Origin of the sequence: Streptomyces sp. CB01373 (assembly GCF_002803075.1) — a bacterium.
Lineage (GTDB): Bacteria > Actinomycetota > Actinomycetes > Streptomycetales > Streptomycetaceae > Streptomyces.
In genome coordinates, this window is the sequence record NZ_NNBK01000012.1 from 461,133 (window position 1) to 518,803 (window position 57,671).

Sequence of the window (57,671 nt, forward strand, 5' to 3'; positions counted from 1 at the left end):
GACTCGTCCCTGCTGCCCAGGGCCTCGAAGCGCGGCCACAGAAGTTCGCGGCCGCCGACGTCCTTGAGCTTGCCGTTGTCGCGCAGCCAGTGCTCGACCTCAGCCAGCGAGAACTGCGGACTGACGTCGGTGCCGCCGATGCGGGTGGGAAACGAGTCGTGGCGGCGTCGCCAGTTGCTCACCGCGGCGCGGCCGACACCGGCGATCCGGGCGATTTCAGCCAGGCTGACGGGTACGGCGTCGGTTGTACTCATCGAAGGCTCTCCGGGGTGTGTGGCCGCCGGGCTGGGCGGCGCCCCAGCGGCCGTAGTGCATGGCAGGCTACTACGCTCATTGACTTTGTTCACAGATCGAAGCCCCGAACATCTGTGTGGAAAATGTGGAGGACGGGAAAATGCAGAGCCCCGAGCCGCGAATGGTGCTCCATGACCGCTATCAGCTGGCGTCGATCCTCGGCCGAGGTGTCATGGGCCAAGTGTGGCTCGGTCGCGACCAGCGCCTGGAGCGACCCGTCGCCATCAAGACCGTGGCAGCGGAGTTGCTGGCCGTGCCGTGGAGCCGCGAGGCGGCCCTGACCCGCTTCCACCGGGAGGCGCGGGCCGCGGCCCGCCTCGACCACGCCAACGTCACGATGGTCTTCGACGCGTCGATCACGGACGACATCTGCTGGCTGGTGATGGAACTCATCGACGGCACGACGCTGGAGCACCTCTTCGACCAGCACGAGGACGGCCGGCTCGACGTGGCCTCGGCCGCCGCCGTCGCCGCTCAGCTGTGCGCCGGACTGTCCGCGGCACATGCCGCCGGGCTCGTCCACCGCGACCTCAAACCGCAGAACGTCATGGTCCGCCGCGACGGAGTGGTGAAGATCCTCGACTTCGGTCTGGTGAAACTGCTCTCCGACGCCGACCCCAGGCTGACCATGACCGGCGAGGGCGTCGGCAACATCTCCTTCGCGTCGCCCGAGCTGCTGTCCGGCCGCGACCCGCTCGACGGCCGCAGCGATCTCTACGCGGTCGGCTGCCTCCTGCACCACATGCTCACCGGTGACACCCCCTTCGCCACCGACCAGCCGGCCCTCCTCGCCTCCCGCCATCTGAGCGCACCCCCGCCCCTCGTCGCCGACGCGGGCGTCAAGGTGCCCCGCGACCTGCAGGAGCTGATCACGGCGCTGCTCGCCAAGAGCGCGGACGACCGTCCCTCCTCCGCCGCCGAGGTCTACGCGACCCTGGGCCCCCACCTGCCGGAGCCGGATCTCGCACGCGCCACCCGTCCCGGACTGCCCGAGGATCCCCGACGCCCGTTCCTGCTCCCGCAGGGTCCGAGGCCCGTGTGAACGATGAGACAATGACCGCTCCGGCCGGGCGGCGCCGCGAAGCTCCCGGCCAGGGGCTGGGAGGGGCGCCCGCGGGCGCCGGGACTGGAGACGGGCGCAATGCGGCGAAGCCTGGGACGGTACGAACTCACGCGTGAACTGGGCCGGGGCGGCATGGGGGTCGTATGGGCGGCGTACGACGCCGCTCGCGGCCGCGACGTAGCGGTCAAGGTCCTCGCACCGCGCGGCCGGGGCGCCGAACCCAGCACCCTGGAACGCCGATTCCTCCGCGAAACCCGTCTCACCAGCCGCCTGAACCACCATGGCATCCCCGCCGTCCACGATCACGGCAGCCAGGACGGCGAGTTGTACCTGGTCATGGACCTCGTCCCCGGCCGCGCTCTGGACTCCGTCCTCAAGAGCGACGGCCCGCTGACCGTCGAGCAGGCCGCGGACATCACGCGGCGCGCCGCCGAGGTCCTCGCCTACGCCCACGGCCAGGGCGTCGTGCACCGCGACCTCAAACCCTCCAACCTGATGATGACCCCCGACGGGGAGATCAAGGTCCTGGACTTCGGCGTCGCCGCCGCCCTGGAGCCCGAGCCGGGCGAGACCCGCTTCACCGCGCCCAACGCCACGCCCGGCACGGTCATCTACATGGCACCCGAGCAGGCCGTCGGCAGGACGGTCCCCGCGAGTGACCTGTACTCCCTCGGCTGCGTGCTGTACGAACTCCTCACCGGCGCCCCGCCGTTCACCGACGGCAGCCAGTTCGTGCTGTACCACCGGCACGCCACCGAACCCGTGCCGCCACTCACCGACCGCCGCTCCGACGTCCCCGACGGGCTGCGGGCCCTCGTGGAGCGGCTGCTGGAGAAGAAGCCCGAGGACCGCCCCGCCTCGGCCGTGGAGGTGGCCGCCCTGCTCGCCGCCTGGACTCCCCGGCGGGCTCCGGCTTCCCCCGCACCGCCCGCACACCCGCGCCTCACCGAGATCGCCGCCGTGCGCCGCTCCGGACGCCCCGCCCGCGCCCTGGAGGAGTACGAGCAACTCATGGCCACACCGAGCCTCGCACACGCCGACCTCCTCGCCGCCCGTGCCGGAGCCGCCCTGTGCACCGGGGCGCTGGGCAACACCCGTGAGGCCCTGAACGAGCTGAAGTCGGTGCTGGCCGAACAGCGCAGCCTGCTCGGCCCGGGTGACCCTGCCGTGCTGGACACCCGCTACGAGATCGCCGTACTCCTGGTCCGCACGGGAGAGCGCCACGCGGCCGCGGAACTGCTGCGCCGGCTGGCCGAGGAGGAGGACAGGGTCCTGCCGGACGAGTCCGGGCCCGGACGCAGCCGAGCCCTGCTGGCCCGACTGCGGCGCATGACCTGAGCCGGCGCCACCCTCGCACGAACCCCCAACTTTGTAATCTCTGTTCACACATGACGGGCCGTGTTACTCTCCGACCACGCGCGCGTCCGGAGGGGAGACAGGCATTGTCTACGGGCGGCGTGGGAAGACGCCGAGGAGAACAGCGCCCATGACGCCTGCAGTTCAGCGTGCGACCGAACGGACGGGGGCGGAATTGCTGCCCGAGGAAGGCAATCTGGTCGAGGTGCGTGGCCAGTCCTGGGTGGTCGCCCGCGTCGAACCCTCCCCGGCCGCCGACGGCGAGGGGAACCGCCGGAACGCGACCCTGGTCCATCTCCAGTCCGTGGCCGACGGCCGCTTCGGTGACACCCTCTCCGTCATCTGGGAGGTGGAGCCCGGCCGCCGCGTGCTGCCCGCGGGTTCCCTGCCCGACGCCTCCACCGGCGTGTACGACACCCCGAACCGCCTCGCCGCTTTCCTCGACGCCGTGCGCTGGTCCGCCGTCGCCTCCGCCGACGCCAAGACCCTCCAGGCGCCGTTCCGTTCCGGTGTCGCCGTGGAGCCGTACCAGCTGGAGCCGGTGTCGCGAGCGGTCGGCGCACCCCGCGTCAACCTCCTCCTCGCCGACGACGTCGGCCTCGGCAAGACCATCGAGGCCGGCCTCGTCGTGCAGGAGCTCATGCTGCGCGGCCGGGCCCGCCGCACCATGGTGGTCTGCCCGGCCGGCCTCACGCTCAAATGGCGCGACGAGATGGCCGAGAAGTTCGGCCTGGAGTTCACCATCGTCGACTCCGAGCACTGCGCCCGCCTGCGCCGCACCCACGGAACGGCCGCCAACCCCTTCCGTGTGCACCCGCTCACCATCGTCTCCCTGCCCTGGCTGCGCGGCCAGAAGGCCCAGCGCCTCCTCGACGAGGTCATCGGCGCCCCCGAGGAGAGCACCGACGGCGAGCACAAGCGCTTCTTCGACCTGCTGGTCCTGGACGAGGCCCACCACGTCGCACCCGCCGCGCCCAAGCAGGTCTACGCCGTCGACTCCCAGCAGACCAAGCTGATCCGGCGCCTCGTCCCGCACTTCGAGCACCGCCTCTTCCTCTCGGCCACCCCGCACAACGGCTACCCCGAGTCGTACACGGCCCTGCTCGAACTCATCGACGACCAGCGCTTCGCGCGCGGCGTCGACCCCGACAAGGAAGCCCTCAAGGACACCGTCGTACGACGCCTGAAGTCGACGGTCACCAACGCCGACGGCACGCCCCGCTTCCGTACCCGCAGGACCCGCGAACTCCCCGTCGACTACACCCCGCAGGAACGCGAGATCCACCAACTGCTCGGCTCCTTCGCCGAGCTGCGCCGCAAGAAGCTCACCCCGAAGGCCCGGGGAGGCCGCCGTGCCGCCGACCTGGTGACGCTGCTGCTGAAGAAGCGCCTGTTCTCCTCCCCGGCCGCCTTCCTGCACACCGTCCAGGTCTACCTGTCCCACCTGGAGGACGCCGGCCCGGCGCGGGGACGTACGGCCGCCGCCGAAGTCCCCGAGTGGCTGGAGGAGTTCGCCGACCTGGTGGCCGATCTCGACGACACGGGATTGGTCGACGCCGAGGACGACGCCCTGACCCGCTCCACCTCCCTCACCCCGGCGGAGGACGGCCGGGAACTGGACCTGCTGCAGGAGATGGAGCGCTGGGCCCTCACCCACGAGGCGGCCCCGGACTCCAAGGCCGAGACCTTCATCAGCGAACTCAAGGCCGTCTGCCGGACACCCGACGGCAAGCGCTGGACCAACGAGCGGATCGTCGTCTTCACCGAGTACCGCGACACCCAGGAGTGGCTCCACGACCTCCTCCAGCAGGAGGGGCTGACCGACGGCGGCCGCGTGGAACGCCTGCACGGCGGCCTGTCCGCCGAGGAGCGCGAGCGCATCCGTCTCGGCTTCCAGACGGACCCGTCGCAGCCGGAGGGCAAGGTGCGCATCCTCCTCGCCACCGACGCCGCCGGCGAGGGCATCGACCTCCAGAACCACTGCCACCGCCTCATCAACTACGACATACCCTTCAACCCCAACAAGCTCGAACAGCGAATAGGCCGCATCGACCGCTGGGGTCAGAAGCACGACCCGGAGACCACCCACTTCATCGGCTCCGGTTGGCAGCAGGCCCAGGCCGGCTCCTACGAGGCCGACCTCGAATTCCTCTCCCGCGTCGCCAAGAAGGTCGCGCGCATGGAGCACGACCTCGGCTCCGTGAACGCCGTTCTCGCCGACGCCGTGCAGCGCCGCATGACGGGTGACACCGCCCCCGTCGACATCGAGAACGCCAAGCCCAAGCAGATCAAGGGCCGCCGCACCGGCGGCGAGGTCGCGCCCGAGCAGAACGTCACCGCCCAGACCAAGAGGCTCGCCGACCAGTACGAGGGCACCGTGTCGGCCCTCGGTCTGACCCCGGCCAACATCAAGCGCGTGGTCGAGACCGCCCTCGCCCTCGACCACCAGCCCGCTCTGCTGCCGTCCGCGTTCCGCGCCGGGCAGTTCGAACCGGGTGACCTCTTCGACGTGCAGCCGCTCTCCGGCAGCTGGGAGCGCGCCACTCGCGGCCTCGCCCACAAGCTGCGCGAGAGCGAGCAGCGCCCGCTCACCTTCTCACCGATGGTGGCCGCCCAGGCCCGGGACGACGTCGTCCTCGCCCACCTCAAGCACCCGCTCGTCGCCCTCTCCACGCGCCTGCTCACCGCAGCCGTCTGGAACGCCGACTCGGTCGGCCTCAACCGCGTCACCGCCGTCGTCTCCGACGACCCGGCCGTCACCACCACGCTGGTCTCGGCCTACGCGCGCTATGTCCTCGTCGGCACCGACGGCACCCGCCTGCACGAGGAAGTGCTGTACGCGGGCGGCTGGTTCGGCGACACCGGACGCTTCCGCCGCTGGGAGTCCGTCGGCGAACAGGGCCGGGTCCTGTCCCAGGCCCTCACCGACGGCACCGAGGCCGCCCCGCACCTGCGCAGGGAACTCACCGAGGCCTGGCCGAACCTCCGCGATTCGCTCTACCGGTCGCTCGAGGCCCGCGCCGCCGAACTCGGCCGCCAGCTGGAGAACCGCCTCGCCGACCGCCGGACCGAGGAGGAGCGCCGCATGACCGCCACCCTCGACCGCTTCGAGGCCACCCTGCGCACCAAGCTCAAGGAGGAGGGCGACGGCGAGGGGCAACAGCTCGCCCTGCTGTCCACCCACGAACTGACCGGCCACGAGCGCCGCCAGTTCGAGGACGACCGCCGCCGCTGGCAGGAACGCCTCGAAGGCCTCCCCGCCGAGCGCGAACGCGAACTCGCCGCCATCGCCGCCCGCTACCGCGAGCCCCGCTCCCACCTCTTCCCCGCCGCCGTCGTCTTCGTCGTTCCCGCAAAGGAAGCCCGCCGATGAGCCCCCGCCGCACCGTGAGCCGTGGAATAGCCGCCGCCAAGGCCCAGGCCACCGACGGCCGCCGGCAGCACCAGGAGTGGCTGGACCTCACCGAGGTCTCCGGCCCCTTCCTCACCATGCCCGTCCTGCTGCGGACCTGGCCCCAGCTCGACACCCTCGAAAAGGACGAACGCGCCCGCCTGCGCGCCCGCCACGCCGACTGGCAGACCGACACGACGGCGGGCCGCGACGAGTGGGTGGCGTACCTCCTGACCCGGCTCCTCGGCTGGAACGACGCCCTGACACTCCGCGTGGGCGAGACCGAGCACCACGGCCTGGACCGCCTCACCCTGCGCGTGCCCGAGCACAACGCCGAAGTCCGCCCCGACTTCGCCCTCGTCGACCCGGGCACCGACCTGGCGACCGAACCCAGCACCGAGGCCGCCGCCAAGCGGGTGCGGCTGCTGGGCATGACGGTCCCGGCGGGCACCGCGCCCACCGCGCGGACGGGCGGTGGCGGCGACTGGGCGGCGGCACCGGCCGACCGCCTGGCCCGCCTCCTCCGGCACCACGGGGTGCCGCTCGGCCTGGTGACGGACGGCCGCTGGTGGTGCCTGGTCTGGGCCCCGCTGGGCGGCGTCACGACCACGGCGGTCTTCGACACGATCGGCTGGAACGAGGCGGCGGAGCGGAACGTCGTCCGCGCCTTCGTCTCGCTGCTGCGGCGCCGCCGCTTCTTCGAGTACGACGAGCCCGAGTCGCTGGTGGGGCTCCTCAAGGCGAGCCTCGCGGCGGGCGAGGACGTCACCGAGGCGCTGGGCGTCCAGGTCCGGCAGGCCGTGGAACTCCTCGTCGACGCCATCGGGCGCGCCGACGTCCGCGCCGTCGAGAACGGTGCCGCCGGCCTGCACGCGGACGGCGTCGGCGCGAGCGAGGTCTACTGGGCCTCGGTCGCGGTGATGATGCGCGTCGTCTTCCTCCTGTTCGCGGAGGAACGCGGCCTGCTGCCGGCGGACAACGAGGTGTATGCGCGGTCGTACTCCGCCCGCTTCCTGCGCGACGAGCTGAAGGCGCGGGCGGACGAGGAGGGCGAGACGTCGCTGGAGCACACGACGTCGGCGTGGCACCGCCTCATCGCCCTCTTCCACGCGGTGCACGGGGGAGTGGACCACCCCGGCTCCGGCTTCCACCTGCCCGCGTACGACGGCTCGATCTTCGACCCCGACAAGTACCCGTGGCTGGAGCGCACGACCCCGCTCCTCCCCATCGACGACCGCACGGTCCTGCACATGCTCCAGGCGGTGCAGGAAGTCCGCGTCGGCAAGGGCAAGGACCGCGAGGTCCGCACGCTCAGCTTCCGCGCGCTGGACGTCGAGCAGATCGGTTACGTCTACGAGGGCCTGCTGTCGTACGACGGACGCCGGGCAACCGAGCACATGGTGGGCCTGATCGGCCCCGAGGGCCTGGAACACGAGGTCCCGCTGCGGGAGTTGGAGTCGCTGGCGGCGAAGGCGGGCGGTTCGCTGAAGACGCTGGCCAAGTCCATCCACGAGAAGTGGAAGGACCCGAAGCCCCCGGCGACGGCGGGCCAGTTGGAGAAGAAGCTCGCCCTGTTGTCGGCGGAGGACACGGCGGAGGCACGCCGCTGCCTGAACGCGGTGACGAAGGACCCGGCGCTGACGGAACGGCTGCTGCCGTTCGTCGGCATCCTGCGCGACGACCTGCGAGGCCTCCCGACGGTCATCCCGAACGGCACGCTGTACGTGGCCGAGTCCTCGCTGCGCAAGAACACGGGCACGCACTACACGCCCCGCTTCCTGGCGGAGGAGGTCGTGCTACACGCGCTGGAGCCCCTGGTGTACGAGCCGGGGCCGCTTCAGACGGCGGACACGAGGGAGTGGCGGCTGAAGTCGCCCGAGCAGATCCTGGACCTGAAGGTCGCGGACATCGCGGTTGGCTCGGCGGCCTTCCTGGTGGCTGCCTGCCGCTACCTGGGTGACCGGCTGATAGAGGCCTGGGAGAACGAGGGCCGCACGGACGCGATGGTCTACCGGGCGGGGCGCGCTGTCGAGGTTGTCACGGCGGCGGACGCGGAACAGGACCCGGTGGTGGTGGAGGCCCGCCGCCAGATCATCGAGCACTGTCTGTACGGGGTGGACATCAACCCCATGGCGGTGGAGATGGCCAAGCTGTCGCTGTGGCTGGTGTCCATGGACCCGGAGCGCCCGTTCACCTTCCTGGACGACCGGTTGGTGTGCGGGGACTCGCTCCTGGGCGTGCACAGCATGGAGCAGATCCAGGGCGTGCACATGAAGCCGGTGCAGCAGGCCGACATCTTGGCCGAGCAGGCACGCGAGTTGGTGGATCAGCTGACGCGGGAGCGGTTGGCAATCACCGCCATCAAGGGCGTGGATCTACCGGCACTCCAGAAGAAGCGGGAGCGCCTGGAGGAGGTCAACCGGCACTCGCGGCGGCTGCGGCTGGTGGGTGACCTGATCGCGGGGGCGGCGCTGGGTACGTGTGCTTCGGGGCGGGTGCCGTGGTACGAGGAGGACGGTGGGGAGCGGGTCCGGGATCTGTTCCCGCGAGTTGCGTTGATCGTCCAGCGGATCATGGAGGAGGAGGAGGTCGAGGACGAATCCGAGGTGGTGCGCGAGGCTCGGGCTACGGCGGAGGAGTGGCTGGAGGCCGAGCTGCCGGAGGGGGCGCTGGAGCGGCGGCCGGTGCATTGGCCGTTGGTGTTTCCGGAGGTGTTCACGCGGCGGGGTGGGTTTGATGCGGTCGTAGGGAATCCACCGTTCCTCGGGGGGCAGAAGCTTACGGGTGCCATGGGTGAGGCGTACCGCGAATACCTGGTCGATCACCTCGCGGGAGGTATGCGGGGGAGTGCCGACCTCGTCGCCTATTTCACTTTGGGTGTACACGGATTGCTCAACGACGGCGGTTACACAGGGCTTGTCGCTACGAACACCCTGGCGCAGGGCGACACGCGCGAGGTCGGTCTCGATCAGTTGGAGCGGGCCGGTGTGACGATCCGGCGGGCCGTCAAGAGCGCGAAGTGGCCATCCAGCTCGGCAAGCCTGGAGTACTGCGCAGTGTGGACCTCTCAGCGAAGGCTCGGTGAGTCAGCCGAGTATGTGCTCGGCGGCCAAAAGGTGATGAACGGGATTTCGACTTCACTGAATCCCGGTACTCGCGAAGCTTCTTGGGCGGAGAGACTGGCAGGGAACGGCGGCGTCTCCTTCGTCGGTTCTTACGTTCTCGGGCTCGGTTTCACGCTGCCCGAAAGCGAGGCGCGGGCATGGATCGCAGGGGACGAGAGGTATGCGGAGGTGCTGTTCCCATATTTGAATGGGCAGGATTTGAACAACCACCCCCAGCACAGTACCGATCGATGGGTGATCGACTTCCGTGACAGGTCGGAGAAGGACGCCCAGCGCTATCCCGGGGCCTATGAGAAGGTGCTGCGTGAGGTCAAGCCTGAGCGGGATGCGAACAATCGCAAGGTCTATCGCGACTACTGGTGGCAGTATGCGGAGAAGCGCCCGGCCATGATGAAGGCCATCGACCGGCTCGAACGATGCATCGTCATCACCCGTCACAGCAAGTCTGTCATGCCGGTCATGGTGCCCACTGGCCAGGTCTACAGTGAGGCCACGATTGTTTTTGCGGCCGACGACACCGCTCTTCTCGCATTCCTCAGCAGCGCTCCGCACTACTGGTGGGCGATCGACCGTGCCGGGACTATCAGGAACGATCTCCGTTACACCCCGAGTGATGTCTTCGAGACCCTCGCTCGCCCTCCGCTCGACAACCAACTCCGCGCGGCTGGGGCCCGGCTCGACACCTACCGTCGTGACGTGCTGCTGCGCCGCGACATCGGCTTGACGGACACCTACAACCTGGTTCATGACGAGGCATGCCAGGATGAAGATATCGTCGAACTCCGCCGTATCCACGAGGAGATCGACAGAGCTACCGTCGCCGCCTACGGATGGCAGGATCTCCTAGACGACTCCGGGCAGACTTTGCCCGCCGGCCCGACACACGAGACGTTTCCGCTCCACCATGGCTTTCACGAGACCGACCAGGGCACCCGCTACACCATCGGCCTTCTTGCCCGAACCGAGATCATCGACCGCCTGCGCCAGCTGAACCACCAGGCCTATGCCGACGAGGTTCATCTCCGCCGTCACAAGGGAGTGACGGACGAGAAGGCGAGGGAGAAGCACTCCGACCTGCCCCCGCCGTCGCCCGAGGTCGTCATGCAGCGCAAGGCGGAGCTGGCCGCGCGAGGTGGGTCGGATTTCGGTGAGGGCGCCGAGGGTGCCCTGTTCTGAGTCGACGGCATGACAACGGGCTCGTTCACTTCAGCTCAAGTGACTTGTACGAGCCCGTTGTTCCGCTCGGAAGCGTTGCTTGGCTCTACTCCGCAGCAAATGCCAGGAAGGTCGCCCACTCGCCCCGGCCGACCCGCAACACCGGCCCGCCAACCGCAGCCTTCGAGTCCCGTACGTACACGGCGTCCAGGTTGGCGGCCACCTCCACGCAGTCGCCGCCGTCCGATCCGCTGTAGCTGCTCTTGAACCAGTGCAGCGCGTTCACGTTCTCGGCAACCTGCTCCACACTCATGTCTCTCCAACCATCCGTTCGATGAGTCGCGCAGACTCCTCGACGTTCAAGGCCTGCGATCGCAGCTTGCCATATCGCAAGGCGAAGGCACTGACCTCTGCGGGCTCCGAGACGACGCACCCGACGCCCTGGGACTCGAAGTAGCCAAGGTGCTTGTGCTCGTGCGTCTCCACCACCACGAACGGACCGTTCTTGCCAGGATGGAACCCTCGACCGGCAGGCATGACCTGGATCTCCACGTTGCGTAACACGCCTACCTCCAGTAGCCGTTGCCACTGTTCGCGCATCACCTCTGGGCTGCCCACCGGGTCGCGCAATGCCTCCTCGCTGAGGATGAACGACAACTCGGCGAGCGGCACTCGCATGAGCAGCTTCTGCCGACTGAGCCGCGCCTCCGTGCGCTGGTCGATGATCTCCTCGCTGAGCGGCGGACAGTGCCCGGCGAAGACGGCCCGCGCGTACGCCTCCGTCTGCAACAGCCCCGGCACCAGCAGCGGGTCGTACGAGAAGCGGCTTACCACCTCCGCCTCGATCAACGCGAAGTTACGGAAGAACCGAGGCAACTTCGCCCGATCCACCTCGTCCTGGAGCACCTCCAAGACCCCGCACGCCTCCAGCACCCGATCCGCCGCCACAGTGAACGCCGCCTTCGCTGGCCGCCGTCCCTGCTCCACCGACGCGACCTGCTCCAGCGAGTAGCCGATGGCGTCACCGAGTTGCTGCTGATTCAACCCGCACCGCTTCCGCAGATGCTGCAGCAGCACGCCGTACGCCGACCACACGCCCGGCAGGTCGGGCCCCTCGTCCTTGGTCTTCGCCACACGACTGTTCCGCGTACCCCGTACCGCCTTCACGCTCCTACACCCTTCCGTCCCGGAACGCACGCCCCGCCCATCCGTATCCACAGCGGCGCTCGACCTCACCGCCAGGATTCTGTTCAACGCGATCCGTGCGAACCGGGACACGACGCTGCCCCGTACAGCGCCCGTACAAAAGCACGTACAACTCCGGCCCCAAGACCAGTAGGGTGGGGATCTTCGGGAGGCGTAGGCCCCTGGAGTCCCATAGGTGACGGTTCTTGATGAGACGTCAGCGAATGAATGACTACTCCGGCATCGCAGTACAGGAGGCGTGGAGCCTGCCCACTGCCGATACCGCCCGAGGGCACCAGGCTCTGTGGTGGAGCGTCGGGCCGGCCGGGGAACTCGTGGTCATGCTGGTCCACCGGCGGTACCTGGAACGCATCCCCTACATCAAGGGGTGGCTCGGGTGGCGGCTGAGGGGCCCGTTCACGGGCGAGCTGGTCACCATCACAGGGCAGGGGGAGCGGCGCCTCATGGTGGAGGACGTCCAAGTCCGGCCCAGCCACCTGGCTCTGCTCCCCGAGTCCCGATTCCTGCTGGTGAGCGGCCGTACGTTTCGTAGCGAGACCGACGGCCTCTGGACACCCAACGCCATGGTGTTCTCCGCATCGGGGACACCCGAGAGCGAGTTCTGCGTCGGCGACGACATCCCCGCCCTGATCACCGACCGCCACGGAGGGATCTGGACGGCCTACGGGGATGAAGGGATCTATGGCGGTCATCCCGAGTCCGGAGCAGGCCTCGCGGGCTGGGACACCGAAGGCCGTGCGACATGGGCCCCGGGGGATCGGCTGCCCGCCTACCCGTTGGAAGGCTGCACGGCAGCGACGGAGGGCGACCGAGTGTGGCTGGTCTGGTACTCCGGCAGCGGATCTGGCACCTTCCTGACTCGGATCACCCCGTCCACCGGCGAAGTGACCAGCTACCCCAGCCCCGTCCCCGATCCGGACGGCTTCGCGGTCCGTGGCAGTCGGGCCGTGCTGACCCGCCGCGACCACAACCAGCGGACAGTCGAACTCACCCGCGCCGAGCTTGACGGCAGCACCTGGACGGTGACCGACCGCCGAAGGCTCGACGTACCCGGACGCGTCGTCCTGCGCTGCGGCCAGGGTCGCGACGGAATCCTCTGGCTCCGCACGGGCGACACCTGGCTGTGCATAGAGGCGTGAGCCTTTCCAACACCCCGATCGTCCCGCCCGGAGACCCCGGACGGGACCCTACCCGGCCGCGAGCGCACGATCGCAGCCCACTCGTCGGGGCGACCCGCAGCTCGTGGCGCGCGCCGAGGAACTCCCATTCGGCATCCGTCAGTTCATGGCGGCGTATCACCCGACCATGACCCATCAGTCGAGATCATTTGACGGCAGACCCCAGGGGGTACGTGCTTCGCCCGCCGCACCGCACCGACCTCTCCGCCTCGCGGGAGGCGGGGATTGCCCGACGCCCCATTGTGATTCGCGGGTGTACAACCCCGGGTGGCTGCCAGCTGTCTGTAAGGCGCTGGAGGGATGAGCCTTCGGTGCCTTTCCGTACGGAGATCGGGGATCAGGTGGGGAAGCAGGTCTGGAGAGTCGTCGTGGCCGGTGGTGCGGCGGCGGTGTTCACGGCCGTGGCCGCGGTGCCGGCCGGGGCGGCCGAGGGTGGGGTCTCGTTCACCCGTGTCCAGGTGAACGGCGGCAAGCCGATTGTGATCGGGGTGTCGGAGGTCGCGGTGCCCGCCTTCTTCCGGATGGCGACCACTCGCAAGTGGAAGTGGCCGGCGGTGTTCCTGTACCGCGGTGGTGCGGGTGATCGGCTGTGGCACGCCATCGAGACGGGCGACTGCATCAAGGTGCGCTCGGGCGTCTGCGACTTCAACGAGACGATGTACTTCGACCCGAGCGTGTGGGACATGCGCAACAGCGAGGCCGGGGCCTGGAAGGTCGGGGCCGAGGTGTACTTCGAGGGCGGCGGTGGTGACACCGACGACAAGGGTCTGACGGTCCACGTCAAGCGCAACTCCCGCCTGACCGTCAACGCCTCGCCCGAACCGGTGTCCAAGGGCAGGACCATCACCGTGACCGGAAAGGTCACGCGGGCCAACTGGGAGACCAGGAAGTACGCCTCCTATGGAGGCCGCCTGGTGAGCCTGCAGTTCAAGCCTGCCGGCACCGCCTCCTACACCACGGTGAAGAAGGTGTACGCGAACGGCTCGGGTGCTCTCAGGACGACCGTGAAGGCCTCCAAGACGGGTACGTGGCGCTGGGTGTACCACGGCAACACCACCACCGGGCCGTCGACGTCGTCCGGGGACAACGTCGTGGTGAAGTGATGTCCGCGGTGATGGCGGGCTGGTGGGGGCCGAACCGGCGGTAACGGCTGCGACGGTCAAGGCGGCGGACCCGCCGCCTTACGTCCTGGCCGACCGCGAGCGGACGAGCCTAGTCGTCGATCGCCGCCCCGTACAGCGCGTCCGTCCGCAGGCCGCCGAACGCGCTCAGGCTGTAGGTCCAGGAGCCGGAGGTGGTCAGGCCCGACCTGCCCGCGGAGAACACCCAGACGTAGCCGTCGTTCGTGTTCTCACCGGGTGCGGAGACGAGCAGGCCGAAGCGTCCGTCGCCGTTCGGGTCGGTGAAGGAGACCTGGCCGCCGAACTTGTCGCCCTTCTCGACGGTACTCGGGACGTTCTTGGTGCCCTGGTTCACGGACAGTGCGCCGGTGGACGTCAGGCCCTTGGCCGAGCCACGCAGGACCGTGACGGCGCCCGCGTCGGCGACGGCGCCGATGTCCTCGCCCGCGACCCCGATCGCCACGTACGCGTATCCGTCGCCGTTGCTGTCGCCGACGGAGAGGTCGGTGCCGAAGCCGTCGCCCCGCTCGTTCGTGCCCGGCACGCCCGCCGAGTTCTGGGTCCAACACACGGGAGGCGAGCCCGGCCCCTTCCGGCCGGCGGGGCCGTCCGGACTGCCGTAGTAGACGCCGACCATGCCGCCGGTCATGTTCTCGCCGCCGTCGTCCGGGCTGTGCGGCTCGCCGGTGACCAGGTCGTCGTAGCCGTCACGGTTGATGTCGCCGGACGCGACGACCGGGCCGCCGCGCACCGCGGTGATCGGCAGCGGCTTTTCGTGCGACGCGGTGCCGGGCAGGATGTACGACCAGCCGTAGCCCGGCTCGTTGCCCACGCTGGTGCCGGAGACGACCAGGTCGGCGAAGCCGTTGTTGTCGTAGTCGCCCGTGGTCATCGACTTGGGCCGGGTGCCCGGCGCGTTGGTGGCGGAGGCCTTGCTGAGGGTCTTCCGCGGAGGCGAGGTGAGCGTGGTGCGTGACTTCTGGACCGGCCGCCGCGCCTGCGCGTCCGTGCTCTTGGCGGCGGGCTGGGGGGGCGGGCTCGAAGGTGTAGATCGTCAGCCCGACCGAGTCCATGACGGCGAGGGAGTCGCCGGGAGCGGTGTCGTCGAAGCGGGCCCACCACCGGGGCCATGTCCAACGCAACCCGTGGGAGCGAGGGCACGACGTGTGCCCCGTACAGCACCCGTACCAGCCCCCGTACAACAAGGGCACCAGCGAACCGCCCCGGCCGTACGACAAGCGCGACGTACGGCCGGCGTACCTGGTCAGCGGCACACCCACCCGCCCACGCTGATCTTGTGACACAACATCAGATCACCGACGGGACCATGCCGCCCCACGCCCCCGCCACCCACCAACTGACCCTGCGTTTCAGCAGCACCAGACGCGGCGCTCGGTTGGCCCGGCACCTCGCCGTCCAGCAGCTCACGGAGTGGACCGGCCTTCCGCACGACTCCGAACCCGCGCGAACCGTCGCCCTCGTCACGGCCGAGCTGGCCTCCAACGCGATCCGCCACGGCAGCGTTCCCGGCCGGGACTTCCGGCTGTCGCTGCTCCTCCTGCCGCACGGCCTGCGGATCGAGGTGACGGACACCCGCCCCGAGCGCCTGCCCCCGCACCCCGCCGCCCCGCCCCCGCCCGCCGACGCGACGTCGGGCCGTGGACTGCTCCTCGTCCAGGCGTACGCGGACCGCTGGGGCTGCACCGCCCACGACGCGTACACCAAAACCGTCTGGGCCGAGGTCCGTCACACGCCCCCACCGCGGCCGGCAGGAAGACGGCCGGCAGCGACTGCCGGGCACTGACACTGTCGCGAAGCGGACACATCATCACCACATAGGATTCGCAAATATGTTCGGAATGCTGGGCGTCTCCGGTGCTAGCCTGACGCGCGCCTTTCGAAGATCACTTGGAGGTGTCACGTGTCCATACGCCACCGACCGAACCGAACACCATCAATCGTCCGAGGCGCGCTCGCCACGACCATGGCCCTCGCGGCCGCCGGCGGAACCCTGCCCTTCCTCCTCACCAGCGCCCATGCCGCGACGACGGCGCCCCCGACCCTGACGATCGATGCCCCGGACCGCTACCTGCCCCGCCCCTACAACCTGGAGTCGGCAGGCACCGTCGGCGACCTCAACCAGGCGCAGCTGGACAGCGACGCCTTCACGGCGTACCGCTGGAGCCCCGTCACCGGCGACCCGCAGAACGTGGGCAAGGACCCGGCCGACACCTCCGCCGAGCGCATCGGCGGCCACGCCTCCGACGTGGTCGGGGTCTACACCGTGGCGGACCGGTCGGTCGAGCTGAAGGACATGAAGGCCGGTACGTCGGCCCGGTTCACGCTCCCCGAGGGACAGACGTACCACGGCACCTTCGGCGAGACCGTGGTGACGGTGACCTGGACGGCCGGCGGTGACGTCGACTCGCTGCATCTGCTGCGCCTGCGCGACGGACAGCTCACCGACACCCCGGTGACCGGCGAGAACGGTGTGCGCGCGGCGTCGTACAAGGTGCTCGGCGCGGATGCCGGCCAGTTGGCGATCATCGTCTCCGGTGACCCGACGGGCGAGGTCGGGCTGGTCGACCTGGCGACCGGGGAGATCACCGGCGTACTCAAGGGCTCGTGGGTCAGCGGCTTCACCCAGGTGGTGCTCTCCGAGACGTACGCCGGGTGGTTCGATCCGGCGTACGGCGACGAGAAGGTGCACCTGCTGCGCCGGAACGCCCTGGGCGGCGCGGAGACCACGGTCGGCGTGGCGTCGGCGTACGAGCAGCGGTCGTTCGTCGCGCTGGTGGGCGACTGGGTCGTCTCGCTGCGCCAGACCGAGTCGTTCCGCAACAGCGACGCGCCGAAGGACCGCGGCGAGCCGCTGCTTGCCGCGCCGATCGGCGGGGGAGCGACGAGGACGCTGCTGCCGCACGGCCGCCTGGGCGGTACGTACGGGCTGAACCCGACGCCCGACGGCGGCGTCCTGGTCGCGGGCGGCAGTTCGGCGGGCGACTGGGCCGTGCGCAAGGTGAGTGTGCGGGCCGACGGCAGCCTGGGCGTGAGCGCGGTCCGGGCCGTGGCGCCGAAGCCGGGTACGTACGGAGCGGTGACGCTGGCGGCCGGGGACCTGGCGGTGCAGGAGACGGACACCAACTACCTGCCGTCGCTGTACAAGCGGCACATCGAGCTCGGTGACACCCCGTCGGCCGGAAAGCGCAGCCTGGTGGCCGAGCCGCCGCGGAGCACGGACGGCACGGGTGGCTCCGCGGGCAACGGCGCTTACGCACTGGGCGACGGCACCTTCGCCTACGCGAAGGGCCCCGGGATCGAGGTCCTTTCGAATCCCGACGACGCCGCGGTCCTCGCCGCGCCAGGCGGCGGGCAGGTCGTCGACGCCTCCGGCCGGTATGTCGTCTACGGGTACGGGTACATGTCCGGCTTCGGGCAGTACCAGCAGCACGTCATCGATCGCGAGAAGTCCGGCGACGACAAGGTGCTGCTGACACGCGCGGCCTCGGCCGCCGCCGTCTGGGGTACGACGTTCTGGACACCCGGCGACACCAAGGGCACCGTCAAGGCCACCGACCTGAAGTCGGGTACGACCGAGTCCTTCTCGCTCGGCAAGGAGTGCACGCCGACGGACCTGCAGGCCGTGGGCCGCTGGGTGTACTGGACGTGCGATGCCTACAGCGACCTCCCGGCGTCCGGCGTCTGGGACCGCACCACGCAGCGCATGATCGATGTCCCCAAGGGCGGCAAACTCGGTGACGGCTATGTCGTTCTGCACGACGCGACCGCGGGCAAGCTCCAACTCGTCGACTTCCACACCGTCGACAGCGTGACGACCCGTACGCTGGCGGACATCACCGGTTTCCTGGCCCCCAACTACTACGCCGTCGACAGCTTCGGCGGCGGAGTGGCCTACGTCCCAGGGCGCGGTAAGCCCGGCGCCATGCGCGCCGTCGGCTCCGGCGTGCCCACCTCTCCGCTCGCCGCGATCGAGACCCACCCCGAGACGTCCGTCGACCTGCAGTCGGCCACGGACGACCGTTGGGACGGCTCCTGGCAGTTGTCGAAGCCGGCGGCTCCGGGTACGCAGGTCGTGATCAAGGACGCGGGCGGCAAAGTCGTCCGCACACTGGACGCCGTACAGCGCGGCGCGGCGCTCACCGCGGCGTGGGACGGCAGGCGCTTGAACGGGAAACCCTCACAGAACGGGACGTACACCTGGGAGCTGACGGCGGCCCCACGGGACGGGCAGGGCGCGGAGCTGAAGCTCAGCGGCGCGATCACGGTGACGGGCGCGGGCGGCAAGGCGACACCGAACGCGTCCAACCATCGTGCTGCCGACAGCGGTTACGGCGCGGTGCGCAGCCACGACTCGCTCGCCTCACGCAGGGAGAACGCTCTCTAGCGAACTGGGTCACCGTTCGGCGTACCCGACGTCGGCAGGCCCGTACTTCCGGGCACCGGATCGCTCCGTCGCATACGGCGCTGCCCCGCCCGGTGCGCGAGTCCTGATCCGACATCCGGCGCGGCCGTGTCACCGATACCCGATCGGTGACACGGCCGTGTGCGGCGTTGCTCGGGAGACACGAATCGCCAGGGCCGTTGAACCTGTGTTCCGGCAGGCAACGTCCGGAACCCGTTCATCGATCACCCGGAGCGGATCGAGGCGATCTGGTAGCAGTCACGTTCCGCGGTGCCCGGCGACACCGCACCGGGCCCCACAGGAACGCGCTGTACCCGACCGCTGGTGACGGGGTGTCGGATACGCGTTCAGGCGCCCGCCCCGTGGATTGCGACGTGCGGGGTCGGGGCTCCCTCCGTTTCCTGCAGGGCGGGGTTCCTCCCCGGTGCGCGGTGGTAGGACAGGGCTGTAATCGGCACTGCGGACAGCGGCCGGAGTGCGGGCCGAACGTGGGAACCACGAAGGGGGAGTTGGGTATGGCGGCAGAGAACATCGACGATGTCGTGGACAGGCTTGCCGGGATCGTGCGGGAGGCAAGCCGCGCCGGTGACCGGGTCGGGTACTTCGCGGCGCTGTACCGACAGGTGACCGTTGAGGTCCGCACGGCCATCCACGGTGGGCTGTTCGAAGACGGCCCCCGAATGGACCGTTTCGACACGCTCTTCGGCAACCGCTACTTCGACGCGTACGACGCCTGGCGTCGTGACCGGAGCGGGCCGCGTTGCTGGCGCGAGACGTTCGGGCTGCTCGACGAAGCCGACACCATCATTGTCCAGCACCTGGTACTCGGCGTGAACGCGCACATCAACCTCGACCTGGCCATCGCCGCCGCGCGGACCAGCCCGGGCAAGGCCATCCACGCGTTGCGGCGCGACTTTCTGCTGATCAACGACATCCTTGCGCGGGTGGTGTTGGCGGTGCAGGACTCGGTCGGCGCCCTGTCGCCGTTCCTGTCGCTGCTGGATCGGGTCGGAGCCCGCACCGACGAGCGGATCCTCGACTTCAGTGTCCGTCAGTCCCGCGAGGAGGCGTGGTACAACGCCGTCCTGCTTGCCGGCCAGAACGAAGAGGAACGCGAGGCCACCATCCAGCGGCTCGACATCCGGGCCGCCGTGCTCGCACGGTTGATAGCGCGACCGGGCGGCCTCGTCCGGCCGGCCCTGCAGCTGATCCGGCGCACCGAGAGTGGTGACGTGCCGGCCGTCATCACTCATCTGGACAACGCCATGGAGCGACCCTCCGCCCGGCAGGGGACGGGGTGAGGCCCGGCGGACTGACCGTCCGGCATCTGGCTGGAGCCGGTGCCGAACACCTGCTCACCTAGTGTCAGAACGAGCCTCAGCTGTCGCTCGACGACGATTCAGCAGGCCCACGTGAGGACGATTCCGGGGGACCACGGTCCCCCGGGGCGTCGGCGGTCACGCTCCCGCGGCCTGCCGCACCGGAGTTACTCCGGACCGTTCTGCCAGAAGTAGACGTACGTGTTCTTGAGCGCGTGCTCGTAGCGGCCGTTTCCGGGATGGCGGAAGTCGTCCAGCGGCGGGCGACCCTGGCCCTTCACACGCTTCTCGATCCAGCCGCCGCGGTTCTCGGCCTTGTCGTCGTACGGCGGGTCGCACATCACCACGGTGACGGGGACGTTCCGGTTAGCGCTGGTCGAGCTCTACGCTTTTTGCTGCGTCATCCATGTCCGCTTCGCTGCCAGTCGAGTCACCCGGTCCTCGACGTGGCGTAAGTAGCTCGATGACCATGGGAACCACCTCGTCGGGGATCCGGAAACCCGACGCCCATGAGGGTTCTGCCGCCGAACCATAGATGGTGCGCAACAAGAAGGGCTCTTCTCCGTTGAGCACGCCGGTCTCCTTGAGCTCCCGCGCCACGGTGCTGATGGGGCGGGTGAAGCCCTTGAGCTGGCGATCCTCCGCGTAGCCGGCCAGCTTGTAGACGGTCGCTCTGTCGACGAAGCCACCGTTTTCCGCTGCCGCCTTAATCACCTTGACGCGCGAGGGGGAACGCGTCGTCAACTGGAGGAGGAACTGGAACAGGGACTGCTTGGTCCAGCCGGCGGCGGGAACGTCGTCCTCGCCATTCGCATCGCGCAGCTGCTCCAAGTCGTCTACGGAGTCCCGGTCCACGTGCAACCCTTCGAGCAGTTGCTCGGCCCAGGTGAGGAGCTCGGCGGGCGTGAGCATGTAAAGGTGTGCACCGGTTTGCTCTCGCAGCTCCACGATGAGCTCGGCCCTCGGCCGGGCCTGAATGTCCACGTCGCGTGGCTGCCACCAGTCCTTCTTGACATCTCCGGTCACCAGCAGCACATCGCCGTCGCGCTGCGCTGCCTCCTTCAGCAGCTGTACCCAGAGCAGATAGTCGCCGGCAGCCTGCTCCGGTGGCTTGTTCCTGAAGTCCTCGTATCCTGGCGGAATTTCGTCATCGGCGCGTTTCGCAGCTTCCTGGACCGCCTTGTCGTACTCGTCCACCGGCAGCGGGTCGCCGATGCGTCCGCGCAGGAGCGGTTCCAGCTCGGTGAGGACCGGGTCAGTGTGCGTCTCGGCCGTGCCCTCGAGCGCATCCCGCTCGGCCTGCCCCTCGATGACCTCGCGTAGCAAGTCCATGGACTGGGTGAGGACCTCCAGCCCTTCACGGATCTGCCGGGTGACGTCCTCGTCCTCCTTCAGGCGCACGTCCTTCATCCACCGCTCGACGGCATCCTGTGCCGACCTGCGCGCCTTGTCGAGAGCGGCCGACGTTTCCTTTGCCTTGGTGCTGTGGTGGTGGCGGACAGACTTCTGTTCGCGGTTGCGCCAAAACTCGGTCAGTACCTGGTGGGGCACCCACAAGCGGTCTCGCAGCTTGGTGAGCACAGCCAGGGTGTCCTGACGCGTACGCTCGTTGGACCGGTAGAGGTTGAGCAGGACGTTGGTATCGAGAACTACCATCCCGGACGTGAAGAGGCGCTCGTAATCCTCTTTGAGAGGGGTTCGATGGGCCCCGTCGCAGTCGTAGATCCCCCGCGCGCCGCTGTTCCCGGGCGGCACATCCTTGAACGCCATCCGCTCGGCTCCCCACTTCCGGAACCCGACCAATGAGCCCCGGAGACACGAGGGTATGGTTCCAGGCCCTAATTCCGTAGGTGAGACCCTTCTCGGCCAACTCCCGGAGTTACTGAGTCGCAGGGAGCCATGGGCAGCGACCTCGAAGGATCAGGTGGGTCGGTGAGACAGGGACGTGCTTTAGTCGACGGCGCTTGGCGGTAGGCCTGACGCGTGCGCCAGGTCCGGAGCGGGGAAGAGCAGGGCGCGGGCGAGGGCGGAGGTCACCTGGGCGGCGCAGCCGGGGAGCTGTCGGGCGGCCCACGCGGCGGCAAGGCGGACGAAGCCGGCCAGTTTGTGCTCCGCTCCGGTGAGCAGGCGCCGCAGTTCGTCGGTGGGAAGTTCGATCACGGGGCTGCCGTCCCGGTCGGCGTCCACAGTCAGGCGGATGACGTCGCCGTGTCGTTCGGCGAGGGGGGATGGGGTGTGGCCGTAGGAGGCCCGGCCGTCTCCGCCGAGGGCGTCGAGCCAGTCGCCGCGTTCTTCGAGGACGTTGCAGCAGCTCGGCAGTTCTGCCGAGTCCTCGCCCGAGGCCTGCTGTTCCTCTCCTGCCGTGTCGTCGTCAGAGCCCAAGTGCCCCGCGCACGAAGGGGCAGGGGTGAACGCCAGATTTTCAGCGAGGGTTGTGAACTCAGTGCACGGACTGCATACTGGGTCGGCAGGTGCCGCCGAGCGATATCCGATTCGCCACCGGTGGAGCACCTTGCCGGGCTTGACCGGCGGGCAACGGGCCGCGCCCGTGTCCGCACGACGGGCCACTCTCATCTTGCGACGTCCCCGGGGGTTCACCATGCGCTTCACACGCACATCCGCAGCCACGGCGCTGCTGCTCGCCGCGCTCACTGCCTGCGGCCCGACCACTGACACCGGTACGGGCGACGCCACGTCCACCGCCCCGTCGACTCCCAAGGCACCGGATACCGCCACCGTCGAGACGACCGAGGAACCGTCGGTCGACACCGAGTCCACCGCAGCCCTGCCGGACATGGTCGGCAAGGGGCTGCAGAGTGCCCAGGACGAGGCGCAGGGCGCCGGCTTCTACCACCTCACGTCGCACGACGCGCTCGGCCGGGGTCGCAACCAGATCCTCGACCGGGGCTGGAAGGTCTGCGCCCAGACCCCCGCGCCCGGCACGCACTCGACGGACACGAGGGTCGACTTCAGTACCGTCAAGCTCAAGGAGAGCTGTCCCGCGGGTGGTGGCGAGGCCGAGCCCGAGAAGGCCGGCTCCACCATGCCGAACTTCGTGGGGAAGGCCGTCAAGGTCGCCCGCCAAGCGCTCGACAGCTCCACCAGCATCACCGTCGACGATGTGTCCGGCCAGGGCCGTATGGTGCTCATCGAGTCGAACTGGAAGGTCTGCACGACCGACCCGGCGGCTGGGGAGGAACTCGTCGGACAGCCGGTGACGATCGGGGCCGTCAAGTTCGGCGAGAGTTGCTGACACCGGCGGCCTCCAGCGTCCGCCTCAGAGGCTCACCCACTCCGTAGTCCTGGCGCGTACCTCCTCTCTGCCCCTGCCCGACGAAGACTCCACAGCCGCTCGGTGACCTGACTTGCTCAGGACAAGCTGCGCGGTCCACCGTGCGACGACCGGGCACAACCGATACCCCCTCGAAGCTGGAACGGCAGGCTCTTCTGGCGAACGCCGCCGATCTTGTCGCCGAACTGAGCTCGGAAACCCTTGAGTTGGCGGCGGTTAAGGTCACGTTCTGGCGACCTGTCCGACGTGCGGGCCGACCAGGAGGCACACGGGGCGCGGAGGTCGCCCGTGGGCCGCGCGCGGTGGGGATCATGGTGCGCCTGAGTGCCACTACGCGCTCCCTTGCGAGGGAATGCCGGAAATGCCCGCCGGGCAGTGACTCAGGCGTAACTGAAACGCTCAGGAAAAGGAGCCACTGCTCATGAGGTCACGTACGGCCCGTCCCGCCGCACTCGCCGCTTCGACCGCACTGCTCGCCGGAGGCCTGCTGGCGGCGACCGTACCCGCCGCCACCGCCGCACCCGCGAAGTACTCGCACGCGGCCGCCGCGCAGCAGTTGAAGGGGGCGGGCGTCACCTGGACCTCGTCGGGCGGGTGCAGCGACCGGAACAACGGCAGGTGCACATCCTTCGAGCAGGTCAACAAGAGCACGGTCGCAGGAGTGCTCGACTTCAAGCAGGCGAGCAAGTGCGCCGTGGCCCTCACTGGCGGCACGGAGAAGGGGCACGCCTCCGGCACCTACAGCCACTGGAACGGCTACAAGGTCGACATCAAGCTGACGTCGTGCGTGAACTCGTACATCACCCGCACGTTCCGCTACGTGGGCGAGCGCGGTGACCGTGCGAAGCAGTACAAGGCCCCGTCGGGGAACATCTACGCCCTCGAGGGTTCGCACTGGGACGTCACCTACTACCGCGGCAGCCGCTGACGCGGAGCGGTGGCGGAGCCGGCACGACGGTTCCGCCACCGTCGGTGCCGACGCGTCGCAAGTTCATGCTCCGTTCCCGTCGACGGTCAGTCAGCCGCCCACGTTCTTTTGTGAGTGCGCCTATTGTGAGCTCTGGGCACGGGGCGCATGCTGGGCTGCGTCAGCGTCACGTGTGCCGGACTGGCCGTAACGCTGACGGCCGAATCCGGGCGATGAGCGGCAGTGGACCGCGCAACCGCGTCCCCCCTCGCGGAAGAGTGCCAGGCCGGACGCGGCGACGCGTGGTGCTTCATCGCAGCCGTTTGCCGTGTCGGAACAACGCGGCCTCGACCTGGTCCGGCAGGACGTCCACCCGGTGTGCGTGGTCATGGGCGAGGGACAGGTACCGCTCGTACCGGGGCGTCGTCTAGCCGCCACCCGGCCACTTCACGTCGGCGTCCGCGGACCGCAACGCGTGTGCGACGACACTGTCCAGGATCAGCGGACGGAACGGTCCGACGGGTCGCTCGTGACCGGCGAAGTACAGCACCTTGGTGAAGAACGCCGGTCCGAGGTACTTGATCCACTGGTCGTTGTTGAAAGCGAAGTGCGCTGCCGGTGGCTCCTTGCTCCCGGAGTGCGGCGAGAGCAGCGTTCAGGCGCGCGTCGATGTCCTGTGCCGAGGACTCCCCGAAGACGCGGGCGTGCCGGGCGACCGCGGCCTGGCGGACCCTGTCCGTCCTGCTCCACGCGGGCGTCCGCTTCCATAAGAGCTGTTGCGGCGGGCCCGGATATCGCCCGCGCAGTCTCCGTGAGGTCCGCGAGCGGGTGACGTACGCCCGGCGCAGCGGTGAGCCGGCCATCAAGGCGCTCGTACGATCCGAGGTGCCGTGACTCCAACGGGACATGCGGTGCGCGCCATACTGAAACCATGCTCGTTCCCACTGGCCATCTGCCGCCGCTCCAGCAACGCCTGTTGCGGGAACTCGACCTCTGCGATCTCCCCGCTCCCGAAGCGGCGCCGGAATCCTACGCGGCCCGGGGCCTCGACACGGACGAGGTCCGTGAGGCCCTGCCCGCGCTGCTGTGGACCGGTCTGGTGGAGCAGCAGGAAGGGGATCGCGGCACGCTCAAGCTCACCTGGGCCGGAGTGGCGGCGCTGCGGACCGCGGAGTGCGATGAGATGGCGGCACGTCTCAGCGCGATCGCGTCCTTCGCGGACACCGTGGCGCGCGGTGCGGCGTCCCGCCCCGTCGGATACGCCCTGAAGCGCCTGGCGGAGGGAGCGTGGACCTTGGAGCAGGCCGAGACTTACGTGAGAGGCGCGGACGGCGCGTAGGGGCGGAACGTGACCCGCCTCTACGCGCCGAAGTCCAGGACGACACGGCGGCGAGCACGGCTGGCCCCGGGCGGTGGCGGGAGAACGCCCGCTGAGGTGAGGTCGGCTGTGGTGATGACCGGTGAGTTCACGATCTTCGTGGTGATGGCCTGCTGCGCCGGGGTGAGGTCCACCAGCCGTCGCAGGACGGACAACAGGTCGATCAGCTCCTCGGTCCACTCTCTTGGCCAGGACGTCACATGGATGTCGTCGAGCGGGCTGGTCTTTCGGCTGGTGGGGGAGGCCCTGCGGTAGCCGAACCACTTCTTCACGATGCGCATACCGCCGACCTCGTAGTTCCAGACCTCCAGCGGAACTCCCGTGAAAACGCCCGGTCCGACGTGCAGGGTGCCGGTCTCCTCGTCATAGCGCAGCGTGTCCGGCACGGCGGTTCCGATCGGTGTCGCGTACCGCACCTGCCGAGGATGTCCCGCGGGAAAGCCGACACCTTCTTCCGTCCCGGGTTCATCGGGCGGGTTGCCGCGCTCGCCGTAAGTCGCGGCCCACAGATACTGGTGGCCGATGCGAACCGCCTCGCTCCACAGTTCGGCGTCGCGGGTGAGAGGCAACCGGACTCCTGGGGTGAGAAGTTCCTCGGCAAAGTGCTCAGTGAAGGCGCTGTGGCCGGCGACGGCCAACGCGTAGGCGGCGAGGTCGTGCCCGGTCACTCCGTTCAGACCCAGAACATCGGCCAGGTACCGCAGCAGGCCTCTCGGCACATTGGGAGTGCCGTCCGGGTGCAGGATGGGATGCACCCTTCCGCCCCGGCCGTTGAAGTGGTGCGTGTCCGGTAACAACGCGGTCGCGACCACCGCCGGACCGCTGCTTATTTCGTGGCTGCTCTGCTGATTGAGGAACACCTGTCCAGGCTGCAAGGACTCCCACAGATCAGGCCGTGGGAAGTCAAGTACCCGGTTGTCTGCGATGAGCCACTGACGGTCGAAGCTGCGCAGCGCGATCCGCACGAGCCGTGCGCGAGTACGGGCCTCTTCATCAATGCTTCGATCGGGGTGAGGGAGTCCTGGGAGGCACGTCGGCCGTGAGCCGAGTTGGCGATCGCGAGTCTCCTTGAACAACCGGGCCTTGTAGTCCGCATCTTCTTCCCTGGTGAGGCGGGCCCATCGGTGTTGAAGAAGTCTTTCGGAGGGAGAACTCACCCAGGACCTGTTCGTTGTGATCCCCAGGCTGCCCCACGGAAAGAGCTCGTCCAGCGCCGGATACTCCTCCCACCCCGACAAGGTGGCCGGGGTGAAGGGCCGTACCCCCAGCGCGTGGGTGTCCCGCCAGCCGTCGTTGTCCAGACGTGTTGACCGGAGCTGCGCGAACTTCTCGGCACGTTTGCCGTGGAGGGCTCGGTAGTGAACCCGCGCGGACCCACCGGCGGCGTGGTCCGCGCGTCGTACGAAGATGCAGATGCACAGTGGCTGGGCGACGTGAGGGAACGCCCGGTTGGCGACGTCCGAACGCTGGCCCTCTGGCGAGAGGTTGATGACCCAGCCCTCGTCGCACGTCCGGCGCAGATAGTCGCGCATGCCCCGTCCGGCGGGGCCGGTGGTGAAGGCTGAGGGAGTGATGAAGCAGATCACGCCGTGTCGGTCGTCGGAGTGCGCGTCGAAGACCTTCCAGGTGGCCCAGCGCCAGAAGTAGACGTACATGTTCTTCAGCGCGTGCTCGTAGCGGCCGTTGCCCGGATGCCGGAAGTCGTCCAGGGGCGGGCGGACCTGGCCCTTCATCCGCTTCTCGATCCAGCCGCCGCGGTTCTCGGCCTTGTCGTCATAAGGCGGATTGCAGATCACCACGGTGACGGGGACGTTGGCCTTCACGTGGTTGGCGCGAGTGCGTGAGACGGAGAGGGGCGCGTAGGTGGAGGGGAGCTGCTCCTCCTTGACGTGGGGATCGTCGAGCGTGTCCGTGACGTGGAGGTTCAGGCCGCCCGGCGGGAGCTGGGCGCCGTATTTCTTGAGCAGGTCGGCGGTGCGGAGTTCGGCGACCGCGAAGGGGCCCATCTGGAGTTCGAAGCCGTACAGGCGCTCGGCGAGGCGACCGATCGCGTCGGGTGCCATGGCGTCGCCATGGCGTTCGGCCGCCTGCTGCGCCACCCGCTCGATGACGGTGTGCAGGTAGGTGCCGGTGCCCATCGCGGGGTCGACGATGTGGACGCTCTCGTCGCCGTAGCCCCGGGACCTTCCCAGGCGGGTGCGCAGCACCTCCTCGGTGAGGCGGACCATCTCCTCCACCACCTGGTGCGGGGTGTAGTAGGAGCCGCTGCGCTGGCGCAGTTCGTCGTCGTAGACGGAGAGGAACGACTCGTACAGGTGCAGGTAGGCGTCTCGGTTGCCCCGCCGGATGGTTTTCCAGTCGACGGCCGCGACGGTCCGGCGGAGCAGTTCCAGGGTCACCTCGAACCGTTCGTTGACGTTGTCGGTGAGCAACTGGAGGGCCTTGCCCATCAGGGCGTGGCCGGCGTTGAGGCGGCGGCCGATCTCGTGGAAGCCGATGTCGGCGAGCTTGATGCCCTCCGTCTGCGCCAGAAGCAGGGCGAAGGTGACGGTCTGGGCGTATCCGTCGGCGAAGGTAGCGTCGTCGGCGGTGGGGAAGAGATAGCGCCGCCAGTCGCTTCTCAAACCGGTGAAGGGCCGGTCCGAGGCGGGCCCGCCGGCATCCAGCTGGGCCTCCGCACGCAACTGTTCCCGCACGGCCTCACGCAGCAGGCGGCACAGCGGGGCCATGTGCTGCACGAGCACGGAGACCCGCAGGATGTCCTGCGGCTTCCAGCCGAGCACCCGCTGTGCGAGCGCGTCGAAGGCGGCCGGCTGGGCGGCGGTCAGTTTCTCCCCGGCGCTCTTGAGCGCTCCGGACAGCACGACTTCCTCCCCGATCTGCACGCCGTATTGGAAGACACGCCAGTGGGTGCCGTTGGTGTACAGCAGGTTTGGAAGGTCACGCAGACGCTGCCACTGCCGCTTGTCGTGGCCGGTGAAGGTGTCGGGATCGATGTTCTTGCCCGGCCGCTTCAACTCGATGTAGCCGGTGACGTTCTTGTCGACGCGCACGGCGTAGTCGGGTCGGACTCCGAGGTGCGGGATACGGGTCTCGGGATCCCAACTGACCTCATGCATGGCGTGCTTCGCGGCCATGGCGCGCAGCAACTGTTCCAGAGGGCCGCGGATCGCCGCCTCACGGTCGCCGGGCCCGGCGAGAGCCCGTTTGCATTCCGCGCCGAACACGGACACGGCGTCCTGAAGCCACTGAAGGCGTGCGTCAGCCATGGTGCCCCCCAGCCCACGGGCCCCGGACATGGCGCGGGGCAAACCCCTCTTGCTGGGAAGTATGGGGCAGCCATGCGCGAAATGGCAGGGGGTGTACCGGAGTTGCTTTGTCGCGCCCGTGCGCCCCGAAGCGGCAGGAGTGGCAGGCCGGGAGTCGGCGGCCCGGCGTCGCCCGTCCGCGCCCCCAAGGCGGTCGGGGCTCAACAACGTTGAACGTCAAGCCGAGTGCCTGTACTCAGTCCGGCACCCGGCGGGTGTGCGGCACGTTCTTCCGCGCCGCACACCCGCCCACGGCCGTTCTCACTCCTGGTCGTCGAGGCGGACCGGCATCAGCAGCGAGAGGACGTCCTCGTCGTCGGGTCGGCGGATCACGAGGGGGGCCGTGGGGGCGCCGAACTCCAAGAGCAGTTCGTCCCTGGCGCCGGCGGTTAGGGCGTGCAGCAGGAACTCGCGGTTGACGGCGATGTGGTTCCGGTCGTCGTCACCGTCCTCGTGGACGGTCACCGTGCCGTCGTCCGCCACGGCGAGCACACTGAGGTCGTAGGACACGCCGTCCTGCTCACGCGTCCTGTCCGCACGGACGGGACCCGTCTCCAGAGCCTTGCGGAAGGAGGCCACGTCGATGACCGCCCGGCGCCCGGCGGGCAGATGGAGGAGGCGGCGGTAGTCGGGGAAGTCGTGGTCCAGGCACTGGCCCGCCGCCTGACGGTCCCCGGTCTCCAGCGTCACGCGGTCGCCGTCCAACGTGAGCCGGACAGGTTCCTCCCCGCCCAGGAGCGCTCGCATCGCGTCGGCGAGCGGGAGGGGCACGACGGCCTGGACCCGGCCCGTGCCGTGCCCGGCGGTGCGTGCTCGTGCGACGGCCATCCGGTACCGGTCGGTGGCCACGACACGGAGGTCTTCGCCCTCGATGTCGAACAGGACGCCGCCGAGCATCGGCAGCTCCGGATCGGTACTGGCCGCGAAGCGAACCGCGTCCAGCGCGGCGGCCAGCTCCGGGGCGGAGGCGGACAGCCGGGTGGTGGCGGTGCGGAGCGAAGAGGTCATGGGGTTCTCCCTGTGGTCGAGTACTGCTCGGAGCGCGGAGAACTCACTGCGGGCATCGGACAGATCCCGCTCGAGACGGCGCAGGTGCGCCTGGAGGAGCCCCCGCACCAGGTCGCTGTCCGCGCTGGACCAGCCGGCCAGCACCAGCCTGATGTCCGCCAGCGGCATGCCGGCCCGACGCAGCCGGGCCAGCAGCCGGGCCTCGTCGCACTGCTCGGGGTCGTACCAGCGGTAACCGCTCACCGGGTCCACCCAGGCGGGGACCAGCACACCGGCCCGGTCGTAGAACCGGAGCGCGCTCACGCTCAGTCCGCTGTCCCGGGCCATCTCCCCGATGCTGCGCATGTCGTTCTCCACACCCGGAACCCTGGGCCCTCCACAAGGTCGAGGGTCAACCCCGGTCCAACCACGATCAGGCAGGCGACTGGCCCGCTTCGTCGGACACGCTCGGGAAGCGGCTCGGAGGACCTGCGAGGCAGAGGGCGTCGCCCGGCCGCCGCGAGCCGGGATCCGGCTGTGCGGGGCCACACAAGGAAGCACAGCAGGCGCGCGGGGCCGCCCGAGAGTAATCGACGCCGGGCGAACGGCACAATACTTGTGTGAACGCACACGACGCAGACCTGGCCGACGTCCTCGGGACCCGTGAGACCCCGACCCTGGAGTTCAAGCGGACCGCCAAGCGGGAAGGCAAGCGCGGTGACGCCATCGGCAATGCCGTCTGCGCGATGGCCAACGATCTCGTCGGCAGGGGCGGAGGGGACATCCTCATCGGCGTCGCGGACGACGGGATCCCGGTCGACGACGTGGACGTCAGCGACCGGGCTCTGCTGGCCCTCACCGACCTCCGGGACGACGGCAGGATCCTGGACCGGCCGTCCTTCACCGTCCGGGCGGCGACCTACCGGGGCAAACCCGTGGTGCACATCCACGTGGAGGCATCCGCCGCCTTGCCCGTGCGCTTCGACGGAGTCGTGTGGGTCCGGCCCGGTCCGACCACCCGTAAGGCCACGCGTGAGGACGAGCGAGTCCTCACCGAGCGTCGGCGGGCCGGCGACGGTCCCTTCGACAGCAGGCCCGTGCCGTGCGCGACCCTCGACGACCTGGACCTCGAACTCTTCCGCAGCGACTACCTGCCGTCCATGGTCGGACCCGAGGTCATCGAGGAGAACGGGCGCCCGGTGCACCAGCAGCTCTCCTCCCTGCACCTCACCACCCCGGACGGTCGGCCGACCGCCCTCGGACTGCTCGCTGTCGGGCTCGATCCCAGCAGCCGCATCCCCGGGGCGTACGTACAGTTCGTCCGGTACCAGGGCGTGGATCTCGACGCGCCCGTCGCCGACGACCAGGAACTGCGCGAGAACCTCGTGGGCATGGCGGCCAGACTTGAACCGCTGCTGCGCAGCAACCTTCGTACGCGTCTGGTGGAGGAGGGATTCCGGGAGACTCCGCAACCCGACTATCCGCTGGAGGCGTTGCGGGAGGTGTCGATGAACGCCTTGATGCACCGCAACTACGAGACCTCCTACGCCCCCGTGCGCATCGCCTGGTTCGACGACCGGATCGAGGTGACCAATCCCGGAGGGCCCTACGGGCAGGTCCGGGACGACAACTTCGACCGGGTGAACGACTACCGCAACCCGTCCCTCGCCGCGGCGATGAAAGGACTCGGCTATGTGAACCGGTTCGGTCGGGGGATCGGACGGGTGCGGGCATCGCTCGCACGCAACGGGAATCCCCCCGCCGAATTCCAGGTCGACGCGTCGTCGTGGGCCGTCATCCTCCGGAGGGCCTCATGAAGCGGACGTCGATCGCGCTCTTCAACAACAAGGGCGGGGTGGGAAAGACGACCCTGACCTACCACCTGGCCCACATGTTCCGCAGGCTCGGTCTGACGGTGCTGGCCGTCGATCTCGACCCCCAGGCGAACCTCACCTCGATGTGCCTGGACGAGACCGAGATCGAGGAACTGTGGGACAACCAGTCCGAGTTGATCGCACAGGGCGCTGTTGCCTCCGCGCTGCCCGGCACCGGCCGGGTGCGCAACGGGCAGACGATCGCCGACGCGGTGCGGCCCATCCTGGAGGGCACGGGAGACGTTGCCCCCATCGAGCCGGCCGAACTCCAGCCGGGGCTTTGGCTATTGACCGGAAGTCTTGATCTGAGCCGCTTCGAGGACAAGCTGTCCAACGAGTGGTTCAAGACCTTTGCAGGTGACATCGCGGCGATCCGCACCACCACGGCCTTCCACCGCGTGGTGGAGCAGGCGGCCGACGGGATCGACGCCGACATCGTCCTCATCGACGTGGGACCCAATCTCGGGGCGATCAACAGGGCTGCGCTCATCGCGGCCGACAACGTGCTGATGCCGCTCGCCGCCGACCTCTTCTCCCTCAAGGGGCTCAGCAACCTCGGCCCCACCCTGCGCGATTGGCGCAGGGGCTGGCAGCAACTCGTCCTGCCCCGGGTTCCCGCCGGTTTCTCCGCGCCGCGCGCCGAGATGCGTCCCCTCGGCTACGTGATCATGCAGCCGGAGATGCGGCTGGACAGACCCGTGAAGGCGTACGAGCGGTGGCTGCAGCGCATCCCCTGGGTCTACTCCGCGGCCGTACTGGGCGAGGGAGCGCCGGAGCAAGGTGGCGATCGGCACCGCATCGCCACCTTGCGCAACTACCGCAGTCTCACGCCGCTCGCGCACGACGCGAGGAAACCCATGTTCGACCTGAAAGCGGCCGACGGCGCGCTCGGCAGCACCCAGAAGTACGTGCAGACCTGTTACCGGGAGTTCCGTGAGCTGGCGAAGGAGGTTCTGGCTCGAGCCCGGTAAGTGGGCAGCGCGTGAACGGCGGAAGACGGAGACGCCTGAGGCCGCGCGACCGTGACCACGGCTGCGCGGCCTCACAGAAGCGCGCGTCAGCTGTCGGCGGGGGACAGCCATCCCACGTGGCGCAGAACGGGTGCGACGCGGAAATGGACGTAGGCGACCACCGGAGTCTCGTCGTCCTCCACCGGGAAGAACAAGGCGTGCTGAACCCGCTTTTCGTCCTGCGGATCGTCCAGGTCGACCGGCGGCAGGTCCAGGCGCGGTCGGTCGAAGGCGTGGTCCAGGTCGACGCCCTCCCTTGCGGTCAGTTCGCACAGGTGATGCAGTCCCAGGCGGCCGGCGAGCTCGGCTGTGGTGAACGACTTCTTGATACGTGGCCACTCGTGCTCATCGACATGAGTGGGGTACACCATCAGGCGCTTCTCCCTACGCTGCCGGCCGACGGTGACACCGGAGCGCAACCGGTCGTGCAGTCTGGACAGAGCGGCCGGCATCTCGGGTACGACAGCGGGCTTGTGGAGGACCAGGTCCTGCTCACCGTTCGCCCAGTGGTTGTCGTGCAGGGTCAGCGTCGGCCGTCCGGGAAGGCGTAACTCCCATTCGACGGCGTTTGCCACGGATGCCTCGCCCGAACAGGTCGTGCCCGCCTTGTTCGTCAGCGGCTTCTCGCAACGCACCAGTGTCAGATCGTGCAGAAAGTCCATGTCCCCTCAGTGCTCTCTCACTCGATCGCTTGCCTTCAGCCCCGCCGCGCCAGATCCAGCGCCGCCGCCCCCACGAACCAGTCCAGTACCTCGCAGATCTCGTCACTGTGCTCCGCGAAGACCCGTACCGGGAAGGACGGGCGTAGCTCCAGCTTCGCCTCGGGCAGATCGATGCCGTCGATCTTGTTGAGGCGGTGCAGGAGCTCGCGGCGCTGCTCCGTGTCGTCGAACGGGCTGCGGGACTTGAGGTATTGGAAGACCACCTCGACCGTTCCGCTGACCGGGTAGATGCCGACCGGCCAGAGCAGGTGGGGCCGTCGGCTCGTCCCGGCGTCCAGCATGGGGAAGCAGCTCGTCTCCTCGTGCCGGCCGTAGTTCACGTAGCCGCCCTGGTGGCGCCAGAACTCGAGAGTGGCCAGCACGCCGGCGGACGACTCCGGCCAGTGTTCCTGGAGCTGCGCGCGGAACCGCTCGGCCGCCGCCGCGTCCTCTCCGTCGGGCAGCGGATCGTGGGCGGTCGGCTGTGTGACGTCCTTGCCGAGAAGTGTGGCCAGTTCCGCGGCCGTCAGGCGTTGCGCGCGATCGGCCCGCCCCGACGGGTCGAACTTCACTCCCTCGCTCGCCAGTAGTTCCTGCGGCGGAGGCCGGTCGCTGCCGTCGGCCCAGCGGAACGCGGGGGAGACCTTGCCGTCCGCGGTCAGGACGCGGTAGGCGCCGATCAGCGACGGGTTGGAACCGAGGTACGTCCCCACCGGCACGGGGTGACTGCCGATCAGTTCGGCGACGTCCCCGTAGGTGGTCCACGTCCCGCTCGGCATGGCCACCAGGGCCGCGCGCAGCTCGGCCCAGCCCGGCCACTCCTCGCCTGCGGGCTTGACCCCGCCGATCGGCCCTGGCCACAGCTCCACGGCCCGCTCGGTCAGCCGGTCGGCGCGGTCGAGGATCTCCGCCTTGCCCCAGCGCGTCGCGGAGGCGATCTCGAGGTTCATGCGCAGGGCGCTGGATTCGAGGATCTGCTGCTTGCGTTCGAAGGGGTGGTTGGAGAGCTTCGCGTTGTCGCCGGTCAGGGTCAGGTTACCGAGGGTGTGCACCAGCAGGTCGTGGAGTTCCTGGGGTGTCTGGTTCGGGTCGGTCTCCTCGGCGAGCAGTTCGAACCATGCCGGGGCCGGACGCTGCGGGAGGATGTGCTCCACGCTGAGGGAGGCCTTGGCGAAGTCGACGGGCTCGGAGGGGCTGAAGCTCTCCTCCAGTCGGCGCAGGATGTAACTGCGCTGCGGGGGACGGCCGCTCCAGTAGAACGGCTTGTTGCGGATCGCCTCGCGCAGCTCCTCGTCGCTCGGCCAGCGCCTGCGCCGCCCGGAGAGGAATCGCCGCACCGCCTCGGCCGCGGGCCGGTCACTCTCCAGCTCCTTGGGGGCCTCCATGAAGATGCGGTTGAGGCCGGTGGTCGGCGTCTGGCAGATCAGACGGCGCACGAGGTACGACTCGACGTGGAGCAGGGCTTTGGCTGCGTCCTCAGGTGTCGTATTGCCGGAGTCGACCAGATCCAGCAGGTGCAGCGCGAGCGGGTAGTGGGTCTGTCCGCCCCAGCCGGCAAGGCGCTCCATAACCGCGCGGAGGGCGGGGGAGCGCTCGCGGCCGGGATCGACGATGCGCAGGAACCGGCGTCCGCGCTCGGCCAGTTGTGCGATCTCGTGCTGCAGCGCGTCCTCGTCGCCGGCGAGGGGCTGAAGCCGCTTCTGCTGCTCCCGGTAGATCTCGCTCTGCTTCGTCTTGTAGTGGCCGCGAACGATGAGGTCCAGCCAGACCAGCAGCTCGAGGTTCTTCGGGCCGAGGCTCTGCTGCATGGGCAGCCACAGTTCCTGGTAGACCCGTTCACCGCGCTTGGGCAGCAGCATGAACACGTAGTTGCGCAACAGGTCGCTCTGGCTGAGGCCGACGCCCGTGTTGTTGATCGATTCGAAGATCCGGTACACGTTGTCGCCGGATTCGGCGGTGATCTCCACGATCGAGAGCAGGTCCTTGAGAACCGTCTCGACGGCACCGATCCACCGCTCCTCGCCCGCCGCTTCCCGGCCTTCAGCGAGAGCACCGCAGAAGAAGCGGTAGGCGGCGCCGATGTTGTCGCTCCCGCCCGCTCCTGCGCGGGACTGCACGCACGCCGTGTAGGCGTCCCGGTCCGCCTGCGTGGGCAGCAATCGGTAGTGGTCCAGGTCCTCGTGGAACTCGTTGACCAGGATCTGCCGGTGCACCCGGTCGGCGCCACGAGCGTCACCCGACTCCCTGAAGTGGTCGCGCAGCGCGGTGAACGCCAGCATCAGCGTGGTCAGCCGCTGCTGACCGTCCACGACAAGCCACCGCTGTACGCCGCCGGCCTGGATCTGACCGGGGGCGAGCACCACCGAACCGAGGAAGTGCGGTGCCGCCGACTCACCTCTCAGATGCTGGTCGACGAGTTCCCCGACGTCCTCCCACAGTCGTTTCAGCTGCTCTCCGCCCCAGCTGTAGGTGCGCTGGTAGAGCGGGACTTGGAACTGTTTTTCTCCCTGAATGAGATTGAGGAAGGTGATCTCCTGGGCGCGCATGCGCCTCCTTTCCTTGTGCTCTTCCCCACTGCCGGTTCATGTCCGGCACTCTTCGGGCTCAGGGGCAGCTGTCCGCCGAATCTATGACTTTTCAGGTGTCGTTGTCCGCCGATGTCAAAACCGAGCGGCTGGAGATACGGGGCATCGTCTCGTTGGGGGAGCGGCGCAGCAGCTTGATGTCACGGTCCTCCACCCAGGCGTTCCACGCCTTGAGGTAGTAGAGCAGGTGCTCACGTGAGTCGTCCCGGCGGCGGTGGGTCCGGCCCGCTGCCAGGCTGAGCATGGTGTTGCGCAGGGTCAGACGTGGGTCGCCCGGTTCCAGGCGCGCGCCGGTGACGACACCCTCTTCCCAGGTGGTCTGGTCGATGTCGGGTCGCGCCTCGGTGGTGACGTACCACCCGATCGTCGCGGCCGTGACGGTGATGCGGCATCCACGGTTCAACGCGATGCCGCGGTGAAGGGCGTCGCGGATACCGGGGTGCTTGTCCAGCATGACCAGGAGCTGGTCGTTGCTGGTCACCGACGATCCGCCGCCCCACGAGGAGTTCGGTGCGTGCAGGTACAGGTGCAGTCCGCGCAGTGTCGCGGCCAGGTGGGTCGCGTTGGCCTCGCCGGCCAGCGCGAGCGCGTCGCGGCCGGTGCGCTTGCGTCCCGTGTCCATCACCGTGAACGCGGTCCGGGGCACGCCGTGCGTGACCGTCAGGGGAACCGTGATCCCGGCTTTGACGATGGCCGCCAGACGGTGCTGACCGTCGATGAGTACCTGATCCTCGTCGAAAGCGATGCCCTGATGCGTCAGCTGCCATTCACCCCGCTGGATCTGCCCCGCGAGCTGTTGGACCGTGCTCTTGCTCAGGGGCCGGTTGTTGGTATTCCGACTGAGCCACTCGGCCGCCAACTGCGGTGATACGTCGACCACTTCCATGCGCATGGGTTCGCCGGGCCCTTCTGGCGGTGTGAGTGAGTTGATCCCGACCTGATGGTGAGCCAGGTATGTGAACTCTGTCAATGCCATCGACGGTGCGACTCCCGTTCTCGCGCTGCGGGGGCGTCGCCGCCCTGGTACCCTCAGTGCGTGTGCTCAGTTCACACCAAGATGGGCGTGTGGCCGGGGCGGGGATTCGCAGGGTGGGCCACCGTTGTGGCCCTCGGCAGCAGGGGGTGGCGTGTGAGCCAGGATGAGAGCGGCCTCGGCGACGGAGTGCAGCTGGTCGGGTGCGCGTACCAGTACGACGACGGGCTGCACGTCAGGGTCGACGACGTGCAGCCGTACGAGCTGGTCGACCCTGGAGACTCGCATGGGTATCGACAGGGCGACGACCTGGTGCGATGCACCTTGTACCTGGGCAATGGCACCGACCGGGCCATCGACGTGGACGGCATCGACCTCCTCGTCCGGAGCGGGCCGTACGGCAAGACGGGCCGCCAGGTTCACGACTACAAGACCGAGGTGCTCGACGAGTCACTCGAAGGTGTCCTGCGCAAGGGTCGTCGAATGTCCGTGACTTGGGCCTACAGCATTCCCGCCGGTACCGCCGACGAGTTGGACATCGAGGTCCGGTTCGCATACGGGCACGAACGCGAGAGCATCACCTTCACCACAGCCGCGGCCACCACGCCGGCTCCCGTCGACCCCCGCCTGGCGATCGCGCACACCGTGCCCACGCGTCCCACGCCCGCACCACCCCAGCTCCCTGACCAGGCAGCACTGTTCGGGGAGCGGCAGGATTCGTTGTTCGCGGACACGGATCCGGAATCCACGGGCGACCCTGGCGGCAACGCCGAAGCGGATGCCTCCCAGCTCACGGGCCGACCTGTACTGCAGGCCCTGCCTGCGCAGCCGACCGGTCCGGAACAGTCGGCCACGCCGCACGCCGCACCCGTCCGGACGCGCGGGCTGTCCCCGAACGAGCTCGACGCCACCCGCGTCCGCCAGATCTTCCGGTTCCTCGCCGAGGCGGAGGAGTCGAAGGCCCGGCCGGTCCGCACGCTCGACGGCGCCGCCGGCGCCGTGTGGTTCGACGAGCTGCCGGACACCCCCGAAGTCGCTGTGATGCTCGACGGGATGCTCTCCACCGACGACCCGGCATGGCTCACCGTCGCCCGTCCCGAACGCGAGGACGCTCCGCAGCCCAAGCCCCTGCTCGCACCCTGGGTCGACGAGACCCGTATCCGTGATTTCAAGCAGACCCGCGCCCCCCACCTGCGTCGGCGGATCGAGCCCGAATTCCCTGACTGGTCCCGGGGAATCCCGCTCGAGAAGACCTATCACGAGCTGGACGAGCATCCGAAGCGGGAGAAGATCGAGAAGCAGTACGCGGCCTGGGAACAGGAGTGGCTCTCGTGGGCGGAGCGGCGCCGGGCTATCGACCCCGTCGTCAAGCTCTACGACCGGCTGCACAAGATGCACGAGGACGCCGCCAACCTCGGCGAGGCGTACGAACTCGTGCTCGGAATCGGACGCCTGACCTGGCAGACAGCCGGGGCCCAGCGCGTGGAACGGCATCTGATCACGCACCGGGCCACCATCCAGCTCGACCCCGCCACCGGTACGCTCACCGCTGCCCCGGACCCGACCGGCGTGGGCCTGGAGCTGGAAGAGGGCATGCTGGAGGGTGCCCAGCACGTTCCAGGGCCCGTACGCGAGGGAATCGTCGCGGGGCTGGAGGGCGCCTCCGACGTGACCGACCCCGACCACCTCGACGCCGTACACACCGCGCTGCGCAGTTGGGTCAACGCCGCGCACAGCGCCGGCGGCTACTCGCCCACCGTGGAGCGCGCCCGGCCGCGCAGCCTGGAGGTGCCGCAGGTCGGATTCACGCCCGCACTCGTGCTGCGGGAGCGAAACCGCCGTTCGACGCTCGACGCACTCAAGGCCATCGCCCGCCAGATCGACGCGGGCACCCCTCCCACAGAGCTGCTCGGTTACATCGCCGGCCGTGGCGGAGCCCTGACCGCCGCCGATCTCGCAGCGGCCGAGGACGACGGAACGGAGACGGGCACCGGCGAGATGTACTTCGCGCTCCCCGCCAACGAGGAGCAGCGCACCATCGCCGAACGTCTGCGAGCCAACCGGCTCGTCGTCGTGCAGGGTCCGCCCGGCACCGGTAAGACGCACACCATCGCCAACCTGGTCACGGACCTGCTCGCGCAGGGCAAGCGGGTCCTCATCACCAGCCACACCCCGCGCGCCCTGCGTGTGCTTCGGGACAAGCTGCCGGAGACCGTTCGCGACCTGTGCGTGAGCCGAACCGAGGACGGTGCGGCCGCCCAGCGCGAGCTCGAAGGGTCCGTGCAGAAGATCCTGAGCGAGTACGCCGGATACGATCCGAAAGCCTCCCAGAAGGAGATCCGCACCCTCCAGGCACGGCTCGCCTCGGCCCGGTCCGCCCAGCAGACCATGCTGCGCGACCTCGCCGTGGTGCGCGAGCAGGAGACCCACCGCTTCGAGGCGGAGATCGGCGACTACACCGGCAGCCTCCAGGAGATCGCCGAGCGCCTCACCGCCGAGCGGGATCGGCACGACTGGCTCGGCGAGGTACCGCATGAGCAGCCAACCCTGGGCCCCGACGACGCGCTGTGGCTCCTGCACACCACCCGCGCCTACACCCCGCACCACCAAGCCCTGGCGGCCGAAGTGCCCGGCCCCTCCGAGCTGCCCGGCCCCAGCGACTTCGAGGAGGCCGTCACCGTCGTACGGTCGGCCGAGGAGGCGCACGAGGCGGTACGGCAGGACCCGCTGAGCCGGCAGTACGACACAGCCGTACGGGGCTTCAGTGAAGCCGAACAACAGCGGCTGACGACGGCGCTCGACGCGTTCTCCACCGCCCGGGCCCGCGCCGCCTCGCTCGCGGCCGCCGCCGGTGACTGGGCCGGGGCGCTCCTGAGGGAGGTCAGCGCGGGGCAGGACTGGCAGGCGCGCAGCCGGCAGGCCGCCGTCAGCGACGCCCTCGCGGCGGTCGACGCCTCGCTCGCCACCCTGGGTACCGCGATGGTCAGCGGTTTGGAGCAGTACGATCCGGCCGGTGCGCTGGGCCAGGCCACCACCCTGCACGACGGGCTCGCCCAGGGACAGAAGCTGCGCGGGCCGCTCGGCACGCGCACGAAACTGGCCAAGGCCGTCGGCGCGTTCGTTGACACTGTACGGGTCGACGGGCGGGCCCCCGAGGACACCGCCACCGCGGCCGTCGTCGTCGCCCGCGTCCAGCTCGAACTGCGTCTGGCCCAGGTCGAGGCCGAGTGGAGCACCCTGTCCGGCGCCTGGCAGGGGCACGGTCCGCGCCTGGCCCGCCTGCGGCAGGACGCCGAGGTACTCCAAGCCCTTCGCGCCGTTGCCGCCGCCCGCACCGACGTTCTCACCGCCGCTGCCACCTCACCGGAACTTGCAGTCGCCACCTGGCACGACACGTCCGTCGAGAACGCCGTACGCGCCCTGTTGCGTGCGGCGACGACACTGCGCGCCGCCGAGCGCTCCCGCCGGCTCATCGCGGACACCGAGGAACTGCTGCGTTCCTGGAGCGACCGGCCCGGCGTCTCGTCCGCCGTCGCACGTGCCCTTGACGCCGTACGGGCCCAGGACCCCGATGGCTACCGTGAGTTCAGCGACGAGATCGCCGAGGTCCGCGAGGCCGCCAGGCTGCGGGCCGAGCAGCACACCGCGCTCACCAGAGTCCGTGAGGCGTTTCCCACGTTCGCCGAGCGGATCACCGAGGCGCCGGAGGACACTGCCTGGGACACGCGACTTCCGACGCTCACCGAGGCCTGGGCCTGGTCCGCATGGCACGACCGCATGGAACGGCTCACCGACCCGGAGGCCGAACGCACCCTGCGCCGCCGGCTGACGGAGGCCGACGACGAGGCCCGCATCATGCTCGCCCGCCTCGCCGCCGCACGCGCCTGGCACCGGTGCCTCGGCCTGCTCACCGGTGACCAGTCCCGTGCGCTCAGCGCCTACCAGCAAGCCGCCCGGCGCATCAAGGGCAAGTACCAGCACCGCTACCGGCGCGACGCCCAGGCCGCACTGCGCAAGGCACAGACGGCCGTGCCGGCCTGGATCATGCCGCTGCACCAGGTCGCCGAGACCGTGCCCATGGACCAGCCCGGCATGTTCGACGTCGTCATCGTCGACGAGGCCAGCCAGTCGGGGCTCGAGGCCATGCTGCTGAGCTGGCTCGCCGGCCGGATGGTCGTCGTCGGCGACAGCAAGCAGGTCAGCCCCTCCAACGTCGGCCTCAAGCAGGACGAGTACTTCCACCTCAGGGACCGGCTGCTCACCGCGCTGGAGCCGGACGTGCGCAGCCTGTTCGGCCCGGACTCCAGCTTCTTCGACCTCACCGAGGCGCTCTCGGCGGGCCGAGGCACGCTGATGCTCAAGGAGCACTTCCGCTGCATGCCGGAGATCATCTCCTTCTCCAACGAGCTGTGCTACAACCGCCGGCTCCAGCCACTGCGGCAGTACGGGGCCGACCGGCTGTCCCCGGTCCGCACGGTGCACGTCCAGGACGGCGAGGCCTTCGGCAGCAACGACCGGCTGGTCAACACGGCGGAGGCCGAAGCACTCGTCGACGCGGTCGTGCGCTGCTGCGCCGACCCCGCGTACGAGGGGAAGACCATGGGGGTCGTCAGTCTCCGCGGCACCAAGGGCCACCTGACGGAACTGGAGAACCTGCTCGCCGAACGCCTTGACTACGAGCAGCGCGAGGAGCGGCGTATCCGGGTCGGTGACGCCGAGGACTTCCAGGGCGACGAAAGGCACGTCATGTTCGTCTCCTGCGTCAACTCGGCCACCACCGCGGCCGGTACCGTACCCGGCGGGTTCAACGGAAAGACGTACGAGCAGCGGCTCAACGTCGCGGCGTCCCGAGCACAGGACCAGGTGTGGGTGTTCCACAGCGCCCGCATGGAACAGTTCCACGAGAACGACCTGCGCCGGCGGTGGCTCGACCACCTCACCCGGCCCGCGGAGGAGGACACAGTCGCGGTCTACGGCGAGGTACGGCCCGACGTACGGCACGAAGCGTTCGACAGCCTGTTCCAGCAGAAGGTGTACCTGGAGCTGACGACCCGCGGTTACCGAGTGCGGCCCGGCTACCGGGTCGGCCGGCACACCATCGACCTGGTCGTGGAGGGCGGAACCCGCAGACTCGCCGTCGCCTGCGACGGTGACGCCTTCGCGGAGGGCGAGGACGCGCCCACGGCGGCCGCCCGGCAGCGTGACCTGGAGCGCGTCGACTGGACCTTCGTCCGCATTCGCGGCAGCCGGTTCCACCTCGACCGTGAGCAGGCGCTCGCGCCGCTGTGGGCGGAGCTGGAACGGCTGGGGATCGAGCCCGTCTCGGAGGAACCGGAGGCGCCCGCTGTCCTGGCGGACGACGGGCAGGCCGAGGACTCGTCAGCCGGCGAACCGGACAGCGGGGACGAGGAGTCGGGACAGTGCGTGGAACGGGAGGTCGCGGGCCCCCCGGTCCCGGCGGCCGAATCCCAGGAAGCCGTGCGCGCTTCGGAGATCCCGACGAACCTCCTCGCCCACTTCCCGGAGCAGCGTGGCACGGCGCCCGTTCGGGCTGAGAACGACGTACTCGCGTCGGCTCCCGCGCGAGATGCTGCTCCCCGTGCGTCGTCGCTTGCGGGGAATGCGGCGGCTCCCGTCCCCGCAAGTCGCACGCCATCGCCCGCCGCTCGTCCCGACGCGGCTCCGCGTCCCGTGCCCGCGAGGAACACGGCCCCGGCGCCCGGGCACCCTCCGGTGTCGCCGACCGGGGCCGCCAGGCAGGGCGCGCTTCCCGTCCAGGAGATTCCCCCCGCTGCCTTTCAACGACTGGTCCGGGAGATGCAGCAGCTGCAGGCCGCCGTCGACGCTCCGGACGAGACTCCCGACGGCGTGGACGCGGCGAACCTCGCCTTCCTCAGGAGGACGCAGGCCGATCAGCGTGACCGTCGTACGCAACGCCTCAACTTCCTGCGGACGTTCATCGACGCCGTCCGCGTCGGGGGAGAGACGGATGCGCCGAGGATCGTGTTCCCCGGTGCGCTGCTCACGCTCGAGTTCGATGGGCAGACCGACGGCGACACTCTGTACACCGTCGCGGAACTGCCCACCGACGAGGCGGACATCGTCTCTCCCTCGTCGCCGCTCGGGCACGCGCTGATGTGGCAGCCGCGGGGGCGTCAGATCTCCTACGACGCCTCGGAGGGGCGTACGCGTACGGTCGTGGTCCGGGAGATCCGGGTCTGAACGCACGCGGTCCGACCGGACCGAGTTTGCCGCGGCCCCGCCGTACCGACCCGTGCTTCGGGTGCCGGGCGACGGGGCCGCGCGGCCACTCAGCCGGTGACCGGATCCAGCATGCGGCTGCGCTCACCGCTCCACGAGATGGCCAACGCGTCCCGGGGCCGCGTGCACGCCACGAACAGCAGACAGTACTCGGCGAGCAGATCCGACTGGTGCTGGACGGGGTCGACGTCGGCAGGCGTCACCTGCGGGGCGAACGGCAGGACGCTCGACGTCACTCCCACGACGGCCACACACCGGAACTCCAGCCCCTTCATCGCGTGCATGGTGGCCACGCGGACTCCGGACACGTCGGGACCCGGATTGTCCTTGACCGCGACCGCCGCTATGTGCTCCCGGCGCAGACGAGTGATGACCGCGTCCACGAGTGTGTTGAACCGGGCGCACACCGCCACCTCGGACGGCTTGACACCGTCCTGGTCGATCCAGGTCCGGACCTGTTCGACCAGGGCCCGCAGTTCGTCGTCCTGGCTGCCGTGTCCGCGAGCCACCGGAACTCTCCCATGGAGCTCGGAGCGGTAGCCCCGCAACGAGTCGCGGCCGCCGTCCTCCTCGTCGTCCTCACCGAGCCGGCCCACCGGCTGACCATCGAGAAGCGCGGTGGACCAGCGCAGGATCTGCTCGGTGCTGCGGTAGTTGACGCGCAGCCGTGCCGTACGCCCACGGACGCCGATGCCCAACGACCGCAGCGAGACCCGGGAGTCGTAGATGCGCTGATGCGGGTCGCCCACAAGGAACATGTCGTCGGACTGGGGAGCCACGCAGGCACGGAGGACCCGCCACTGTGCCGGATGGAGATCCTGGGCCTCGTCCACGACGACGTGGCGGTAGCGCGGACCGCCCTCGGTCAGAATCCGGGCTGCCTGGTCGCACAGCTGGGTGTACGTCGCCGAGTCACGCGAGGCGAGATCCACCGTGAACCGTTCCATGACGCGCCACAGCCGCGCCCGTTGCACCCGCCCGACCTGAGTGCCCCGTCCCCTGCGCACGCAGCGCAGATACTCCTCGGGGGTGCGCAGCCCCTGGGCCAGGACGACATTGCGCAACTCCTGAGACAGGAACTGCTCGGTCCACGGGAGTTCCTCGCGTCCGATGGCGCGGGTCCAGGCGCTCTTCTCGGCGGCGGAGGACAGGGGCTTCGGGGCGCTGCCGCGCGCCTCCCGGACCACCCGGGCCGCCAGGGAGTCCACCGTGGTGACATCGACGCGGTCCAGCAGGTGTGCGTCGGTGTCGCCGAGGAGGAGCGCCAGGTTGTCCCGCAGCGCGGCGGCCATGGCGTTGGTGAAGGTGGTGAGCAGAATGCGCTCGCCCTCAAGACCGGTACGCAGCAGGTGCCGTACCCGGTGCAGGGCGACCACGGTCTTGCCGGTGCCGGGGCCGCCGGTGACCTGGGCGGGGCCGTTGAAGCCGGGGTGGTAGGCATGGCGTCGCTGTGCGGGATGGAGGAAGACACGCCAGCGGGTGAAATCCTCGACGAGGATGCGCTCCAGTTCGCCGGGACCCGTCACCTCCACGATGCGGTTGGGCGTGTTGAGGATCGCCTCGCTGAGAGTGACCGCGGGCCGCTCCTCAGCCGTGCGGACCGTCTGCCCGCGGGGAGCGATCAGTTGCTCCCAGACCGCCTCGGCCGACCAGCCGTCCGCAAGGAACCACAGCACCTCGTACTGGTCGGCGGGCATCATGGGCGGTGCCATGACCGTCAGGTCCTCGGCGGTGACACAGACCCGGGCGAGGCGCAGGACCTGCTCGTCGATGCCGAGATCGCGCAGCACGGTGTCGGAGTGGTCCGCGAACAGCCGCGTCGGAACGGCGACCGCCTTCGTCTCGAAATAGGTCTCCATCTGTTCGAGCGCCTCGACGTTGCGCACCTCCACGCCTCCGGTGGCGCCGTTGACCGAGTAGGCGCGTTTGCAGGCCCAGTTGATGGCCTCGTCGTGGGGAGCGACCCTGAGCAGGATGAAAAGCTCGCTGCCGTCGTCGGGGGCCAGCAGGACACCGCGGTAGAACTTGGTGATGCGGATGGTGCGGATCCGGGGGTCCCGCGACCGCTCGAGCTTCTCCAGGTGCATGCCCTTGCTGGCGTGGAGTTGGGGAACCGTCATGCTCCGGAACATCTGGATCGCGTCGCCGACTTCCTTCTGGACGGGTCTCTGCAGGGAGATGAGGTCCGCGACGAAGTCGTCGGAGAGGGCGAGGCGGGGCATGGGCATCCTCGGGTCGCTGACGGACGGCGGTCGGGGTCCAGACTAGAGACCCGGTTCGGAGTCGAGCCATGGAGCCTCCCCTAATCGTTGTGTGAACTGAGTCAACGTCTTATATTGCTCATGGCTTCGGAGCAATCCGCGTTCGCGCCCATCGGACCCGTCCGGAAGGATCCTTCTCATGCCGGCCCAGCCAGCCCAGGCCGCTGTCCCGCACCCGCTGGACGAAGTTCCCCAGACGTTTCGCGCCGGGGACTCGTACACGGTGCGGGACGGACTGGTGACCTACATTCGCCGCGACCTGCTCGGGCCCTGGGACGGAGAGACAGAGACCCTGCCGGGTGGGTCCTCCGGACCGCGCGACCGCTACCTCGTGGGCATGCTCGGGCCCCGGCCCGACACCGTCACCGCCGACCGTATCGCCCGCGCGGCCGCCCAGAGCGCGGACAGTGACTCGGGCGACGAGCAGGAAGGCGACGACACCGGCCTCCAGGACCGGCTCAGCCCGCAGGCCGCCGGCCACATATGGGCGTCGTCCATGGGACTGTCCTTCACGGTCCCGGCCTCGGTCGGCACGCTCACCGTCGAGGTCTGCTGGGGGCGTTACACGCAGTCGGAAGAGGCGACGGACCGGGGCACGACCCGCCGGGTCTGGTCGCGCGAGCCTTTCCGGCATGTGGTGGACGTCGATGTGACCGGCACAGGGAACCGGACACGTGAACTCGAGGGCGACGTGGTCGTCCTGGACGTACAGGTACGACGACACACGGGCCGGACCGGAGCCGAGGACCTGCGTGTCGTCGAACTCGCCCTCGTGAACCGGCAGCAGGACAGCCGCGAAGCCCGCGACGCCCACTGGCTGTTCCAGACCGGGATCGACGTCACCGCGTTTCCCGACGACCAGGCAGCCGTCTTCCGCCCCGTCGACGACCCACTCGATCCGGCCAACCGCCAGAACGCGCCCGAGGACGCCGAGGATCGGCGGCTCCGCCTCCTCTACCGGGACAGCCTCAGCCACGCCAATGGCCGCAACGTGGCCGTGCACGCCCACGTGCGCGACGGCGAGCGCAACGCCCACCGCCTGACGACCACCTGGCTCCCCGAGTACGACGCCCGGGCCACCACCGCACCGACCGTGGAGGAGCAGGACCTGCTCCGCGGGCTTGAACTGGGCATGGACGAACTTGCTGTCCTCGCGGTGCCCACCCGCCGGACCGAACTCAGCGCCGCTCTCGCCCCGCTGGCCGACGGCTACGGCACCTGGCTCGAACAGCAGCGGCGCAACGCCCGTTCGCTCCCCGAGGACCTACGGGAATCGGCCGAAGCCGCCATCGAGCAGGCGCTGGAGATCTGCGACCGGATAACGCTCGGCATCGACCGGCTGGTGGCCGACGACACCGCCCTCGACGCCTTCCGGTTCGCCAACCGGGCCATGGCACTCCAGCGCCGCAACACCGCCGTAGCCGCCGCCCGAGCCGGTCGTGAGGACGATCCCGCCTCGTACCTGGAGGCGTACGAGGAGATCCATGCCAAGGGCAAGGCAGCGGCCAGCTGGCGCCCGTTCCAGCTCGCCTTCGTGCTGCTGAACCTGGACTCCCTCAGCCGTCCGGGGCACCCACACCGCGGCACCGGCCGCGAAGCACTCGTCGACCTGTTGTTCTTCCCGACCGGTGGTGGCAAGACCGAGGCATACCTCGGTCTGGCCGCCTACACCTTCGCGCTGCGCCGTCTGCAGGGCACGGTCGGCTCCGGAGCGCAGGCCCGCAGCGGCGAGGCGGGCGTGGGTGTCCTCATGCGCTACACCCTGCGCCTGCTGACCGCACAGCAGTTCCAGCGCGCCGCGGCCCTGGTCAGCGCGTGCGAGGTGCTGCGCCGGGAGGAGTTCGTACGGGACGTCCGCTGGGGCGCCACCCCGTTCCGCATCGGGCTCTGGGTCGGAACCTCCGTCTCGCCCAACTGGTTCGACGAGGCCAAGGAACAGATCGCCGAGGCCCGGGAGAGCGCGAGCGACAAGCACGCCCGGGTGCTCCAAGTGCTCACCTGCCCGTGGTGCGGGACCGGGCTGACCGCACGCGCGCACATGGAGTACGACGAGGGACGGCGCCGGGTTCTGCTGTACTGCCCGCGCGGAGAGGGGGAGGACCGCTGCCCCTTCTCGCGGCGCGAGGCGCCCGGGGAAGGCATTCCCGTGCTCACCGTCGACGAGGAGATCTACCGCCTCGCCCCGTCACTGCTGATCGCGACGGTGGACAAGTTCGCCCAGCTCCCGTGGAACGGGTACGCCGGGCTGCTGTTCGGCAGGGTCACCGAGCTGTGTCCCCGGCACGGCTACCGCCACGACGACCTCGACGCGAAGACCGGATGCGGCGGCCGCCACAACGCCAAGGGCAGCCTTCCCGGCGTCACCGCGCAACCCGTCACCCGTCTGCGTCCGCCGGACCTGATCATCCAGGACGAGCTGCACCTCATCTCCGGCGCGCTCGGTACCACCGTCGGTCTCTTCGAAGCCGCCGTCGACCAGCTGTGCACCTGGAGCTTCACCGACGCCCGGGGAGACCGCCACGAGGTCGGGCCCAAGATCGTCGCATCGACGGCGACCACCAAGCGGGCCGCCGACCAGGTGCTGGGCGTGTTCGGCCGCAAGGTCGCCGTGTTCCCGCCGCAGGTCCTGGACGTCGGTGACACGTTCTTCTCCCGCCAGGTGGAGCTGAGCCGTGAGAACCCCGGCCGCCGCTACCTGGGCGTCTGCGCGCACGGCACGCGCCTCAAGGCCGCGGAGATCCGGGTCGCCGAGATCCTGCTGCTCGCGGCGCAACAGCTCTTCGACGACTACGGCAGACCGGCCGACCCCTACATGACCCTCGTCGGCTACTTCAACGCCACCCGCGAACTCGCGGGAATGCGGCGGTACATGGACGACGACATCACCACCCGCGTGCGCTCCAACGGCAGCCGCAAGGGCCAGGACACCCTGGCCGAACGCATCGTCAGCAAGGCCGGCATGCTCAACATCCAGGAACTGACCTCGCGCATCTCCTCCGCCGACATCGGCGCCGCGCTCAAACGCCTGGAAACCGAGTTCGACCCCGAGCGCGACACCTCCGTGCGGCGTCGCGCGTTCCTCCGCGAGTACGCGGTCGCTGTGAAGGAGAAGCGCGAACCCCGCGTCAGGATGACCCTGAGCGTCCGACAGGCCGTCGACGTCGTCCTCGCCACCTCCATGCTGCAAGTGGGCGTCGACGTCTCCCGGTTCGGTCTGATGCTGGTGGTCGGCCAGCCCAAGAACACCGCCGAGTACATCCAGGCGTCCTCGCGCGTGGGCCGTGACGCTGCCCGCCCCGGTCTCGTCGTCACCCTCTACAACTGGTCACGCCCGAGGGATCTCGCCCACTTCGAGGACTTCGAGAACTACCACGCCACCTTCTACCGCCAGGTCGAGGCCTTGTCGGTCACCCCGTTCACCCGCCGCGCCCTCGACCGGGGCGTCGCCGCCACATACGTCGCTGCGCTGCGGCACGCCGCGTACGACGCCTCCCGCAACCTGGACGCCCACACCGTCGATCTGGACGGGCCGATCGCCCAGGACGTCGAGCGCCGGTTCCTGGAACGAGCCGAGCGCGTCGGCAATGACCGCGCCCGGCAGTACCTGAGCGAACGACTGGAACGACTCAAGGACGAATGGCGCCGCAAGCGTGACGAGAGCAGTTCCTCTCTCGGCTACCGCAAGGAGAAGCACAAGACCACGACTGTGGACGGACTGCTGAAGCGGGCCGACGGCACCCGGTGGACCGAGCTGACCGTCGGCATGTCCATGCGCGAGACCGAGAACGAGATCAACCTTCTGGTTCCCGGTGGCGGCTTCCTCGACGAACCCTCGGGAGCCGGCCCCGACTGGAATTTCGGCGCGTCCGAAACCGGCCCGGACACCGATCACGACATGGAAGTCGTCGTTGACAGCGACGAATACGGCTCCACCGCCGCCCCGGCCAGGAAGGCACAGCGATGAGCAGCAACCTCAACCGCAGGGTCGGCGCGGTCCGCCCCAGCCACCTGATGTTCACCGCCGGCATCGGCTCCCTCGTCGACATGCCGAATTTCTCCGTCCTGGTCAGGGGGCTCGACTCCTGGAACTACTCCGGCGTCACCGACTACGACATCGACGAACCCCGGCTGCGCGCCGCCGTCAACCGGTCCCTCCAACGTTACGGGCGCGGCCAGATCGACCAGTTGCGCGCCGCGCCCTGGCTGGAGGGCGGGGACACGGACCCCAGAGGCTTCGCCGCCCAGGGAGTCGGAGTGCCCGTCGCACCGTTTCCCCAGTGGCTGCGCTGCACCGCCTGCAACATCCTGGCGGCGGTCGACTCCGACGAGTTCGCCTTCGTCAACACCAATCCACGGGCACCGCACGAGGCACGGTTCGTCCACGACTGCAAGCGCGGGAAGCCGCTCGCGGTGGCCGCCCGCTTCACCCTGGTCTGCACGAACGGCCACCTCGACGAGTTCCCCTACACCGCCTACGTCCACCATGGACGGCCCTGTGGCAGGATGCCGCGCCCGAAGCTGCGGATGAAGGACCACGGTGGCAACCAGGCTGCCAACGTGACCATCGAGTGTGTGGCCTGCGGTGGCAAGCGCAACATCCGGGAGGCCATGGGTGAGAAAGGCCGCCGCAAACTGCCGCAGTGCCGTGGACGCCACCCGCACCTGGGCACGTACGAGCCGAACGGATGCGACCGCGACCCGGTCCTCATGGTCGCGGGCGCGTCCAACCAGTGGTTCCCGCTCACCCTCAGCGCCCTGGCCCTGCCCAAGGGACAGGGCGGGGACATCGACAAGCTGCTCGAAGACCACTGGCCCGAACTGCGGACCATCACGGACCGGGGCCAGCTCGACTTCATGGCCGGCCTGCCCGCGTACGGGTTCCTGAAGGAGTTCGACGCCGATGCGGTCTTCGCGGCCGTCGTGGCGCGCAAGCAGGGCAGTGAGGGGCCCGCACCCTCCGCACCGGAGGTCCAGGCTGATCTTTTCGGCCCTGAATGGGACGCGCTTTCCGGCCCCGTCCCGACGCCCAGCGACGACTTCGCTCTGCGCCAGGTCGCCGTTCCCGCCCACCTGGGCGACTTCTTCTCCGACCTCCGTCAGGTCGAGCGGCTGCGCGAGGCACGCGCCCTGATCGGGTTCACCCGGCTCGACGCCCCCGATCCCGAGTCGCCGGAGATCGCCACCCGCGTGGAGCTGTCCCGCGGCAGACAAAGGTGGGTACCGGCCAGTGAGGTGCGCGGCGAGGGCATCTTCCTGCGGCTCCGGGACGACCTGATGGCAGATTGGGTTGCCCGCATGGAGAAGTCACCGCAGATGGAGGCGCATCGGGAGGCGTACGGCCGCTTCCGCGTCAACCGCAAGTCGGACCGCATGACCAGCGACTTCGACCCCCACCAAGGCTGGCCTGGGCCCAGGTACATCGCCCTGCACACCCTCTCCCATCTACTGATCCGCACCATCGCCCTGGAGTGCGGCTACAACTCGGCCTCCCTCGCCGAGCGGATCTACGCGGGAGACGACCAGAACCCGCGAACGGGCATCCTCATCTACACGGCCGTTCCGGACTCCGAGGGAACGCTCGGAGGCCTGGTCTCACTCGCCGAGGAGCGTGAGTTCGAGCGGATCGTACGACGTGCCCTGGCGGATGCCGGGCACTGCTCTGCCGACCCGCTCTGCTCCGAGCGTCTGCCGCACGACCCCGAGGACTACCTCCATGGAGCCGCGTGCCACGTCTGCCTCTTCGTGTCGGAAACCACCTGCGAACGCGGCAACCGGTTCCTGGACCGCCGCTTCCTCGCTCCGCTGTCCGGTGAGAAGGAACCGGTGCTGACGCCGACCGGCCTGCTGCCGTGAGCCGGCACCGGTTCGAGGCCGCCGTCGAGGCCGCGGTGGCGGCCCTCGGACTGTCCCGAGGCAAGGACCTGGTTGGCCTGCTGGCGCAACGACGTTCCAAGGAAAGGGCGTTGGCCGAGCTCGCGACCCCGGGAGTCGGTGTTGCCGTCGCCGAGGTGTACGACGCCATGGAAGCGGAGTCGGTCCCGCAGGCCGAGGCGGCCGCCTATGTGCGGGGATATGTCGCCGCCTTGCTGCGGGCGCGGGACACCGTCCAGGTCCGCACCGTGTGGAGCGGGCCCTCGACACCGGCCGTCCCGGTGCGTGCCACAGCCCAGGTACTCGTCGAGGTCATCGACCAGGCCCGCGAGGAGCTGCTGGCCATGACCTACGCGGCCCGCCCGTACCCGGCGCTGACGCGTGCTCTGGCCGAGGCCACGTCCCGGGGCGTGGAGACACACATCGTGGTCGAGACACTGGCCGGCGCGCGCGGTCTTCTCTCGGGGCGGGAACCGGCCGAAGCGTTCGCCTCCGTACCCGGCCTGCGTCTCTGGCACTGGGCACGTGACCGGTCCGCGCATGTCCGGTCACGTCAGCACGCGAAACTCGCGGTCGCCGACCGTCGCACCCTCTTCGTGGGCAGCGCCAATCTCACTGAGTCCGCATCACGACGCAACATCGAGGCTGGAGTCCTTGTGAGCGGTGGTGAAGCACCTCGACGCGCGGCGGAGCATGTCGTCGAGCTGCAACGGCTGGGGGTACTCCAGCCCATGGATGCCGTGGGACGCAAATCAGCGTCCCGTCGTCCGTGACCGCGAACATGCTGAGTCGAAGGACATGCGCATCCCCGCCTTCGCATAATTCGTTCGTGCGAAGGCGGGGCTGCCTTTTGCGTTCACGCTCAGGCGCCTGTCCCAGCACAGCCGAGCGGGATCAGCGCCCTCTCAGCCCTTGCCCGCCTCCCGTGCGGTGCGCTCCAGGCGGCGCCGGTGGTTCTCCCACCGGACGCGATCGCCCGGAGGGATGTTGCCGGCGCCCTGTGACAGGCCTACGGTCCCGTCGATGAGTTCCCGGACGATGTCGGCGTGGCCGGCGTGCCGCTGGGTGTCGGACAGCACGCGGACCAGGATGTGGTGGAGGGTCACCTCTCGCCGTTCCTCCGGCCACCACGGGACCCGACCGGTCGCGTCGAGCGGCAGTTGCGCGATCGTCCCGTCCGCATGTTCCCAGGCCCGCCGGTAGAGCCCGACGATCTCCTCGCGCGACTCGTCCGCGGCGGCCCACATGTCCGCGTTGGGCTCGGCGTCCTCCGTGTACCACCAGGGCGGCGGGTCCCCCCTGAAGAACGGCCGTCCGAACGTGTCGCCGAAGTAGCCGAGTTCCACGCCCGCGGCGTGCTTGACCAGCCCCAACAGGTTGGTGCCGGTGGGGGTCAGAGGGCGGCGTACGTCGTAATCCGAGAGCCCTTCGAGCTTCCAGAGCAGGGCGTCACGGGCGTCTTGCAGATAGCGGAGAAGGTTCGCCTTCGGGTCTGCTTCGATCATGCCGGGCAGTCTCCCAACCGGCACTGACAACGGGCCCCGTCTGTGGCCGGGGTGCGTGGGGCGGATGTGGAAGACAAGCTGAAGGTACGGGATCCGAGGCAGGTGAGGCATGAGCGACCGGACAGGTGCCGTGATCGAGGCGGTGACCGGCCGGTCGCGATCCGGTCCCGTGCCGAGCGCCTTCCATGGGGCCGACGGCGTGCGGTGAGGCCATGTGGCCCCATGACACACGGGGGGCTGCCGGGTGACCGTGGAAGTGCGCGGGACCCGAGCGCAGGAGCAGGGAAGAAGGTTGACGGCATGGCCTGGGCATCTTGGACCACCCCCGGGGTCTTCACCGGCCGGGGCGGCGTACGAACGGACGAGGCCGGGGTCGTCACCGGCAATCTGACCGTCCACACCACCTGGGACGGCAACGAGGCCGACGTGACGGTCGGGTACACCGGCACCTCCGAATGGTTCACCCTCACCGGAAGCCCCGTGCCCTGCCGTACCGAGCGGCACAGCCGGGAACTGCACCAGGCCGTGGTGGCCGCCGTCGGCGCGGGCGGCGGAGTCACCATCCGGACGACGCGCGTGACGGAAACGACCTGAAGCGCGCCGAACGCGGCCCCGACGCTCAGCCGCGCGTGTTGTCGGGCTCGGGGCCCCAGTACTCAGGGCCGCCCCCGCGCCAGTCGATCAGCGGGGAGACCGAGACCTCCACGGGGTCGACGTCGAGCCCCGCGCGGCGCAGGAACTCGGCGACGTCGGCGACGCTGTAGGCAAGCCCCAGGATCTCGCCGTTCACGCGGACGCGCCGCCCGCCCGTCGGGGAGGGCGGGTGCACGATCACAGGCAGTGCTCCGGGCATGTACCCAGCATGGGATGCGGCCGGGCGGCCCGCATCCGGACGGCTAGGGTCTTTCGTTTGGATCAGGCCGGATCAGGGAGCGGGGTCTGGTGCCGTGGATCGCAAGGCGGAGGAGGGCGGCAGGGCGGAGCCCTGCCAACCGACGACAACGCGGCGAGGTGCGGTGCCAGGGCCCGCGAGCCCGGCATGATCCAAACGAGAGGCCCTAGGGTCCACGGCGTGCGCGGGCCCCCGGGGGAGGGCCCGATTACGCTGGCGGGGTGACGGACAGCAGCAGACGGCCGCTCGCCGTGTTCGACCTGGACAACACCCTCGCCGACACGGCGCACCGGCAGCGCTTCCTCCAGAGCCGCCCGCGCGACTGGGACGGCTTCTTCGCGGCCGCGCCCGAGGATCCGCCGATCCGACAGGGTGTGGAGCTGGCCCGCCGGAGCGCGCAGGAGTGCGAGATCGTGTACCTCACCGGGCGGCCGGAGCGGTGCCGCCGCGACACCCTGGACTGGCTGGCCGCCCACGGGCTGCCCGAGGGCCACGTGCACATGCGGCGCGACAGCGACCGCAGGCCGGCCCGCCGCACCAAGCTGGAGATCCTGCGAAGGCTCGCCCGCGGCCGGGAGATCCGCGTCCTCGTGGACGACGACGAGCTGGTGTGCGCGGATGCCGAGCAGGCAGGGTTCCGGGTCCTGCGCGCCCGCTGGGCCGCGCCGTCCGCCGAGTTGAGGACCGCGCAGGAGACCGAGGGACGTACCTGACGTACGAGGATGACGGACGCGGGTGCGTCAGTCGCCCTCCTCCAGCCGGAAGCCGACCTTCAGGCCGACCTGGTAGTGCTCGATCCGCCCGTCCTCGATCTGGCCCCTGACCTGGGTCACCTCGAACCAGTCCAGATTGCGCAGGGTCTGCGAGGCGCGGGTGATGGCGTTGCGGATGGCCTGGTCGACGCCTTCGTGCGAGCTGCCGACGATCTCCGTGACCCGGTACGTGTGGTCGGTCATGAGGGTGGCTCCTCTCGGCGGGCGGCGCCGGTGACGCGGGCCCGGGGCGTCACGACCTCCGGGCGCACGTGTGGCGCGGGTCACTCCACCGTGCCGTATGCCGGGGCGGGGCGCGAGACGAAGAAGTACGGCAAGCCGGACATCACTTGACCCGGGCATTGGTCCATACCAAAATCGCACACACCCGTGCGAGCCCCCGCTCGTCCCCCCACGTCGGGCCCCTTCCCTGTGCCTCGGAAAGAACAGGACCCCTCGTGAGACCTCGCCTCGTCGCTCTGCTGTGTGCGTCCTCCTTCCTGGTCTCCTCCTGCGGTGTGCTGTCGCAGGGCGGCGGCGGGCGGCAGACCGTCACCGTGTGGATGATGAAGGGCAGCGCTTCCCAGGACTTCCTTGACCGCTTCACAGAGGACTTCGAACGCACCCATGGCGACCTGCGGCTCGACATCCGCATCCAGGAGTGGACCGGCATCGGCCCGAAGGTGCAGACCGCGCTCACGGACCGCGCCGGGGACGGCCCCGACGTCATCGAGGTGGGCAACACCCAGGTCGCGCAGTACGCCAAGGGCGGCAGGCTGACCAATCTGACGCTGGAGTCGATGCGGGACTGGGACATGGAGGACTGGCTGCCCGGCCTGGCCGAGCCCGGGCTGGACAACTCCTCCCAGTACGGCATCCCCTGGTACGCGGCCAACCGGGTCGTCATCTACCGCAAGGACCTGTTCGAGCAGGCCGGCGTCACCGGGCCGCCCCGCACCCGCGCCGAGTGGCTCGCCGCCGGCGAGAAGCTCGACTCCGGCGGCAACCAGGGGATCTACCTCGCCGGACAGGACTGGTACACGCTCTCCGGGTTCATCTGGGACGAGGGCGGCGACCTCGCCGAGGAGACCAACGGCGGATGGAAGGGCGCCCTGGACAGTGAGCCCGCGCTGCGCGGCATGGAGTTCTACCGCCAACTCCAGTCGCTCGGCCGGGGTCCGGTCGACGCCGACGAGGAACACCCGCCCCAGGCGGAGGTGTTCGTCGAGGGGAAGGTGGCCCAGATCGTGGCGGTGCCCGGACTCGCCCAGACCATCGTGGAGAAGAACCCCGACCTCAAGGACAAGCTGGGCTTCTTCCCCGTGCCGGGTAAGACCGCCGCCCGGCCGGGCACGGTGTTCACCGGCGGCTCCGACCTCGTCGTGCCCCGGAACACCACCGACCGGGAGGGCGCCGTCGCCGTCGTCGCGGCCCTCACCGGCGCCAAGTGGGACACCGAACTGGCCCGCACCATGAACTACGTCCCCAACAAGCCGAAGCTCGCCTCCGCCGTCGCGGGCGAGGAGGGGGTCGCGGCCATGGCGGCGGGCGCCGCACACGGCCGGGCGACCCCCAACACGCCCGACTGGGCCACGGTCGAGGCCGACAACCCGATCAAGGACTACATGACGAAGGTCCTCTCCGGCGGCGACCCGTCGAAGGAGGCTCGCCAGGCCTCACAGCGGATCACCGTGCAGTTGGGCTAGCCGCCCACGGCCCTCCGGGCCCTCCGGGCAAAGGCCCGGAGGGCCCACCGCCGTCACGCCACGACACTCAGCGACAGCGCGAAGCGTTCCTCCCCGTCGGTCCACCACCTCTCCAGCTCAAGTCCCGCCGCCGCCAGTTCCGCGCTCACCCGGTTCTCGCGGAACTTCGCCGAGACCTCGGTGCGCAGTTCCTCGCCCGCCGCGAAGTGGACGGCGAGGTCGAGCGCGGGGACCTTCACCGTCTGTTCGGTGCGGGAGCGCAGCCGCATCTCGATCCACTCGTTCGCCGGGTCCCAGAGGGCCACGTGGTCGAAGGCGTCCGTCTCGAAGTCCGCGCCCAGTTCGCGGTTGACCACGTTCAGGACGTTCCTGTTGAACGCGGCCGTCACCCCGGCCGCGTCGTCGTACGCGCTGACCAGTACGTCCTCGGCCTTGACCAGGTCGGTGCCGAGCAGCAGCGCGTCGCCGGGGGAGAGCAGGGCGCGCACCGCGGCCAGGAACTCAGCGCGTTCGCCGGGCAGCAGGTTCCCGATCGTGCCGCCGAGGAACGCCACCAGCCGCGGGCCGGGGGAGGGAGGCAGGGCCAGGCCCGCGGTGAAGTCGGCGATCAGCGCGTGCACGTTCAGCCCGGGCCGCTCGGCGGCCAGGGCCCGTCCGGCCTGTTCCAGTGCGGAGTCGCTGACGTCGACGGGGACGTAGGTGTGCAGCCGGGGCAGCGCGTCGAGCAGGAGGCGCGTCTTCTCCGAGGAGCCGGAGCCCAGTTCGACGAGGGTGCGGGCGGGCAGCGCGGCGGCGATCTCCGCGGCGCGGCCGGCGAGGATCTCCCGCTCGGCGCGGGTCGGGTAGTACTCGGGCAGTTCGGTGATCCGCTCGAACAGCTCGCTGCCGTGCGCGTCGTAGAACCACTTCGGCGGCAGCGTCTTGGGGTCGGAGGTCAGGCCCTTCAGGACGTCGGCGCGCAGTGCGGCGGCCATGGCGTCCTCGGGCAGGGTGCGGGTGATGTGGAACTCACTCACGTGCGGGGCTCCTCGGATCGTGCGGATGCCAGGTCCTCGGTGGGGTTCTTGAGCGGGGTGAGCAGGACGTCCGTGCGGCTGGCCGCGAGCAGGGTGCGGTCGGGCACCTGACGCCAGTGCGGGTCGTCGTCGTACGGCTCGGAGGCCACCACCGTGCGGCGGCCGGGCTCGGCCAGGTACCACAGGCTGTCGCCCCAGGCCGTCGCGGTGATCGTCTCGCCGTTGGTGAGCAGCAGGTTGAGCCGCGAGCCCGGGGCCGCCGCCGCGACCTCCAGGACGGTGTCGGCGAGTGCCTGCCCCTCCTCGTCGCCGCCGCGCAGCCGGGCCAGCACCAGCGCCCACACGAGCGCCGAGTCGGTGCGGGCCTCCAGCGCCAGCAGGTCCCGCGGCGGCAGGGACCGGGACACGGCGGCGAGCGAGTCGGGCCAGCCGGTGACGGCGCCGTTGTGGCTGAACAGCCAGGTGCCCGCGGCGAACGGCGCCGCCGCGGCCTCCGCGTCCGCGCCCGAGAGGGTCGCGTCCCGCACCGCGGCCAGCAGCGCCGAGGTGCGTACGACCCGGGCCAGGTCGGCGAAGGACAGGTCCGCCCAGACGGGACCCGCCCGGCGGTAGCGGGCCGGCACCGGGTCGCCCTCCGCGTACCAACCCACCCCGAAACCGTCGGCGTTGACTGTCCCGTACCGCTGGTTCCGGGGCGCCCACGCCTGCCGGTACAGGCTGTGCGGCGGCTCCACGAGGTACAGGCCGAGCGGCTCCTCCGG

41 protein-coding genes and 1 pseudogene (2 of these 42 cut by a window edge) are annotated in these 57,671 nt (G+C 69.6%); 23 read left to right on the forward strand and 19 right to left on the reverse strand.

Going from position 1 to position 57,671, the window contains the following annotated elements:
* On the reverse strand, positions 1-254 hold the 5' portion of the coding sequence (locus CG719_RS21440) for an N-6 DNA methylase (RefSeq protein ID WP_100570271.1). It extends 1,732 nt beyond the left edge of the window; only the first 254 of its 1,986 coding nucleotides appear in the window; its start codon is at positions 252-254; its stop codon lies beyond the left edge, outside the window.
* Positions 255-394: 140 nt separating this feature from the next.
* Here CG719_RS21440 and CG719_RS21445 point away from each other — a divergent pair, with 140 nt between their 5' ends.
* From CG719_RS21445 to CG719_RS21460, 4 genes are all read left to right on the forward strand, one after another.
* Positions 395-1,336, forward strand: a complete 942-nt coding sequence (locus CG719_RS21445) for a serine/threonine-protein kinase (RefSeq protein ID WP_100570272.1) — start codon at positions 395-397, stop codon at positions 1,334-1,336.
* Between the two features lie 99 nt (positions 1,337-1,435).
* Complete coding sequence (locus CG719_RS21450) at positions 1,436-2,695, forward strand: serine/threonine-protein kinase (RefSeq protein WP_100570273.1); 1,260 nt, start codon at positions 1,436-1,438, stop codon at positions 2,693-2,695.
* Positions 2,696-2,843: 148 nt separating this feature from the next.
* Positions 2,844-6,086, forward strand: a complete 3,243-nt coding sequence (drmD, locus tag CG719_RS21455; protein ID WP_100570274.1) for a DISARM system SNF2-like helicase DrmD — start codon at positions 2,844-2,846, stop codon at positions 6,084-6,086.
* Positions 6,083-10,405, forward strand: a complete 4,323-nt coding sequence (locus CG719_RS21460; RefSeq protein WP_100570275.1) for an Eco57I restriction-modification methylase domain-containing protein — start codon at positions 6,083-6,085, stop codon at positions 10,403-10,405. The genes drmD and CG719_RS21460 overlap by 4 nt, the downstream gene beginning before the upstream one ends.
* Positions 10,406-10,490: 85 nt before the next feature.
* Here CG719_RS21460 and CG719_RS21465 read toward each other — a convergent pair whose 3' ends face one another.
* Positions 10,491-10,697: a DUF397 domain-containing protein gene (locus tag CG719_RS21465; RefSeq protein WP_100570276.1), complete on the reverse strand. Its 207-nt coding sequence runs from the start codon at positions 10,695-10,697 to the stop codon at positions 10,491-10,493.
* On the reverse strand, positions 10,694-11,518 hold the full coding sequence (locus tag CG719_RS21470) for a helix-turn-helix domain-containing protein (protein ID WP_100570277.1): 825 nt from the start codon (positions 11,516-11,518) through the stop codon (positions 10,694-10,696). The genes CG719_RS21465 and CG719_RS21470 overlap by 4 nt, the downstream gene beginning before the upstream one ends.
* Before the next feature lie 275 nt (positions 11,519-11,793).
* Here CG719_RS21470 and CG719_RS36595 point away from each other — a divergent pair, with 275 nt between their 5' ends.
* Together CG719_RS36595 and CG719_RS21485 are read left to right on the forward strand one after the other, a co-directional pair.
* On the forward strand, positions 11,794-12,729 hold the full coding sequence (locus tag CG719_RS36595; protein WP_234375688.1) for a hypothetical protein: 936 nt from the start codon (positions 11,794-11,796) through the stop codon (positions 12,727-12,729).
* Positions 12,730-13,109: 380 nt separating this feature from the next.
* Positions 13,110-13,871: a hypothetical protein gene (locus CG719_RS21485; RefSeq protein WP_199836724.1), complete on the forward strand. Its 762-nt coding sequence runs from the start codon at positions 13,110-13,112 to the stop codon at positions 13,869-13,871.
* A gap of 109 nt (positions 13,872-13,980) precedes the next feature.
* On the opposite strand, the gene CG719_RS21490 is transcribed toward CG719_RS21485, so the two are convergent.
* A complete protein-coding gene (locus CG719_RS21490) occupies positions 13,981-14,781 on the reverse strand; it encodes an FG-GAP repeat domain-containing protein (protein ID WP_107488232.1) in 801 nt (266 codons plus the stop codon).
* A gap of 206 nt (positions 14,782-14,987) precedes the next feature.
* On the opposite strand from CG719_RS21490, the gene CG719_RS21495 reads away from it, so the two are divergent.
* The 4 genes from CG719_RS21495 to CG719_RS21510 all read left to right on the forward strand — a co-directional run bounded on the left by CG719_RS21495 (position 14,988) and on the right by CG719_RS21510 (position 19,613).
* A complete protein-coding gene (locus CG719_RS21495) occupies positions 14,988-15,182 on the forward strand; it encodes a hypothetical protein (protein WP_100570281.1) in 195 nt (64 codons plus the stop codon).
* 34 nt (positions 15,183-15,216) lie between these two features.
* The gene (locus tag CG719_RS21500) at positions 15,217-15,693 is read left to right on the forward strand and encodes an ATP-binding protein (protein WP_100570351.1); all 477 of its coding nucleotides are present in this window, start codon (positions 15,217-15,219) and stop codon (positions 15,691-15,693) included.
* 180 nt (positions 15,694-15,873) lie between these two features.
* Entirely contained in the window at positions 15,874-18,294 is a 2,421-nt protein-coding gene (locus CG719_RS21505) for a FlgD immunoglobulin-like domain containing protein (protein ID WP_100570282.1), read from the forward strand.
* 533 nt (positions 18,295-18,827) lie between these two features.
* Positions 18,828-19,613 (forward strand): DUF5995 family protein, encoded by a 786-nt coding sequence (locus CG719_RS21510; protein WP_100570283.1) that lies wholly within the window; start codon positions 18,828-18,830, stop codon positions 19,611-19,613.
* A gap of 185 nt (positions 19,614-19,798) precedes the next feature.
* Here CG719_RS21510 and CG719_RS21515 read toward each other — a convergent pair whose 3' ends face one another.
* From CG719_RS21515 to CG719_RS21525, 3 genes are all read right to left on the reverse strand, one after another.
* Entirely contained in the window at positions 19,799-19,978 is a 180-nt protein-coding gene (locus CG719_RS21515; protein ID WP_100570284.1) for a hypothetical protein, read from the reverse strand.
* A gap of 19 nt (positions 19,979-19,997) precedes the next feature.
* The gene (locus CG719_RS21520; RefSeq protein WP_100570285.1) at positions 19,998-21,401 is read right to left on the reverse strand and encodes a PIN-like domain-containing protein; all 1,404 of its coding nucleotides are present in this window, start codon (positions 21,399-21,401) and stop codon (positions 19,998-20,000) included.
* A gap of 180 nt (positions 21,402-21,581) precedes the next feature.
* A complete protein-coding gene (locus CG719_RS21525) occupies positions 21,582-22,013 on the reverse strand; it encodes a hypothetical protein (protein WP_199836710.1) in 432 nt (143 codons plus the stop codon).
* Positions 22,014-22,230: 217 nt separating this feature from the next.
* Here CG719_RS21525 and CG719_RS21530 point away from each other — a divergent pair, with 217 nt between their 5' ends.
* Both CG719_RS21530 and CG719_RS21535 read left to right on the forward strand, forming a co-directional pair.
* Positions 22,231-22,884 carry a hypothetical protein gene (locus CG719_RS21530; RefSeq protein ID WP_100570286.1) on the forward strand — a complete coding sequence of 218 codons (654 nt, stop codon included), beginning with the start codon at positions 22,231-22,233 and terminating at the stop codon, positions 22,882-22,884.
* 460 nt (positions 22,885-23,344) lie between these two features.
* Positions 23,345-23,851, forward strand: coding sequence for a hypothetical protein (locus CG719_RS21535; protein ID WP_100570287.1), 507 nt, complete (start codon positions 23,345-23,347; stop codon positions 23,849-23,851).
* A 406-nt stretch (positions 23,852-24,257) separates the two neighbouring features.
* Here the strand turns inward: CG719_RS21535 and CG719_RS37410 are convergent, their stop codons facing one another.
* Positions 24,258-24,482 (reverse strand): 8-oxoguanine DNA glycosylase OGG fold protein, encoded by a 225-nt coding sequence (locus CG719_RS37410; protein ID WP_442802741.1) that lies wholly within the window; start codon positions 24,480-24,482, stop codon positions 24,258-24,260.
* A 56-nt stretch (positions 24,483-24,538) separates the two neighbouring features.
* Between CG719_RS37410 and CG719_RS21540 the strand changes: the two are divergent.
* Together CG719_RS21540 and CG719_RS21545 are read left to right on the forward strand one after the other, a co-directional pair.
* A pseudogene (locus CG719_RS21540) lies at positions 24,539-24,724 on the forward strand (deoxyxylulose-5-phosphate synthase); the annotation flags it as partial.
* 37 nt (positions 24,725-24,761) lie between these two features.
* Positions 24,762-25,169, forward strand: a complete 408-nt coding sequence (locus CG719_RS21545) for a hypothetical protein (protein ID WP_100570288.1) — start codon at positions 24,762-24,764, stop codon at positions 25,167-25,169.
* A 20-nt stretch (positions 25,170-25,189) separates the two neighbouring features.
* Here CG719_RS21545 and CG719_RS35890 read toward each other — a convergent pair whose 3' ends face one another.
* Both CG719_RS35890 and CG719_RS21560 read right to left on the reverse strand, forming a co-directional pair.
* Entirely contained in the window at positions 25,190-28,477 is a 3,288-nt protein-coding gene (locus tag CG719_RS35890) for a type ISP restriction/modification enzyme (RefSeq protein ID WP_199836711.1), read from the reverse strand.
* A 300-nt stretch (positions 28,478-28,777) separates the two neighbouring features.
* Complete coding sequence (locus CG719_RS21560) at positions 28,778-29,869, reverse strand: DNA polymerase III subunit beta family protein (RefSeq protein ID WP_100570352.1); 1,092 nt, start codon at positions 29,867-29,869, stop codon at positions 28,778-28,780.
* A gap of 254 nt (positions 29,870-30,123) precedes the next feature.
* Here CG719_RS21560 and CG719_RS21565 point away from each other — a divergent pair, with 254 nt between their 5' ends.
* A complete protein-coding gene (locus tag CG719_RS21565) occupies positions 30,124-31,320 on the forward strand; it encodes an ATP-binding protein (protein WP_100570290.1) in 1,197 nt (398 codons plus the stop codon).
* Complete coding sequence (locus CG719_RS21570) at positions 31,317-32,348, forward strand: ParA family protein (RefSeq protein ID WP_100570291.1); 1,032 nt, start codon at positions 31,317-31,319, stop codon at positions 32,346-32,348. The genes CG719_RS21565 and CG719_RS21570 overlap by 4 nt, the downstream gene beginning before the upstream one ends.
* An 86-nt stretch (positions 32,349-32,434) precedes the next feature.
* Here the strand turns inward: CG719_RS21570 and CG719_RS21575 are convergent, their stop codons facing one another.
* The 3 genes from CG719_RS21575 to CG719_RS21585 all read right to left on the reverse strand — a co-directional run bounded on the left by CG719_RS21575 (position 32,435) and on the right by CG719_RS21585 (position 36,565).
* Entirely contained in the window at positions 32,435-33,049 is a 615-nt protein-coding gene (locus CG719_RS21575) for a hypothetical protein (protein WP_100570292.1), read from the reverse strand.
* 35 nt (positions 33,050-33,084) lie between these two features.
* Entirely contained in the window at positions 33,085-35,634 is a 2,550-nt protein-coding gene (locus tag CG719_RS21580; protein ID WP_100570293.1) for a GmrSD restriction endonuclease domain-containing protein, read from the reverse strand.
* A 91-nt stretch (positions 35,635-35,725) separates the two neighbouring features.
* On the reverse strand, positions 35,726-36,565 hold the full coding sequence (locus tag CG719_RS21585; protein ID WP_100570294.1) for a hypothetical protein: 840 nt from the start codon (positions 36,563-36,565) through the stop codon (positions 35,726-35,728).
* A gap of 237 nt (positions 36,566-36,802) precedes the next feature.
* Between CG719_RS21585 and CG719_RS37175 the strand changes: the two genes are divergently transcribed.
* Complete coding sequence (locus tag CG719_RS37175) at positions 36,803-42,868, forward strand: AAA domain-containing protein (protein ID WP_100570295.1); 6,066 nt, start codon at positions 36,803-36,805, stop codon at positions 42,866-42,868.
* 89 nt (positions 42,869-42,957) lie between these two features.
* Here CG719_RS37175 and CG719_RS21595 read toward each other — a convergent pair whose 3' ends face one another.
* Entirely contained in the window at positions 42,958-45,129 is a 2,172-nt protein-coding gene (locus tag CG719_RS21595; protein WP_100570296.1) for a UvrD-helicase domain-containing protein, read from the reverse strand.
* Positions 45,130-45,307: 178 nt separating this feature from the next.
* Between CG719_RS21595 and drmA the strand changes: the two genes are divergently transcribed.
* Genes drmA through drmC form a run of 3 tightly spaced genes read left to right on the forward strand, consistent with a single transcriptional unit; the run spans position 45,308 to position 51,812 of the window.
* Entirely contained in the window at positions 45,308-49,132 is a 3,825-nt protein-coding gene (gene drmA / locus CG719_RS21600; protein WP_199836712.1) for a DISARM system helicase DrmA, read from the forward strand.
* Positions 49,129-51,021 (forward strand): DUF1998 domain-containing protein, encoded by a 1,893-nt coding sequence (gene drmB, locus CG719_RS21605; RefSeq protein ID WP_100570297.1) that lies wholly within the window; start codon positions 49,129-49,131, stop codon positions 51,019-51,021. Before drmA ends, drmB begins: the two co-directional genes overlap by 4 nt.
* Complete coding sequence (gene drmC, locus CG719_RS21610; protein ID WP_100570298.1) at positions 51,018-51,812, forward strand: DISARM system phospholipase D-like protein DrmC; 795 nt, start codon at positions 51,018-51,020, stop codon at positions 51,810-51,812. The genes drmB and drmC overlap by 4 nt, the downstream gene beginning before the upstream one ends.
* 132 nt (positions 51,813-51,944) lie before the next feature.
* Here the strand turns inward: drmC and CG719_RS21615 are convergent, their stop codons facing one another.
* On the reverse strand, positions 51,945-52,544 hold the full coding sequence (locus tag CG719_RS21615) for a DinB family protein (protein WP_100570299.1): 600 nt from the start codon (positions 52,542-52,544) through the stop codon (positions 51,945-51,947).
* A gap of 300 nt (positions 52,545-52,844) precedes the next feature.
* On the opposite strand from CG719_RS21615, the gene CG719_RS21620 reads away from it, so the two are divergent.
* Positions 52,845-53,138, forward strand: a complete 294-nt coding sequence (locus CG719_RS21620; RefSeq protein ID WP_100570300.1) for a hypothetical protein — start codon at positions 52,845-52,847, stop codon at positions 53,136-53,138.
* A gap of 25 nt (positions 53,139-53,163) precedes the next feature.
* Here the strand turns inward: CG719_RS21620 and CG719_RS21625 are convergent, their stop codons facing one another.
* Positions 53,164-53,397 carry a hypothetical protein gene (locus tag CG719_RS21625; RefSeq protein WP_100570301.1) on the reverse strand — a complete coding sequence of 78 codons (234 nt, stop codon included), beginning with the start codon at positions 53,395-53,397 and terminating at the stop codon, positions 53,164-53,166.
* Positions 53,398-53,657: 260 nt separating this feature from the next.
* Here CG719_RS21625 and CG719_RS21630 point away from each other — a divergent pair, with 260 nt between their 5' ends.
* The gene (locus CG719_RS21630; protein WP_100570302.1) at positions 53,658-54,149 is read left to right on the forward strand and encodes a phosphatase domain-containing protein; all 492 of its coding nucleotides are present in this window, start codon (positions 53,658-53,660) and stop codon (positions 54,147-54,149) included.
* Positions 54,150-54,176: 27 nt separating this feature from the next.
* Here the strand turns inward: CG719_RS21630 and CG719_RS21635 are convergent, their stop codons facing one another.
* Entirely contained in the window at positions 54,177-54,392 is a 216-nt protein-coding gene (locus CG719_RS21635; protein WP_100570303.1) for a dodecin, read from the reverse strand.
* 254 nt (positions 54,393-54,646) lie between these two features.
* On the opposite strand from CG719_RS21635, the gene CG719_RS21640 reads away from it, so the two are divergent.
* Positions 54,647-55,894, forward strand: a complete 1,248-nt coding sequence (locus CG719_RS21640; RefSeq protein ID WP_100570304.1) for an extracellular solute-binding protein — start codon at positions 54,647-54,649, stop codon at positions 55,892-55,894.
* 53 nt (positions 55,895-55,947) lie between these two features.
* Here the strand turns inward: CG719_RS21640 and egtD are convergent, their stop codons facing one another.
* Together egtD and egtC are read right to left on the reverse strand one after the other, a co-directional pair.
* On the reverse strand, positions 55,948-56,910 hold the full coding sequence (egtD, locus tag CG719_RS21645) for an L-histidine N(alpha)-methyltransferase (RefSeq protein ID WP_100570305.1): 963 nt from the start codon (positions 56,908-56,910) through the stop codon (positions 55,948-55,950).
* A protein-coding gene (egtC, locus tag CG719_RS21650) for an ergothioneine biosynthesis protein EgtC (protein WP_100570306.1) crosses the window boundary here: on the reverse strand, positions 56,907-57,671 show its 3' portion. 27 nt of this gene lie beyond the right edge of the window; 765 of the gene's 792 nt are visible here — the last part of the coding sequence; its start codon lies beyond the right edge, outside the window — the gene reads right to left on this strand; it ends in the stop codon at positions 56,907-56,909. Before egtC ends, egtD begins: the two co-directional genes overlap by 4 nt.

Coding starts and splice junctions, on each gene's coding strand:
- CG719_RS21580 (WP_100570293.1), bottom strand. CDS start 35,634: ATGCGCGCCCAGGAGATCACCTTCCTCAATCTCATTCAGGGAGAAAAA.
- CG719_RS21585 (WP_100570294.1), bottom strand. CDS start 36,565: ATGCGCATGGAAGTGGTCGACGTATCACCGCAGTTGGCGGCCGAGTGG.
- CG719_RS21450 (WP_100570273.1), top strand. CDS start 1,436: ATGCGGCGAAGCCTGGGACGGTACGAACTCACGCGTGAACTGGGCCGG.
- CG719_RS21615 (WP_100570299.1), bottom strand. CDS start 52,544: ATGATCGAAGCAGACCCGAAGGCGAACCTTCTCCGCTATCTGCAAGAC.
- CG719_RS21445 (WP_100570272.1), top strand. CDS start 395: ATGCAGAGCCCCGAGCCGCGAATGGTGCTCCATGACCGCTATCAGCTG.
- CG719_RS21635 (WP_100570303.1), bottom strand. CDS start 54,392: ATGACCGACCACACGTACCGGGTCACGGAGATCGTCGGCAGCTCGCAC.
- CG719_RS21460 (WP_100570275.1), top strand. CDS start 6,083: ATGAGCCCCCGCCGCACCGTGAGCCGTGGAATAGCCGCCGCCAAGGCC.
- drmA (WP_199836712.1), top strand. CDS start 45,308: ATGCCGGCCCAGCCAGCCCAGGCCGCTGTCCCGCACCCGCTGGACGAA.
- CG719_RS21530 (WP_100570286.1), top strand. CDS start 22,231: ATGCGCTTCACACGCACATCCGCAGCCACGGCGCTGCTGCTCGCCGCG.
- drmD (WP_100570274.1), top strand. CDS start 2,844: ATGACGCCTGCAGTTCAGCGTGCGACCGAACGGACGGGGGCGGAATTG.
- CG719_RS36595 (WP_234375688.1), top strand. CDS start 11,794: ATGAATGACTACTCCGGCATCGCAGTACAGGAGGCGTGGAGCCTGCCC.
- CG719_RS21500 (WP_100570351.1), top strand. CDS start 15,217: ATGCCGCCCCACGCCCCCGCCACCCACCAACTGACCCTGCGTTTCAGC.
- CG719_RS21625 (WP_100570301.1), bottom strand. CDS start 53,397: ATGCCCGGAGCACTGCCTGTGATCGTGCACCCGCCCTCCCCGACGGGC.
- CG719_RS21510 (WP_100570283.1), top strand. CDS start 18,828: ATGGCGGCAGAGAACATCGACGATGTCGTGGACAGGCTTGCCGGGATC.
- CG719_RS21620 (WP_100570300.1), top strand. CDS start 52,845: ATGGCCTGGGCATCTTGGACCACCCCCGGGGTCTTCACCGGCCGGGGC.
- CG719_RS21535 (WP_100570287.1), top strand. CDS start 23,345: ATGAGGTCACGTACGGCCCGTCCCGCCGCACTCGCCGCTTCGACCGCA.
- CG719_RS21505 (WP_100570282.1), top strand. CDS start 15,874: ATGGCCCTCGCGGCCGCCGGCGGAACCCTGCCCTTCCTCCTCACCAGC.
- CG719_RS21520 (WP_100570285.1), bottom strand. CDS start 21,401: ATGGCGTTCAAGGATGTGCCGCCCGGGAACAGCGGCGCGCGGGGGATC.
- CG719_RS21465 (WP_100570276.1), bottom strand. CDS start 10,697: ATGAGTGTGGAGCAGGTTGCCGAGAACGTGAACGCGCTGCACTGGTTC.
- CG719_RS21560 (WP_100570352.1), bottom strand. CDS start 29,869: ATGCGCAGCATCGGGGAGATGGCCCGGGACAGCGGACTGAGCGTGAGC.
- CG719_RS21595 (WP_100570296.1), bottom strand. CDS start 45,129: ATGCCCCGCCTCGCCCTCTCCGACGACTTCGTCGCGGACCTCATCTCC.
- CG719_RS21490 (WP_107488232.1), bottom strand. CDS start 14,781: ATGACCACGGGCGACTACGACAACAACGGCTTCGCCGACCTGGTCGTC.
- CG719_RS21570 (WP_100570291.1), top strand. CDS start 31,317: ATGAAGCGGACGTCGATCGCGCTCTTCAACAACAAGGGCGGGGTGGGA.
- CG719_RS21575 (WP_100570292.1), bottom strand. CDS start 33,049: ATGGACTTTCTGCACGATCTGACACTGGTGCGTTGCGAGAAGCCGCTG.
- CG719_RS35890 (WP_199836711.1), bottom strand. CDS start 28,477: ATGGCTGACGCACGCCTTCAGTGGCTTCAGGACGCCGTGTCCGTGTTC.
- drmB (WP_100570297.1), top strand. CDS start 49,129: ATGAGCAGCAACCTCAACCGCAGGGTCGGCGCGGTCCGCCCCAGCCAC.
- CG719_RS21545 (WP_100570288.1), top strand. CDS start 24,762: ATGCTCGTTCCCACTGGCCATCTGCCGCCGCTCCAGCAACGCCTGTTG.